Raw genomic sequence first — 56527 nt, forward strand, 5'->3', positions numbered from 1 at the left:
AGAAATATCCTTTTGAACAATTGGGGTTACTTGCCGTCCGCGGCGATGCGCACCTTGATCATGCGATCGGGGTCGGTCACCGTGCCGTTCTGCGCCTCGTCGCCTTTCTTGATGTGGTCCACCAACTCCATGCCGCTGACGACATTGCCAACGATGGTGTACTGGCCATCGAGCGGCGGTGCCGGCGCGAACATGATGAAGAATTGCGAATTGGCGGAATTCGGATCGTCGGAGCGGGCCATGCCGACCACGCCGCGCTGGTAGTGCTCGGTGCTGGAGAATTCGGCCGGCAGGTCAGGAAGATCGGAGCCGCCGGTGCCGACAGCGTCGGCATTGAAGCCGCTCTTCATGTTGCCGAACTTGACGTCGCCGGTCTGCGCCATGAACCCGTCAATGACGCGGTGAAAGGCGACGTTGTCGTAGGCGCCCTGGCGCACCAGCTTTTTGATCTGCGCGACGTGCTTCGGCGCAAGGTCGGGCCTCAGCGCGATGGTCACGTCGCCGTCCTTCAGCGTTACGATCATGGTGTTTTCCGGATCGGCGGCAAAGGCCGACACGGATGCGGTCACAAGACCGGCAAGCACGGCAAGCAAGAAGGCAAGCTTTTTCAGCTGCATGGGATCTTTCTCCGAATATCTTCGTTCATGCATGTCGTTACCCGGAGCCGGGTTCCACTTTTGGGTGACATGCATTTATTTCGCGAATTTGGCGGTGAGCGCGCCGGCCACGGCCGCCGGCACGAAGGGGCGGATGTCGCCTCCCATCGAAGCTATCTGGCGCACAAGTGTGGCGGTAATGGTGCGCACTGAAGGGCTGGCGGGCAGGAACACCGTCTGCAGCTCCGGCGCCATAGTCTCGTTCATGCCGGCCATCTGCATCTCATAGTCAAGGTCGGTGCCGTCGCGCAGGCCGCGGATCATGATCGAGGCGCCATGCTTCCTGGCCGCGTCGATTACCAACCCGTCGAAGGCGACTACTTTGATACGCGCACCGTCGCTGCCGAATTCCGCCTTCGCGGCCGTTTCGATCAGGCCAACCCGTTCCTCGAAGGAAAATAACGACTTCTTGCCGGGATGGATGCCGATCGCCGCATAGATTGTATCCGCCACGGCCAGCGACGCCTTCAGCACGTCGAGATGGCCGTTGGTCAGCGGGTCGAAAGAGCCGGCATAAAGGGCGATGCGTTCGGTCATGGCAGGTGCTTCTAGCGAGCCTCTCTCCTAAAGGCAAATCCGATCGCCAGCCCGCGCCGTGAACCTTTTGGCCGACGTGAACGACAGATGAATGTGCCGCTCACAACAGCTTCACGCAGTGTTCACTAAGTTGCAGCTGCAGGAGATGAAACCAAACACCCATCTAATCGTTGTTAGGCGCAGGAGAACACGCACATGCTGATCTACATGCTCGCCACCGCAATGACCGTCGCCATGCTGATCGCCACCCTATTCGGGTTGCATCAGGAAGCACAGCGCGTCCGCGCCAAGGCCAATACCAAGCGGTTCGAGGGCTTCGGCAACCGCAGGCCTTATCGCCGCTTCTAGATTGCGGGTGTCTTCACACGCCGGCCCACAGGGCTGGCGTCGTCGTGCCAAACTCACTCGACGGAAGTATCGGGCTCCCTACCATCGGCATCGGCAACAGCGCCGCTTTCAGCATTCTCTTCGATCTCTTCATCCGCTTGCGGTTCTGAAATTCGCTCGACCGAAACGACCTTCTCGCCCTCAGCGGTATTGAAGATGGTAACGCCCTTGGTGGCGCGGCTGGCGAAACGAATGCCGTTCACTGGAACACGGATAACGGTGCCGCCATCCGAAACCAGCATGATCTGATCGTCATTGCCGACCGGGAAGGTCGCCACTAGGCGGCCGATTTCGGCCGTTTTCGAGACGTCGGTGGCGCGAATACCCTTGCCGCCACGGCCAGTCAGGCGGAAATCGTAGGACGATGAACGCTTGCCGTAGCCATATTCCGTCACCGTCAACACGAACTGCTCGTGCGCCTTGAGGAATTCATAGCGGTCGTCGGAAAGCTCTGCCTCTTCGCCGACCTCTTCATTGGTGAGCTGGATTTCTTCCTCCTCGCCGGCCGCGATGTCAGCAGCGAGCCGGCGTTCGGCCACCACCCGCTTGAGGTAGGCGGCACGCTCCGCCGGCGGCGCATCGACATGCTCGATCACCGCCATCGAGATCACCCGGTCGCCATCTGCCATCGCAATGCCGCGCACGCCGACCGAATTGCGGCTCTGGAAGACGCGTACGTCGCTGACCGGAAAGCGGATGCACTGGCCGGAACTTGCCGTCAAAAGCACGTCGTCATTGTCGGTGCAGGTCTCGACGCCGAGGATCTCGTCGCCTTCCTCGTCCAGCTTCATGGCGATCTTGCCGTTGCGGTTGACCTGGACGAAGTCCGACAGCTTGTTGCGACGCACGGTACCGCGCGTGGTGGCAAACATGACGTCGAGCTCGCCCCAACTCGTCTCATCCTCCGGCAGCGGCATGATCGTGGTGATGCGCTCGCCCTGTTCGAGCGGCAGCATATTGATCAGCGCCTTGCCGCGCGATTGCGGGTTGCCGATCGGCAGGCGCCAGACCTTTTCCTTGTAGACGATGCCGCGCGAGGAGAAGAACAGCACCGGCGTGTGCGTGTTGGCGACGAACAGCCGGGTGACGAAATCCTCTTCCTTGGTCGACATGCCGGAGCGGCCCTTGCCGCCGCGGCGCTGCGCCCGGTAGAGCGACAGCGGCACGCGCTTGATGTAGCCGGAATGGCTGACCGTGACGACCATGTCCTCGCGCTGGATCAGGTCCTCGTCTTCCATGTCCGCCCCGCCCTCGGCGAGCTCGGTGCGGCGCGGCGTGCCGAACTCGTCGCGCACGGCGATGAGCTCGTCCTTGACGATCTGCTGGACGCGGGCGCGGGACGAGAGGATGTCCAGGTAGTCCTTGATCTCGTCGCCGATCGTGTTCAGCTCGTCGGCGATCTCGTCGCGGCCGAGCGCGGTCAGGCGCTGCAGGCGCAGTTCGAGGATGGCGCGCGCCTGCTCCTCGGAGAGATTGTAGGTACCATCCTCGTTGATGCGATGGCGCGGATCGTCGATCAGAAGAATCAGCGATTCCACGTCGCCCGAAGGCCAGCGCCGCTCCATCAACTGCTCGCGCGCCGTCTGCGGATCCGGAGCGCTGCGGATCAGCTTGATGACTTCATCGATGTTGGCAACAGCGATGGCAAGGCCGACCAGCACATGGGCGCGGTCGCGCGCCTTGCGCAGCAGGAATTTCGTGCGCCGGCTGATCACCTCCTCACGGAAGGCGACGAACGCCTTCAGCATGTCGGTCAGCGTCAGCAATTCCGGCTTGCCGCCGTTCAGTGCCACCATGTTGGCGCCGAAGGACGTCTGCAGCGGGGTGAAGCGGTAAAGCTGGTTGAGGATGACATCGGCGACGGCGTCGCGCTTCAGTTCGATGACGACGCGGTAGCCCTGGCGGTCGCTCTCGTCGCGAATGTCGGAAATGCCTTCGATGCGCTTGTCGCGCACCAGCTCGGCCATCTTCTCGATCATCGACGCCTTGTTCACCTGATAGGGAACCTCGGTGATGACTATCGATTCACGATCGTTGCCGCGCGCCTCGACGTTGACGCGGCCGCGCATGACGATGGAGCCGCGGCCGGTCGAATAGGCGCTGTAGATGCCGGAACGGCCAAGCACGATGCCGCCGGTCGGGAAATCCGGTCCCGGAATGATCTCCATCAGCGCCGGAAGGTCGATCGCCGGATTATCGATGAGGGCAATGGCGCCGTTGCAGACCTCGCCCAGATTGTGCGGCGGGATGTTGGTGGCCATGCCGACGGCGATACCGCCGGAGCCGTTGACCAACAGGTTCGGGAAGCGCGCCGGCAGGACTTTCGGTTCGCTGCCCGACGCATCGTAAGTGTCCTGGAAATCGACGGTGTCCTTGTCGATGTCTTCCAGCAACTCATGCGCGACCTTGGTCAGCCGCGATTCCGTGTAGCGCATCGCCGCCGGCGGATCGCCGTCGATCGAGCCGAAATTGCCCTGCCCGTCGATCAGCGGCACGCGCAGCGACCAATCCTGCGCCATGCGCACCAAAGCGTCGTAGATCGAGGCGTCGCCATGCGGATGATATTTACCCATCACGTCGGCGACCGGGCGTGCCGATTTCACATATTTGCGGTTCCAGTGATAGCCGCTCTCATAGGCGGCGTAGAGGATGCGGCGATGCACCGGCTTGAGGCCATCGCGCACGTCCGGCAGCGCGCGGCTGACGATCACGCTCATGGCGTAATCGAGATAGGAGCGCTGCATCTCCTCGATGATGGATATCGGCTCGATGCCGGTGGGGCCGCCGTCGGCGCCGCGCGGTGTCTTTTGGTCGGTCAAATCGGATCACAATCTAATCAGGAATCACTTGGTGCTTATATAGGAAGCCAGCCTGAAACTCCAACAATCGCGGCAGTTTTCCAGTGTGGTTTTTAGCGGCAAATTCAAAAGGATAAACCAATTGCGACGATATGGCCGTGTACCCTTTCACGGGCGTCGCCGGCGGGCGCGATAAGTACCCGGCGCCTCGCCCATCAGCCGCCGGAAACGGCGATTGAAGGTTGATAGATCGTTGAATCCCGCCGAAAAGGCAATCGCCGAAATCGTCTGATCCGACGTCCGCAGCCGCACGGCTGCCCTGTGCAGCCGCGCTCTCAGCAGGAATTGGTAGGGCGTTATACCGGCAACGTGCCGGAAGGTGCGCAGGAAATGGTAAGGGCTGGTGGCGGTCTCGTCGGCGAGTTCGGCAAGCGAGATCGGCCGGTCGGCATCGACTTCGATGCGCCGCACCGCTTCGGCGACACGCTTCTGGTCACGGCGGCTCGGCGTCCGTCCCCGATCCGTAGCGCTGCAAGCCGCAGTTACCGCGGCACCGGCAATGCGCAGGGCGAGTTCCTCGAACACGCCGGTGTCGGCCATCTCGCGCGCCGCCTCCGCTTCGGCAAGCAGCGGCACCAGCGCCGGCAAGGGCGGCAGGCGCGGCGTTCCGAAATCGAGCGTCTTGGCGCCCGGCACGTCGGCGACGATCCGCTCCATATAGGCCGGTCCGAAATGGAAGGAGAGGCAACGGTCGCCGGCGCCATGCTCGTGCCCGCATTCGTAGCATGTGCCGGGATTGCCGAGCAGGAGCGCGCCCGGCGCCAGCATCGCCGTGCCCTCGCGCGCACGATAGCGGAAGGTGCCGTTGGTTACGGCGGCAACGCAGAAATCCCGATGCTCCTCCTCGAATGGCCTGTCGGCGGCGCTGGCGGTGCAGATGACATCCGACACCTGCCAGCCTCGGCCCGACGCCAGCCTGTGCGCGCTCGTCGTCATCGCCGAAACATAGCAACTTTTCCCAAGCGCAGAACCCCTGTCGGCGTCTATGCTTGCCGGTCTCCTGACAAGATGAGAGCGAAGCCATGTCCAATTCCTTTGCCAAGGTCCTGCACAGCGATGGGCCCGTACCGGCCCTTGCCGAGAAACTGAATCTTTATGGCCGCTTCGTCGGCGCCTGGACGTTCGACGCCACGCGCCATCTCGAGGACGGTCAGGTGCTGACCGGGCGCGGCGAAGTGCATTTCGGCTGGGTGCTCGAAGGCCGCGCGATCCAGGACGTATGGATCCTGCCTGCCCGTGACGCCGGCCCCTCGCCCTCGCTCGGCAAATGGACCTTCTATGGCACGACGTTGCGCGTCTACGATCCCGGCGTTGACGCCTGGCACATCTTCTGGAGCGATCCGCGCAATCAGTACTACAGCCGCCAGCTCGGCCGTGCCGAGGGCGACACCATCATCCAGCAAGGCGCAGACGGCACCGGATCTGCTGTGCGCTGGAGCTTTTCGCGCATCACCGAAAATTCGTTCCGCTGGCTGGGCGAACGCTCACAGGACGACGGCGCTACCTGGCGTCTTGAAGTCGAGTTTCTGGCGCGCCGGGCCGTCAGCCCCTGATCCGCACGGTTTCCACTGGCTCCGCTTTGCTCTACCAATCCCGTTATCCGGCTTTGCCGGCGGGGAGGGTCAGCATGCCGAGCTTCGACAGCCTGTTCAACGCCTTCGTCACCATACTGGTGACGATCGATCCGCCCGGCCTGGCGCCGCTCTTCCTCGCCGTGACCCGCGGCATGAACCGCGAGGAGCGCAACCAGGTCTCCGTGCGCGCCTCGGTCATCGCCTTCCTGGTAATGGCGTTGTTCGCAATCGCCGGCGCGTCGATCCTGTCAGTCTTCGGCATCACTCTGCCGGCCTTCCGCGTCGCCGGCGGCTTTCTGCTGTTCTTCATCGCCTTCGAAATGGTGTTCGAGCGCCGGCAGGACCGCAAGGAGAAGATCGGCGACGTCGCCATCACCAGGGACATGATCCACAACATCGCCGCCTTTCCGCTGGCGATCCCGCTCATTGCCGGTCCCGGCGCGATTTCGGCGACCGTCCTGCTCTCAAGCTCGTTTCAGGGTTTGGGCGCGCAGACAGCCCTTGTCGGCATCATCGCCATCTGCCTCGTCATCACCTACCTGGTGTTCGTGCTGTCAGAGCGCATCGACCGTATCCTCGGCCAAACCGGCCGTTCGATCCTGACAAGGCTGCTCGGCGTCATCCTGGCGGCGCTCGCCGTACAGTTCGTCGCCGACGGCATCAAGGCGCTGATGGCGACGTAGGAACAGCCCTACTTCGCTGTCGTTTCAATGACTTCGAAGTCGTGGGTAATCTCGGCAGTCTTGGCCATCATTGCCGAGGCCGAGCAGTATTTCTCGATCGAAAGCCCGATCGCCCGCTTCACCTTGTCGTGTGATAGCGACCGGCCCTTGACGACAAAATGCATGTGAATGCGGGTGAACACCCTGGGATCGGCTTCTGCTCGGTCGGCATCGAGTTCGACCACGCAATCTTCGACCGCCTCGCGCCCCTTTTCGAGGATATGGACCACGTCATAGGCCGAGCAGCCGCCAGTGCCGATCAGCACCAGTTCCATTGGGCTCGGCCCCGGCGTCTTGCCCTCCGGCCCGAACGCAGTGCCTAGCACCAGCTTGTGCCCATTGGCGGACTCGCCAACGAAAGTGCGCTCCTCGACCCATTTGACCCTTGCCTTCACCTGATACGTCCTTTCACCGCTCAAACGCACAACGTCCCGAAAATCCAAGACAGATTTTCGGGACGCCATTTCGTGGCCAAGGTGCCGGCGCTTTTCGCCGCAAGGGCAGTCCGCCCGAGAAATCAGAACGGGATTTCGTCGTCCAGCTCGCGCGACGAACCACCGCCGCCGCCCTTGTTGGCGCCACCGCGATTGAAACTTTCGCCCGGGCCGGATTGGCCGAAATCGGAACCGCGGCTCGCACCACCACCGGCATAGTTGCCGACCTGGCCGCCGCCCTCGCCCCGCGCATCGAGCATCTGCAGCTCGCCGCGGAATTTCTGCAACACGATTTCGGTCGTATAGCGGTCATTGCCGGTCTGGTCCTGCCATTTGCGCGTCTGCAGCTGGCCCTCGACATAGACCTTCATGCCCTTCTTCAGATACTGCTCGGCCACCTTGGCGATCTGGTCGTTGAAGATCACGACATTGTGCCACTCGGTCTTTTCCTTGCGCTCTCCGGACGTCTTGTCGCGCCAGCTTTCCGACGTCGCGATGCGGATGTTGACGACCGGGTCACCCGAATTCAGGCGGCGGATTTCAGGGTCCGCCCCGAGGTTGCCCACCAGAATGACCTTGTTGACGCTACCCGCCATGATACTTCTCCGCGCTCATCCGAAACCGAATTTTTGTCGCCGCACCTTACAGGCTATGGACAATCCCTGCCTGCCGTCGCTGCCTTTTCCCACAAGGTTTTTGTTCTCTTTTCGTTCTATAGGACAGGCCCTGCACTGTCAATAGTTGTCAGTAAGAAGTAGTGTCTTGGCGTCGAATTTCCACAGACCATGGGATCGAGGCGAACGCATGAAGATGGTTGCGCATAACGATCAGCCGCAAGAAGAGTGGCGGACGGGAGTAAAGACCCGCATGCATGTCTCTGCCCGCAACGGCGCAACTCAACTTTGCATGTTTGAACAATGGGTCGAACCCACCGTTGGCGCCCCGACACATTGGCACCCGGTCGAGGAAGTACTTACCGTCATCGCTGGCAGGGCCGAGATGTGGATCGACGAAGAGCATCTCGTCTTGACTGCCGGACAGTCGCTTGTTGTCGCCGCGTACAGGCAACATGGCTTCCGAAACGTCGGCTCCGAATTGCTTCATATTCATGCTGTGCTCGCGTCACCAGTTTTCGAGGCGACGTTCAACGGATCCCCCGACATGGTGAGACGCTGGCTTCCAGCGAGTTTGTAAAACCTCGCCTGTCTTAAAAAATACCGCCTGTCTTAAAAAACACGGCTTGCCAAACCGATAAGTATTTACTTATGCTTTCGGCATGATCGAAGCAGACATTTTTCGGGCACTAGCGGATCCAACGCGTCGCGCCGTCTATGAGCGGCTCGCCGACGGCGAGATGACGGTGTCGGAACTGCGCACTGGCATACCGGTATCGCAGCCGGCGGTATCGCAACATCTCGCAGTGCTGCGCGGCGCCGGCCTCGTGGTCGAGCGCCGGGCCGGTCGCAACGCCTATTACCGCGTCGATCCGAAGGGGCTTGCGCCACTGCTCGGCTGGATCGAACGCTACCGTGCGTTCTGGCCAGAGCGCATCGAAAGGCTCAAGACGGTTTTGAAGGACATGGACCAATGACCAACCGAGGCAAAGAACGCGCCGAAATGGCCGCAGACAAGATCGAGTTCGAGTGCGAGCTGCCCGAACCGCCGGAACAGGTGTGGCGGGCGCTGACGGTGCCGGACCTGCTCGCGGCCTGGATGATGCCGAACGACATCAAGCCCGAAATCGGCAACCGCTTTGCCTTTAAAGCGCCGAATGCGCCGATCGAGTGCGAAATCCTCGACGCGGATCCCGGACGGCTGCTGCGCTATTCCTGGCGGGAGCGGCCGGCGCCCGGCGATACGCAGGTGCCGCCCGGCAATCCCCTGGACAGCGCAATGAACGACAGCCCAGTGGACAGCATCGTCACCTTTACGCTCGACCGCACCGTTTCCGGCGGCACGCATCTGCGCATCGTCCATGATGGTTTTGCTCGGGCAGCAGTGCCGGAGATCGCGATGGCAGGCGCCGGTTGCCGGCTTTCCTTTGACGCGCACACTCCCAGGCACAAGCAGATCGCCGCAAACACCCCGCGCCTCTTCCTGCGCGCGGCCTGAACGACAACAGTCAACGGAGACAACCGATGAGCGGCCTTGCCAATCTGGTGCCGATGGTGATCGAGCAGTCGAGCCGCGGCGAACGTGCCTTCGACATATTTTCGCGGCTGCTGCGCGAGCGCATCGTCTTCATCAACGGCCCGATCGATGACGGCACCTCAGCGCTGGTCTGCGCCCAGCTTCTGTCGTTGGAATCCGACAATCCCGACAAGGAGGTCTCGCTCTACATCAACTCGCCGGGCGGCGTGGTGACCAGCGGTTTCGCGATCTACGATACGATGCAGTATATCAGTTGCCCGGTCTCCACGGTTTGTATGGGCTTCGCCGCCTCGATGGCCTCGTTCCTTTTGATGGCCGGCACACCGGGGCGGCGCATCGCGCTACCCAACACCAGCATCGTGCTGCATCAGCCTCTCGGCGGTTTCCAGGGCCAGGCCTCCGATATCCAGCGCCATGCCGAGGGCATCCTTCGCACCAAGCGGCGCATGACCGATCTTTACGCCCGCCATTGCGGCCGCACCTACGAAGAAGTGGAACGCACGCTCGACCGCGACTTTTTCATGACCGCGCAGGAGGCCAAGGATTGGGGCCTCGTCGACCATGTTTTCGACACTCGCAAGCAGGCCGCATGAACGAGCCGGGCCGGCGGACGGAACTGAGGCGATTGAGCGCCCGCAATTTCAGCGCCATCGGTCTGGTCTTGCCGCTATCGCGGCACTATAGTCCGGCGATGACCGCCAGCCGCTCATCCAGCCTGTTATGCCTTGCCATCGCTACCGTTGCCGGCACGAACATGCTGGTGGGTATGGCACTTGCCCAAGATAATTCGACGTCTTCGCAAAAGCGCGCTCTGCCCGGTGTGACCAGCGATTATCGCATCGCCGAGCCAGCGCCGCGGCCTGAGCCTGACGATATGGCTCTAGGCAGCGGCAACGGCACCTTCAAGATTGGCGATACCGACGTTCGGATTTCCGGTAGCATCACCATTGATGTCGCTACCGGCGGGATCAGGCCCTCCAGCCGCTAAGTTCGCCTGGTGTGAACCACAAATATTGCGCTTCAAACGAACAGCCCCGCCACTGCTTTGCAACTGACGGGGCTTTCTTGGATCTGAAATCCAAATTGCCGGGAGTGTACTGCCGGCTTTTTATTTCGGATGCTTCGCGGCGTTCAGCCGACGATCCGACTAGCAGTCTCTGATTGTTGTGGGGATCGGCAGGCCAACGTGGGCAGGTAGCGCTAAACGCCTGACCTGGCTACTTATACCTGCCGCGGCTCCAGCGACACGTGGAGCCTCAAGGAACAATCCGGTGGAGTCATGCCTCTGCTCTCCTTCTGTTCGTTGCGACTGTCGTCGAAGCGCTCATCGCATAACCCGCGGCGTCTCGCAGGCTAGCCCCAGGCCGCGAGGCCATCGAAAGACGGCCGGCTTCGTTGACAATTGGATTCTGCCCCCATGACGCGGGGACGTCAACCTTGAATAGCCGGGTTGCCGAAAAATGTGATCGCGAGACGCTTTGTGAAGCCGGCCTCACGGGCAGCTTTTGTCAGGAGCGTGTTCGGCCTTTGTTCTTTCCGCTTGCCCGTTCGCGCGAAAGGCGGTTAAACGCTTTGGTCGAGAGTTGTGGCGTCTCTCGAAAAGGCGGCGAAATTACCTACATAGGGGGTGGTCGGGAAAACCCGCCCATCCCACGAATTCCAGATTCTGAGGCGGCGACCGGCGATGGCCGACCATAAATATCTCTCCATTCGCGGGGCACGCGAACACAATCTGAAGAATGTCGATCTCGACCTGCCGCGTGACAGCCTGATCGTCATGACCGGCCTGTCGGGGTCGGGCAAGTCGTCGCTTGCCTTCGACACCATCTACGCCGAGGGCCAGCGCCGCTATGTCGAGAGCCTTTCGGCCTATGCACGGCAATTCCTCGAAATGATGCAGAAGCCGGACGTCGACCAGATCGACGGCCTGTCGCCGGCCATTTCCATCGAGCAGAAGACCACCTCGAAGAACCCACGTTCGACGGTCGGCACCGTCACCGAGATCTACGATTATATGCGGCTTTTGTTCGCCCGCGTCGGTGTACCCTATTCACCGGCCACCGGCCTGCCGATCGAGAGCCAGACGGTTTCGCAGATGGTCGACCGGGTGCTTGCTGTCGAGGAAGGCACCCGGCTGTTCATTCTGGCGCCGATGGTGCGCGGCCGCAAAGGCGAGTACCGCAAGGAACTGCTGGAGCTGCAGAAGAAGGGTTTTCAGCGCGTCAAGGTCGATGGCGTCTTCTATGAGATCGCCGACGTGCCGGCGCTGGACAAGAAGTACAAGCACGACATCGACGTCGTCGTCGACCGCATCGTCGTGCGCGGCGATCTGGCGACGCGGCTCGCCGATTCCATCGAGACCGCGCTGAAGCTGGCCGACGGGCTGGCGGTGGCGGAATTTGCCGACAAGCCGCTCGACGCCAGCCAGACCGGCGAGGATTCGGTCAACAAATCGAAGAACGAGACGCATGAACGCATGCTGTTCTCGGAAAAGTTCGCCTGCCCGGTGTCCGGCTTCACCATTCCCGAGATCGAGCCCAGGCTGTTCTCCTTCAACAATCCGTTCGGCGCCTGCCCGACCTGCGACGGGCTCGGCAGCCAACGCGCCATTGATGCCAGCCTGGTCGTGCCCGACGAGAATGTCTCGCTGCGCGCCGGCGCCGTCAGCCCTTGGGCGAAGTCGAGCTCGCCCTACTATGCGCAGACGCTGGAAGCGCTGGGCGTCGCCTATGGCTTCAAGCTCGGCGACAAGTTCAAGGATTTGAGCGAGGAGGCAAAGCAAGCCGTCCTGCACGGCACCGGCGAGCGCGAAATCACCTTCCATTACGATGACGGCCTGCGCTCCTACAAGACGACGAAAACCTTCGAGGGCGTCATCCCCAACCTTGAGCGCCGCTGGAAGGAAACGGAATCCGCCTGGATGCGCGAGGAGATCGAGCGCTTCATGTCGGCCACGCCCTGCCCGGCCTGCCGCGGCTATCGGCTGAAGCCCGAGGCGCTCGCGGTCAAGATCGCCGGCAAGCACATTGGCGAGGTCACCGAGCTGTCCATCCGCAAGGCCGACCAGTGGTTCACCGATCTGCCCGCTTCGCTCAACGACAAGCAGAACGAGATTGCGGTGCGCGTGCTCAAGGAAATCCGGGAGCGGCTGCGCTTCCTCAACGATGTCGGTCTCGACTATTTGACGCTGTCGCGCAACTCCGGCACGTTGTCGGGCGGTGAGAGCCAGCGCATCCGTCTGGCGTCGCAGATCGGCTCCGGCCTGACCGGCGTACTTTACGTGCTGGACGAGCCGTCGATCGGTCTGCACCAGCGCGACAACGCCCGCCTGCTCGACACGCTGAAGCATCTGCGCGACATCGGCAACACGGTCATCGTCGTCGAGCATGACGAGGACGCCATCCTGCATGCCGACTACGTCGTCGATATCGGCCCGGCGGCCGGCATCCATGGCGGCCACATCATCGCCCAGGGCACGCCGCAGCAGATCATGGCGACGCCCGCTTCGATCACCGGCAAATACCTGTCGGGCGAGCTCGAAGTGGCGACGCCGGCACGGCGCCGCGAGGCCAAGAAGAACCGCCGGCTGAAGGTCGTCGGCGCGCGCGGCAACAACCTGAAGAACGTCACCGCCGAAATCCCGCTCGGCACGTTTACCGCCGTCACCGGCGTATCCGGCGGCGGCAAGTCGACCTTCCTGATCGAGACCCTGTTCAAGGCGGCGTCGCGCCGCATCATGGGCTCGCGCGAGCATCCGGCCGAGCACGACCGCATCGAGGGGTTGGAATTCCTCGACAAGGTCATCGACATCGACCAGTCGCCGATCGGGCGCACCCCGCGCTCCAACCCCGCCACCTATACCGGCGCCTTCACGCCGATCCGCGACTGGTTCGCCGGCCTGCCGGAGGCCAAGGCGCGCGGCTACCAGCCGGGCCGCTTCTCGTTCAACGTCAAGGGCGGCCGCTGCGAAGCCTGCCAGGGCGATGGCGTCATCAAGATCGAGATGCACTTCCTGCCCGATGTCTACGTCACCTGCGACGTTTGCCACGGCAAGCGTTACAATCGCGAGACGCTCGACGTCCTGTTCAAGGGCAAATCGATCGCCGACGTTCTCGACATGACGGTCGAAGAAGGCGTCGATTTCTTCGCCGCCGTGCCCGGCGTGCGCGACAAGCTGGAGACGCTGAAACGGGTCGGCCTCGGCTACATCCATGTTGGCCAGCAGGCAACGACTTTGTCGGGCGGCGAGGCGCAGCGCATCAAGCTCGCCAAGGAACTATCACGCAAGGCGACCGGCAAGACGCTCTACATCCTCGACGAGCCAACCACCGGCCTGCATTTCCACGACGTCGCCAAGCTGCTTGAAGTGCTGCACGAGCTGGTCGACCAGGGCAACACGGTCGTCGTCATCGAGCACAATCTAGAGGTGATCAAGACCGCTGACTGGGTGCTCGATCTTGGCCCCGAAGGTGGCGACGGCGGCGGCGAGCTGGTAGCGTCCGGCACGCCGGAGGACATCGTCCGCGAAAAACGCAGCTATACCGGCCAGTTCCTGAGGGAATTGCTGGAGCGGCGCCCCGGAGGCAAGCGCGAAGCGGCGGAGTGATGGCAAAGAACGGTCTCATCACGGTCCAAAGCCGCTTCGGCGTGGCCGAGACGATCGATCGCCTGGTCGGGACTGTGGAAGGTGCAGGATTGCTGGTCTTCGCCCGCATTGACCACGCCGCCGGTGCGCGCAGTGTCGAAGCTTCCCTGCGTCCGACCCAGCTTCTGATTTTTGGCAACCCGAAAGGCGGGACGCCGCTGATGCAGGACCGGCAGCTTGCCGGCATCGATCTGCCGGTCAAGGCACTGGCTTGGGAGGATAAGCAAGGCAAGGTCTGGCTCTCCTACAATGACGCGCACTGGCTCGCTGAGCGCCACGGCTTGGGCGACGCCAGTCGCAATGCCGTCGCCGCGATAGCGGCCGGCATGGACAAGGTGATTGCGGCCGCTGCCGGCGCGGGCCAGTTTTGATCATGAGAGCCGCTCGGGCCGATGATCTCCCCACGGTGATCTCGCTCACCACCGACGCCTACGCGCCCTACACTGCCCTGCTCGGCGCACCGCCGATCCCTGTCACCGAGGACTACGCGCCGCGCATAGAACGCGGCGAGGTCTGGCTTTCGGAGCAGGACGGACAGCCGGCCGGCTTGATCGTTCTCGAACGACATGCGGACCATACAATGATCTTCAGCGTCGCCGTTGCGCCCGCCTTTCAGGGCAAGGGTTTCGGCATCGGGCTGCTCGACTGGGCCGAGCAACAGACGCGCCTGTGGAGCTTGCCGGAAATCCGACTCTACACCAATGCCAGAATGGAACGGAACGTTTCGTTGTATAAGGCCTACGGCTTTCGCGAAACGGGTCGCCGGCCCAATCCATATCGGCCAGGATGGACGGTCGTCGACATGGCGAAAGCCGTCGAGACGACCGCCATCGCGTGATCCTTTTCTGCAAACCGGGAGGACGACCATGACTCAATCAGGAACAATCCGCGCCGGCATGGGCGGCTGGACCTTCGAGCCGTGGGACACGTCCTTCTACCCGGACAAATTGTCGAAGGCCAAGCAACTGCATTATGCCAGCCGGCAGGTGCTCACTATCGAGGTCAACGGCACCTATTATTCGAGCTTCAAGGAGCCGACCTTCGTCAAATGGGCCAACGAGGCGCCGGATGGTTTCGTCTATTCGCTGAAGGGCAACCGCTTCGTCACCAACCGCCGCGTGCTCGGCGAGGCCGGGGAATCGATCATGCGCTTCCTCGGGTCGGGCGTCGCGGCACTTGGCGACAAGCTCGGGCCGATCCTGTGGCAGTTCGCGCCGACCAAGAAATTCGACCCGGACGATTTCGAGGCCTTCCTCAAGCTGTTGCCGGAAAAGCAGGACGGCGTTGCGCTGCGCCACGCGGTCGAGGTGCGCAACGACAGCTTCATCGTGCCGGAGTTCGCCGCCTTGGCGCGAAAGCACAAGGCCGCCATCGTCTATGCCGACCACGCCAGATATCCGGGGATTGCCGACGTTACCGGCGATTTCATCTATGCGCGGCTGCAGACCGGCAGCGACGACAATCCCGATTGCTATACGCCAAAGGCGCTCGACGAATGGGCGGCGCGCGCAAAAACCTGGGCGGAAGGCAAGGTGCCGGCCGACCTGTCGCGCGCCGATCCTTCAACCGACGCGCCGGTCAAGCCACGCGATGTGTTCGTCTACTTCATCACCGAGGGCAAGGTCCGCGCTCCATTCGGCGCCATCGCGCTGATGAAGCGGGTCGCAGGCTGACGCCCCGCTGTCGGTGGTCCGCCTGGCTTGGTCCTAAACTACCGGCTATGCGGCGCGTTCGTCCGGACGCCGATCAACCCTGACGATCTCGTTAAAGGCATCGAGATCGACATAGAAGACCTTGGTGATCTCCGCGATGAGTTCGTCGTGGTCATACCCCTGCGATTTCAGAATGTTGATGGCTGTCAGGATGTCGACGCGCTCCGTGAGCCGTCGTTTCTGGTAGTCCTCGACATAGCGCTCCATTGACTGGCCCTGGCTCCCAAGCACCCGAAATGTTGGACGACAACAGATCGCTGGAAGGGCTTGCGCGCAAGCGTGCGGACGCAGCCGCGCCTTCCCCTGATCTGCCAAGTTGAAACTGGTACGGAAAGCGGCCGACTCACCAAGGCCAAGCAAAATCTAGCACGCAATCTGCAGCGCGCCAGAGTTGCAAAGTAATGGAATCAATAAGAATTCAGACAGTCAGGAATTTGCGGACGTCCGCCCGGTCGAGATCCTCGGCGGGGCCGGTATGGACGATCTGACCGCGGTCCATGATGTTGACCTCGTCGGCCAATTCCCGGCAGAAGTCGAGATATTGTTCGACCAGAAGCACGGCGATACCGGCCTGGTCGCGCAGATACCGGATGGCGCGGCCGATGTCCTTGATGATCGACGGCTGGATGCCTTCGGTCGGCTCGTCGAGCACCAGCAGCTTCGGCCGCATCACCAGCGCCCTGCCGATGGCAAGCTGCTGCTGCTGGCCGCCGGAAAGATCGCCGCCGCGGCGCGCGAGCATCTGCTTCAGCACCGGAAACAATTCGAAGACGTGACCGGGAATGTTGCGATCGGCGCGCTTCAACGGCGCAAAACCCGATTCGAGGTTTTCCCGCACCGTAAGCAGCGGAAATATCTCCCTGCCCTGCGGCACGAATGCGATGCCCGACCGGGCGCGATCATACGCCGCGCTCCGGTCGAGCGCCTTCCCCTCGAAGGCAACGCTTCCGCTCGTCAGCCGGTGATGGCCGACGATCGATCTCATCAAACTGGTCTTGCCGACGCCGTTGCGGCCGAGCACGCAGGTGATCTTGCCGGCGCCGGCCTTCAGCGAGACGCCGCGCAGCGCCTGGGCAGCGCCGTAGTGCAGCGCGGCATTGGAGACTTCGAGCATGGTCAGCGCTTTCTCCAACGCGTGAAGAACGAAAGATCGAAATGATAGAACGGAACGCGCCAGACCATGTTCATCTCCCCAGATAGACTTCGACGACGCGCTCGTCGGCCGAAACGAAGTCGAGACTGCCCTCGGAAAGCACCGAGCCTTCGTGCAGGCAGGTGACCTTGACGCCGAGCTCGCGCACGAAATGCATGTCGTGCTCGACGACGATGACAGAATGGTCGCGCGCGATGTCCCTGAGCAGCCGCGCGGTTTCCTCGGTCTCGGCGTCGGTCATGCCGGCAACCGGTTCGTCGACCAGCAGCAGCTTCGGATCCTGCGCCAGAAGCATGCCGATCTCGAGCCATTGCTTTTGGCCGTGGCTCAGATTGGCGGCGAGTTCGTCACGCTTGTCGCCAAGCCGAATGATGCCGAGGATGTCGTCGATCTGCCGCACGTCCGCGGCCGAGCGACGGTGGAACAGTGCCGGGAAGATCGAGCGCGGGCCTTTCAGCGCCAGCATCAGATTGTCCTCGATCGTGTGGCTTTCGAAGACCGTTGGCTTCTGGAATTTACGGCCGATGCCCATCATGGCGATTTCGGCCTCGTCGTGTTTGGTTAGGTCGACCTCACCGTTGAAGAAAACTTCACCCGCGTCGGGCCGCGTCTTGCCGGTGACGATGTCCATCATCGTCGTCTTTCCGGCGCCGTTGGGGCCGATGATCGCCCGCATCTCGCCCTTGTCGAGCACCAGCGAAAGGTTGTTGATAGCGCGAAACCCGTCGAAGGAAACCGACACGCCGTCGAGATAGAGGATGGTGTTGCTCTTCGACATCAGGCCATCACTCCGCCGGCTGCGGTTCGGCGCCGGAGGCCGACCAGTCGCCCGGCCTTCTCGCCGCCGAGCGGTCGGTTTTCGGCGGCACCGGCGCATCGGGATCGATGCCGACTTCCTCGGCAACCGAGGCCGCCCGCAGCGCCTTGGCGTTGCCGCGCCAGGAATCCCACATGCCGATGATGCCCTTGGGCAGGAACAGCGTGACGGCGACAAACAGTCCGCCCAGCGCAAACAGCCAGAATTCCGGCAGCACGCCGGTGAACCAGGATTTACCGGCATTGACCAGAAGCGCGCCGATGATCGGCCCGACGATGGTGCCGCGCCCGCCGACGGCCGCCCACACCACCACCTCGATCGAATTGGACGGCTCGAATTCGCCAGGGTTGATGATGCCGACCTGCGGCACGTAAAGCGCACCGGCGATGCCGGCCATCACCGCCGACACGGTGAAGGCGAACAGTTTGACGTTCTCCGCCCGCCAGCCGAGAAAGCGCGTGCGGCTCTCGGCATCGCGCACCGCCATTAAAAGCTTGCCGTACTTGGAACCGACGATTGCCCAGGTGACGAAGACGGCAAACGCCAGCATGACGGCGCTGGCCGCGAACAGCGCCGACCGCGTCATGTCGGCCTGCACGTTGAACCCTAGAATGTCCTTGAAATCAGTCAGGCCGTTGTTGCCGCCGAAACCCATGTCGTTGCGGAAAAACGCAAGCAGCAGCGCATAGGTCATCGCCTGGGTGATGATCGACAGGTAGACGCCGGTGACGCGGCTGCGGAAGGCAAACCAGCCGAAGACGAAGGCGAGCAGGCCGGGCACCGCAAGCACCATGATCGCGGCAAACCAGAAATGGTCGAAACCATACCAGAACCATGGCAATTCCTTGTAGTTAAGGAACACCATGAAATCCGGCAGCAGCGGATTGCCGTAGACGCCGCGCGAGCCGATCTGGCGCATCAGATACATGCCCATCGCATAGCCGCCGAGTGCGAAGAAGGCGCCGTGGCCGAGCGAGAGGATGCCGCAATAGCCCCAGACGAGATCGAGCGCCAAGGCGAGCAGTGCGTAGCAGAGGTATTTGCCGGTGAGCGCGACGATATAGGACGGCACGTAAAACGCACTTGTCGGCGAGACCGCAAGATTGAGCAGCGGCACGACGATTGCAACCGCCAGCAGGATGAAGATGGTGATGGCGACGCGGCGGTCGGCGCCGGCGGCAAAGAAGCGTCCCGTGATCATGCTTCCACCGACCGGCCCTTTAGCGCGAACAGACCGCGCGGCCGTTTCTGGATGAACAGGATGATCAGCACCAGGACGACGATCTTGCCGAGCACTGCTCCGGCATAAGGTTCGAGGAACTTGTTGACGATGCCGAGCGAGAAAGCGCCGACCAGCGTGCCCCAAAGATTGCCGACACCGCCGAAAACGACGACCATGAAGCTGTCGATGATGTAGCCGCGGCCGAGATTGGGCGAGACGTTGTCGATCTGGCTGAGCGCGACACCGGCGATGCCGGCAATGCCGGAGCCGAGTGCAAACGTCAGGGCGTCCACCCACGGCGTCCTGATGCCCATCGAGGCAGCCATGCGGCGATTGGCGGTGACGGCACGCATCTGCAGCCCCCAGGGCGTGCGTTTCATCACGTAGAGCAGCACCGCGAACACGCCGAGCGCGAATACCAGGATCCAGAGTCGGTTCCAGGTCACGGCAAGCTGGCCGATATTGAACGAGCCGGACATCCAGGACGGGTTGCCTACCTCCTGGTTGGTCGGTCCGAACATGGTGCGTACGGCCTGCTGCAGGATCAGCGACACACCCCATGTCGCCAGCAGGGTTTCCAGCGGCCGACCGTAGAGGTAGCGGATCAGCCCGCGCTCGATGACAAGGCCGACGAGCGCCGCCACCAGGAAGGCCAGCGGCAGGGCGATGACCAGCGACCAGTCGAACAGGCCGGGAAAGGAATTGCGGATAACCTCCTGCACGACGAAGGTCGTGTAGGCGCCGAGCATGACCATCTCGCCATGCGCCATGTTGATGACGCCCATGACGCCGAAAGTGATGGCAAGGCCAATCGCCGCCAGCAGCAGCACCGATCCAAGCGATATGCCATACCAGATATTCTGGCCGGCATCCCACAGCGCCAGCGTCGAATTGATGTTGGCGATCGCAGCCGTCGCCGCGTCCTTCACCGCACCTTCGGAACTGGCCTCTACCGACGTGAGCAGCGACACCGCATCGCGGTCGCCGCGCGCACCGATGAGCGCGATCGCGCCCAGTTTGTCGGTCTCCGGCCTGTCGGAAACGAGAATCGACGCGGCGCGGGCCTGTTCTAGCAGCGCCTTGACGCTTGCCACGCTCTCATTTGCGATCGCGGTGTCGAGCGGCTCGATGTTTGCCGCGTCCGGCGTCTTGAACATTGTGTCGGCGGCGGCAATGCGCACGGCCGGATCCTTGGAGCCAAGCGTCAGTGTGCCCAGCGCATCGCGGATAACGCGGCGCAGCGTGTTGTTGACCTTGATCTTGGTGATGTCGGCCTTGGCAGCTTCGCCCGATCTTTCGCCGGTAAGCGCATCGAGCAGCTCGATGCCGTCGCCGCTCTCCTTGCCGACAAAGACCAGTGAATCGGCCTTGCGCACGTAAAGGCTGCCCTCCGCAAGCGCGGCAAGCGGCCGTTCTACGGCCGGATCGCCGGAAGCCGCAAGCTCCCGCACCACGGCTTCTATCGCCGGAAAATTGGCGGCGGTAGCGAATTTGGCGATGACCACGCGCAGATCTGCTTCGCTGGCGTTCGACGGCAGCAGCATCCCCAGGAGAAGGAGCAGCATCAGGCCAATCGCGCGGATCAGGATCATTGGTTTCTGGTGGCTCTTGAAGATTGAATGTCGCCTCCGGGCAGGCTGGAGGAGGAGCCTGCCCGGAGGCTTGCGGGTCTGGGAGGACAGACCGGGAGGATCAGTTGGTTCCCTTGCCGCCGCATTTGCCGGTGGCAACGTTGAAGTTGCCGCAGGACAGAGGCGCGCGCCAATCGGAGATCAGGTCCTTGGAGTCAGGCAGATAGTCGGACCACTCGTCGCCCATCACCAGGCCGGGCGTCTGCGAGACGGTTTCGAACTGGCCGTCGGCCTGGATTTCGCCGATCAGCACCGGCTTGGTGATGTGATGGTTCGGCATCATCGTCGAATAACCGCCGGTCAGGTTCGGCACCGAGACGCCGACCATGGCGTCGATGACCTTGTCCGGATCGGTGGTGCCGGCCTTCTCGACCGCCTTCACCCACATGTTGAAGCCGATATAATGGGCTTCCATCGGGTCGTTGGTGGTGCGCTTGTCGTTCTTGATGAATTTGTGCCAGTCGGCGATGAACTTCGCGTTCTCGGGCGTGTCGACGCTCTCGAAATAGTTCCAGGCGGCGAGATGGCCGACCAGCGGCGCAGTGTCCAGACCGGCAAGCTCTTCCTCGCCGACCGAGAAGGCCATGACCGGGATGTCCTCGGCCTTGATGCCCTGGTTGCCGAGCTCCTTGTAGAACGGCACGTTGGCGTCGCCATTGACGGTCGAGACCACGGCGGTCTTCTTGCCGGCCGAGCCGAACTTCTTGATCGCCGAAACTTCGGTCTGCCAGTCGGAGAAGCCGAACGGCGTGTAGTTGACCATGATGTCTTCCGCAGCGACGCCCTTGGCCTTCAGATAGGCCTCGAGGATTTTGTTGGTGGTGCGCGGGTAGACGTAGTCGGTGCCTTCGAGAACCCAGCGCTTCACCGAACCGCCGTCCTCGCTCATCAAATAGTCGACCGCGGGAATGGCCTGCTGGTTCGGCGCCGCACCGGTGTAGAACACGTTGCGCTCGCTTTCCTCGCCTTCGTACTGGACGGGGTAGAACAGGATGTTGTCGAGCTCGCTGAACACGGGCAGCACCGATTTGCGCGACACCGAGGTCCAGCAGCCGAACACCGCCGCGACCCTGTCCTTCGAGATCAGCTCGCGCGCCTTTTCGGCGAATAGCGGCCAGTTGGAAGCCGGATCGACGACCACCGCCTCGAGCTTCTTGCCGAGCAGGCCGCCCTTGGCATTCTGCTCTTCGATGAGCATCAGCATGGCGTCCTTCAGCGTTGTCTCCGAGATCGCCATGGTTCCCGACAGCGAATGGAGGATGCCGACCTTGATGGTGTCGTCGGCCGCCTTGGCGGGAACGCTCATCAGCAGGCCGGCGGTGATCACGCCGGCCGAAAACATTTTTGTTATTGTCGAGAAACTGCCCCTCATACTTTTAAACTCCCAAGCTGGTTAACTGCATCGGAACAGACCATGCAACGGCTGTGCCAATCACCGGCGAAAGATCGGAGGGTTTGAGATTTCCCAGCCCTGTCAGTCGGTTAATGTATTAGCCGCAGGAGATGAACCTCGCTTGCCAAGTTTGAAATGAGAAAAGATCACTCGTATCAGCCTAAGTTTTACTCATATACAGGCCAATGCCCGAATTTTGAGCAGCATCATATGAGCGCTGGCGAGGATTGCAGCGCCGCAGCGAAATGGGGCAAGTTCGAACCCTTAAACGAGCGACGCCATGGCCTTCCGAACGTCTTGCATTTTCATCACCATGCTTCTGCTGGCGACGACGACCGTAGCGCGCGCCGGCTTCAGCGACGGCAAGCTGCCGGACGGCTCCTATCATTGCGAAGTCTATCTGCTAGGCATGTTCCTCAGCCTCGGCGACATCGCCATCAAGGGAAACGTCTATAGCGGTCCGGTTAGCTTCGGCACCGCGCCGCAGAGTTATAACTACCAGATGGATGCAGACGGGGTGATTACCTGGCTGGGTCCGCTGGGCGGCTACACCAGCGGTGGCAACTCGATCTCGCTTACGCAGGCGACGCTGGAAAGCGGAACCACCCCGTCCTTCGACATCATCATGAAGCAGCCAGACGGCGCCTTTACCGCCTCGACCTGCACGAAGCGTTGAAAAGTACGGAACCTGGCGAGCTTCCGTACTCCGAAGTAGAAGCCGCCTAGCTCTCCGCCGCCATGTCGAGCGCCAGCCGGGTCATATCGGTGAAAAGGCCCTGGCGTTCGGAATAGTCGGTCTGCTCGCCGGTTGCCACATTGTCGACGACGGTCAGGATCGACAGCGCCCGGGCGCCGAAATCGGCCGCAATGCGGTAGAGTGCGCTGGTTTCCATATCCACGGCGAGCGCCCCCTGTGCCTGTGCTTCGGCAAAGCGTTCGCGCCCCAGCGGATGATAAAAAATATCGCTGCAGATGGTCAGCCCGGCCCGATGGTCGATGCCGAGTTCCGCAGCCCGGGCCAACGCCTGGGCCAACAATGCAGGATCGGGGCCGGCATCGGCACGATAGAGCCCAAAAACCTGGCCGCTCTCCGCATTTTCGCCGCGCACCGATTGCGCGATCACCAGGCTGCGCAGCACCACCTCAGCGGTCAGGCCGCCGCAGGTGCCGGTGCGGATCAACGTTTTCGCACCGTAGAAGTCCAGCAGCTCGTGCACGTAGACCAGGAACGACGGGACGCCGATGCCGGTGGACTGGACGCTGACAGGCTTGCCGCGAAACAACCCGGTAAAGCCGAGCGCGCCGCGGCGGCGGTTGACGCAGCGCGGCGCTTCCAGAAAGGTCTCCGCCATCCATTCAGCGCGCTGCGGGTCGCCCGGCAGCAGCACCGTGCTTGCGTAGTCGCCTTTGCTAGCCTCGTTGTGTGGCGTCACGGCATGCTTTCCAAAACCCGCCGCCCGTTTCGCCTGTAATCATGGCAGTCTCACGACATTGCGCAAGCGGAGCGTTGGAAGGGTCAGGATTCCAGCATGTCCTTTACGATCGTGGCCAATTGCTTGAGCGAAAACGGCTTCGGCAAGAAGCCGAAATGCGCGTCGGCCGGCAAGTTCTTGGCGAACGCGTCTTCGGCATAGCCGGACACGAAGATAAACTTGATGTCGGGCTGCCGTTTGCGCAATTCGCCAAGCAGCGTCGGACCATCCATTTCCGGCATCACCACGTCCGACACCACGACGTCGACCTTGCCGCCGAGCGCTTCGTAGACTTCAAGCGCCTCGACGCCCGACGACGCCTCGTGGACGGTGTAGCCGCGCGATTTCAGCGCCCGCATGCCGCCCATGCGCACGGCGTCCTCGTCCTCGACCAGCAGTACCGTGGCCGAGCCCGACAGATCCTTGGCTGAGTCGGCGATCTTGGCAGGAGCGGCCGGCACTTCTCCAGCCTCGCCCGCCTTCCTTGCCTCCGCAATGTGCCGCGGCAGGAAGATGCGGAACACGGATCCCTTGCCAACTTCGGAATCGCAGAAGATGAAGCCGCCTGTCTGCTTGATGATGCCATAGACCATGGACAGGCCGAGGCCAGTTCCCTTGCCAACCTCCTTTGTCGTGAAGAAGGGCTCGAAGATCTTTTTCAGCACATCAGGCGCGATACCACTGCCGCTGTCCTCGACCTCGACCAGCACATAGTCGGCCGGAGTAAGTTCGCGGTAGGAAAAGGTCTTGCATTCCCCGGCGCTGACGTTGCGGGTGCGCACCGTGAGGTCGCCGCCGGCCGGCATTGCATCGCGCGCATTGACCACCAGATTGACCACCACTTGCTCGAACTGCCCGATATCGACCCTGACCGGCCACAGGTCGCGGCCATGGTCGATCTTGAGCTTGATATCGTTGCCGACCAGCCGGGCAAGCAGCATTCTGAGATCGGCGAGCACGTCGGTCAGGTTGAGCACCTCCGGCCGCAGCGTCTGCTTGCGCGAGAAGGCCAGCAACTGCCGCACCAGCGAGGCCGCCCGGTTGGCATTCTGCTTGATGTTCATGATGTCCGGGAATGACGGATCGGACGGCCGGTGGTTGGTCAACAGCAGGTCCGAGGCCATGATGATGGCGGTCAGCACATTGTTGAAATCATGCGCGATGCCGCCGGCGAGTTGGCCGACCGCCTGCATCTTCTGGCTCTGCGCCATCTGGCCCTCGAGGGCCTTTTGCTCAGTAGTCTCCACGGCATAGACGATGGCCGATTCCTCGGCGCCCTCGCCACCGGTACCGTCTGCGACCGCGTTGACGTAGAAGCGTATGTGGCGCTCCTCATTGCCGGGCAGCACCGTATCGATCGGCTCGATGTCAGCCTGTTGCTGGCGTGCCTTTTCAAAGGCCGCGGCGAAAGCCGGCCGGTCGCGCTCGTGGATCACCGTATCCAGCCGCACACGCCGATCGACCGCGTCGCGGTCGACGACCGAGGAAAACAGCGACAGGAATGGCGCATTGGTGCGCAGGATGCGGCCGGCATGGTCGACGCCGGCTATCGCCATCGGCGTCGAGTTGAAGAACCGCGTGAAGCGTATTTCCGATGCGCGGAGGTCGGCCGAAGCGTCCTCGCCTTGCGTCCGGTTGAGCACGATGGTGCGAGTCGGGCCGTTGAGACCCTCTCGGCTGGCCGAGACACGATGCATGAAGCGCACCGGCAGCGCCTCGCCGGTCATCGTCGTCAGATCGAGGTCGATAACGGCATTGCGCGTGGTACCAGCGTCGGCCTTGACCGAACGGACCAGCGCCATGCCGTCCCCGGCGACGATCTCCGGCAGCGTGATGGCGCCGGGAGTGAAGCTGGCCAGGTCGATGCCCAGCCACTCCGCAAGAGTCGCGTTGATATAGGTGACGCGGCCTTCCTGGTCGGCCGAAAAGAAACCGGCCGGCGCATGGTCGAGGTGATCGATCGCCTTTTGCAGGTCGAGAAAGAACCGCTCCTGCTCGGCCCGTTCCCGCGAGATATCGGCAAGCTGCCAGGCAAGCATGGGCAGCCGCTGGCCGGGAACGCTGAAGGCGCGGGCCCGAACGCGGTACCAGCGCGCGCCCGGTTCGGCGCCTGGCCGAATGGACTGCGCGAGCCGAAACTCGCCGTCGCCCGGCTGGCCGTCCCGCAGGCCTGACGCCAGCCGGTATATGGTCACCGAGGCCTCGGGAACGTCTGAAAGCAAACCTTCGACGGTCTTGAGGTCGGCGGCCGACTCGGCACCCGTCATATCGGCATAGGTCCGGTTGGCGTAGATGATACGGCCTTTGGTGTCGGTGACCAGGAGACCTTGCGACATCGAATCGACGAAAGCTTTCGACAGTTCGTCGCTTGTCGAGCGCGGCGTGATGTGCACGAAGCCGATCGCAGTGGCGAATAGAAAGCCGACGCCGATCATCGCCAGCACGCCAAGCATGCCAAGCAGGAATGGATCGCCAAGGCGCTCGCGGAAAAGGCCGAAGACGATCGCTGCCCCAGTCAGGACGACGATGAAGACGATGAGCCGGGTGACCGCTCCCGGTCGCGTGTTCTGGTCGACGATAGGTACCGGATAGAAATCGCCGCGCGCTTCCTTGGCCATGTGCCCCCTGCTCGTGAATTCCGGTGTCGGTTGAATCATATTCTCAGGGTTGGGAAAAGGCCCGGCTGCAGATGTCCGCTAAAAATGACGCCGTTCGGCTCCCGGCGTTTCAAGCTGTTCACGAAGCGTGAAAGGCAACTTGCGGTGGCCTGCCGCAACAGTCTAGTGTCGCTTCTCTTCGAAAGCTGATTTTGGGGGAACCAATGCTGCAATGGCTGGATGGCGTGGCGGGTCCTGGTTATGCCGCAGCAATCCTATGGACGTTTGCAGTACTTGTCCTTCTGCTCATCATTCTTGTTATCATCAGGCTGGTCCGCAGCCTGACGTTCGGGACATTCGTCGCCGGCGGCAGGAACCGCAAGACGCGGCTGGCTGTCATGGATGCCACAGCGGTCGACAGTCACCGGCGGCTGGTGCTGGTGCGCCGTGACGATATCGAGCACCTGCTATTGATCGGTGGTCCGACCGATGTCGTCGTCGAGCGCGACATCAGGCTCTCGGCGTTGCGGCGCCCGGCATTGACCGGAGACAACGGCCACCAGCCGGCAGCAAGGTCTGCTTCGACTACAGCCGCGCCGGTGAGGCAAGCGCCACCGCAGCCGGCAAGCGTAACCGCGACCCCTGTCCGAGCCCGCCAGACGGCGACGATGCCGGCAACAATGCCGGCGCCGGCGCCGAAACCGGCATCGAACGTCACGCCGTTGCCAAGTTATGGATCCGTCAACGCCAGTGCCTCGCGGCATGCGCAGCCGCCGGCAAGACAGGACTCCCCGGCAAGATACGAGCCGCCGGCACAGCACGAGTCGATTGACGATGCGCTGATGAAGGAGCTGGAGGTTTCCCTCGACGAGCCACGCTTCAGCCAAACGCCGAGCAAGCCGGTGGCGAAGGCATCACCCTCTCTCGACGACGAGATGACGAAGCTCCTCGGCGAGTTGTCCAATCAGAAAAGATAGGCCGATAGCGAACGGCCAATGAAAATGGCCGGAAAACCGGCCATTGTGAACGCTTTACCGATGCCGCTGTTTTTCCCGGCGACTCAGTCGTCGCGGTAGACCTTCTCGCGCCGCTCATGGCGCTCCTGTGCCTCGATCGACAAGGTGGCGATCGGGCGCGCGTCGAGCCGCTTCAGCGCGATCGGCTCGCCCGTCTCCTCGCAATAACCGTAAGTGCCTTCGTCAAGGCGCTGGAGGGCCGAATCGATCTTGGAGATGAGTTTTCGCTGGCGATCGCGGGCGCGAAGTTCGATGGCGCGGTCGGTTTCGGAGGAGGCGCGATCGGCGAGGTCGGGGTGGTTGGCGTTTTCCTGCTGCAGGATTTCAAGAGTTTCGCGCGCTTCGCGCAAGATGTCGTTCTTCCAGGTGACGAGCTTCATGCGAAAGTAGGATTTCTGCCGCTCGTTCATGAACGGCTCGTCTTCGGAGGGTACGTAATCGGCGGTAACGATGTCGTTCATTCGACTCACCCAACAAACCCCAAATTTGGCGCCTATATATTCGCGGACCGAAAGCTGCACAAGGTCAATCGACGACAGTTTCACGCAATTGTTAGTCTCGGACAAAACGGCGTCGGCGATGCCCTTTTTGCGAAGAATACGACCGAATCCGTACATGATTCGCTATGCTTGAGGGGCGCTTGCCATTGCGCACGGAGCTCTTCTGATGGCAAATCCTGCGGCGTGCTGACGGGTTCGGTGCCCGGCACAACGGGGATCCGGTGACCAGACTTTACCTGCTGAGGCATGCGAAGGCCGGCTGGGCGCTGCCTGGCGTGGCTGACTTCGACCGCCCGCTCGATCCATCCGGCTTCGCCGATGCCGAAGCGATGGGCGTCCTGATGCGTTCCCGCAAATACGCACCGGCCCTCACCCTTTGCTCAAGCGCCAAGCGCGCCCGCCAGACGCTGGAAAGCCTGGCTGGCCACACGGACACGGGCCGGGTGCTGTTCTGTGACACCCTCTACAGCGACGATGCCGCCGCGTACCTCACTGCCATCCGGCAGAATGGCGGGCTGGATGCCTTGCTCGTCATCGGCCACAATCCGATGATTGAGGATCTCGCCATGGCGCTCTCAGGCGACGGCGACGAGACCGCGCGGGCCATGCTGAACCACGGCTTCCCGACCTCCGCACTTGCGGTGGTCCGGTTCAACGGCAGACTTGCCGAGGCTGCGCCAGGCACCGGCTATCTCGAAGCCTTCCTGACGCCTGCCGATATCTGAGGCCATTTCAAAGCCGCGCATCAAAGCCTATATCGGATCCTGACCGGCCCGCGAGAACAGATTTGCCATCAGCGCTGACGACTTTTACCGACGAGGCGAAGATTGCCTTGGATACGTTGTCAGGCCGCGCTGCCGGGCTTTTCGCTCCGTCACTGCGTCTTGGCGTGACCGGGCTGTCCCGCGCCGGCAAGACGGTGTTCATCTCGGCCCTTGTGCACAATCTCGTCCATGGCGGACGCTTGCCGCTGTTTGAGGCACAAAAATCGGGGCGCATCGCCAGGGCTTTTCTCGAAGAGCAGCCGGACGACGCGGTCCCACGCTTCCAGTACGAGGATCACATCGCAGCTCTTGTCGACGATCGCGTCTGGCCGGATTCGACGCGTGCGATTTCCGAACTGAGGCTCACCATCGAATACGAATCGGCCTCTGGCTGGAGCCGCATGTTTTCCGCCGGCAAATTGTCGGTCGACATCGTCGATTATCCCGGCGAATGGCTGCTCGACCTGCCGCTGCTCGGCAAGTCCTACGCCGATTTTTCGCGTGAGGCCTTCGAGATGGCCGTGTTGGCGGTGCGTGTCGACCTTTCGCGGGAATGGCGGGCGCTCTCCGATCCGGTCGACCCCAACGCCGAGGCCGACGAGATGACGGCGCGCCGTCTCGCTGAGAGCTTCGCGGCCTATCTCAAGGCCTGTAAACTCGACGAGCGGGCGCTTTCGACCTTGCCGCCCGGCCGCTTCCTGATGCCCGGCGATCTTGAAGGCTCGCCCGCTCTCACCTTCGCGCCGCTGCCGAATCTGGGCGGCCGGCGCGCCCGCTCGGGATCGCTGCAGGCTATGATGGAGCGGCGCTACGAGGCTTACAAGACGCATGTCGTCAAACCGTTTTTTCGCGAACACATCACGCGTCTCGACCGCCAGATCGTGCTGATCGACGCATTGCAGGCATTGAATGCCGGCCCCGGTGCGATGGCCGATCTAGAGCGCGCGGTCACCGAAATCCTGTCCTGTTTCCGGCCCGGCCGGGGCAATTTCCTGACCGACCTGTTTTCGAGGCGTATCGACCGTATATTGGTGGCCGCGACCAAGGCCGACCATCTGCACCACGAAAGCCACGACCGGCTGCAGGCGATCGTGCGGCGGCTAGCCGACCGAGCCGTGGCGCGGGCGAATTTCACCGGCGCCGACGTCAACGTCGTCGCTATGGCTGCCATGCGCGCGACCCGGGAAGGCACGGTCAAGCAGGGCCGCGAAACTTTGCCGGTCATTATCGGCATGCCGTTGCGCGGCGAAAAAATCGATGGCGAAACCTTTGACGGAAAGACAGAAACAGCCATATTTCCCGGTGACTTGCCGGAGAAAGTTGATGCGGTGTTCGATGTTTCCGAATCGACCCGCCGGCAGAACGATGACGACCCCGCGATCCGCTTCGTGCGCTTTCGCCCGCCGAAACTCGAGCGCACCGCCGAGGGCGTCACGCTGTCGCTGCCGCATATCAGGCTCGACCGCGCGCTGCAGTTCCTGATCGGAGATCATCTCGCATGAGTGCGCCCCGCAGACCGGCGGCCTTTCGCATCGAGCCGGAGCCCCAGCAGAAGGAAGATTCGACGGCTCACCATACTGCGTCCGGGGCCGCGCCGGCGCGAAAGCCGCGTACCGTGACGGCGGATCTTGCCGTGGTCACACCGGCGGAGATCGACGTCTTCGACGAGCCTGATATCGTCGCCGCCGAACCGCCGCCGGCGATTGCGCCGCGAAAACGTTCGCTGCTTGGCAGCCTGTTCTTCGGCGCGCTGGGCGTTCTGGTTTCGCTCGCCGTCGGCCTCTGGACCGACCAGCTGATTCGCGACCTGTTCGAGCGCGCCGAGTGGCTGGGCTGGCTGGCTGCCGCTATGGCCGCGATCGCCATCCTGGCGCTTCTGATCATCCTCGTGCGCGAATTCATGGCGATTGCCCGCCTTGCCGAGGTCGAAAAGTTGCAGAAGCGGGCGCTCGATGCGATTGCCCGTGACGATCCGAAGGCCGCCCGCGCCGTCGTCGACGAGTTGTCGGTCTTTGTCTCGGCCAAGCCTGAAACCGCGGCCGGCAGGCGCTCGCTGGCCGAATTGCGCGGCGAGATCATTGATGGCGGCAATCTGGTGCGGCTGGCCGAGACCGAGATACTCGGCCCGCTCGATGCCCGCGCCAGGGTGATGATCCTCGAAGCGGCGAAGCGCGTCTCCCTGGTGACCGCGGTCAGCCCCCGCGCGCTGGTCGACGTCGCTTATGTCGTGTTCGAAGCCGGCCGGTTGATTCGCCGGCTGTCGGAGCTTTATGGCGGCCGCCCCGGCACGCTTGGCTTTTTTCGCCTGGCGCGCAGCGTTCTGGCCCATCTCGCGGTCACCGGGTCGATCGCCGTCGGCGACAGTTTCGTCCAGCAGATCGTCGGCCACGGCCTTGCCGCCCGGCTCTCGGCCAAGCTCGGCGAAGGCGTCGTCAACGGCATGATGACTGCGCGCATCGGCATTGCAGCGATGGAAACCGCAAGGCCCCTGCCCTTTTACGCGGTCAGGCGGCCCGGATTGGGCGATTTCCTCTCCGCGCTGACCTCCTTTGCAGCAAAGAAAGAAAAAGAAACATCCGCTTCCGGAACGTGACTATTGCCTTGGGGTGACAAAGCATTAACCAATCTTGTCCATGGTCGGAAGCGTCCAAACCAGTCTCTTTGTTGCCGGGTGTCGTCGATGAAAAGCGTTATTCTGTCCAGCGGGCTGCCCGTGGCACTCGCGCTTGTCGCAACCGTCGGCATTGCCGGAAAGACCTCGGCGGCGGAACCGGACAAGCAGTTCTTTCGGTCGGTCGAAGGCAAATGGGTCGGCCCCGGGGAAATCGTTGCCGGCAAATACAAGGGCACGAAATTCACCTGCAGCTTCATCGGCTCGACGCCTGACGGCAAGGTCGGCATGTCGCTCGACGGCGGCTGTCGGGTAGGCATGTTCACCCAGCAGATGTCGGCAACGATCGAACACAAGGGCCGGCAGGGCTACAAGGGCAGCTTTATGGGCGGGGCCGCCGGCTCCGGCCTCGACATTATCGGCGGCAATGTCGTCGATGCGCACAAGGTGGTTTTCACCATCAATCGCAATCAGTTGCGCGGCGTGATGCAGGCGCTTGTCCCCGACGACAATTCAATGACGGTGACCGTTGCCGTGCGCGTCGACCAGCAGCTGGTCCCGGTCATCGGCATGAAGCTGAAGCGGATCGATGCAGTCGAGGTCGGCTCTGTAACTCCGAACTGAGCTTTCGGCGTGAAAAAGGCGGCGGCCAAACGGCGCCGCCATCTTTTGATTTGCAAATAAGTGCTCAGCCCTTGATCGCGGCAATCACCTCGTCATAGGCCTTGCAGGCCTCGGCTGCTGTCGTGCCGCCCTGATACTTGGTTGTCACCGCCTGAAAGGGCCGCGACTTGATCGACGCTCGCCCTTCACTGGCCGAAGCCGGGCGTCCTTAGCGCCCGATTGCTGGAACAAGCAACGCGCGGGAGCCCATTATCCTGTTCGGTGCGCCTGCAATATCGCCTTCACAACGCGCCGGATTCGCACTGTTCGATCCGCCCCGAAGCCCCTATCTTGGCCGCTTGTTGCAAGAGAGCGGAACGGCAGGCATGGCGGCAGAGGCATCGAACGGCGATCTGATCCAGGTGGTGGCGCTGCTCGCCGCCGGCGTCGTTGCGGTGCCGATCTTCAGGCGCATCGGACTTGGCTCCATCCTCGGCTATTTGACGGCCGGCGTCGTGATCGGCCCGTTCGGGCTGCGCATTTTTTCCGAATCGGAAGCCATTCTTCATGTCGCCGAACTCGGCGTCGTCATGTTCCTGTTCATTATCGGGCTGGAAATGCAGCCGTCACGGCTATGGGGCATGCGCCGCGAGATCTTCGGGCTTGGCGCGCTGCAGGTCGGCGTCTGCGCGGTCCTGCTGACCGGCGTCGGCCTGGCGGGAGGTTTCCCGATCGCGCAATCCTTCGTCGCCGGCGCCGGTTTCGTACTCACCTCGACGGCAATCGTCATGCAATTGCTGGAAGAACGCGGCGACCTGGCCACGCCCAAGGGCCAGCGCATCGTCTCGGTCCTGCTCTTGGAAGACCTGGCCATCGTGCCATTGCTGGCGCTGATCGCCTTCCTCGCGCCGGGCGGCGCCGATATGAGCCTGTCGGATCGGTTGACGGAGGTCGGCATCGGCCTTGCCGCGATCGTCGGGCTGGTGCTTGCAGGACGCTATCTGCTCAATCCGTTCTTCCGTATCCTGGCGGATGCGCGCGCCCGCGAGGTGATGACCGCTGCCGCCCTTCTGGTCGTGCTCGGGTCAGCGCTTGCCATGCAGCTTTCCGGCCTGTCGATGGCCATGGGCGCCTTCCTGGCCGGCGTGCTTTTGTCGGAATCGACCTTCCGCCATCAGCTGGAGGCCGACATCGAACCGTTCCGCGGCATTCTGCTCGGGCTGTTCTTCCTCGCCGTCGGCATGTCGCTCGACCTGCATGTGGTCGTCGTCAACTGGCAGCTCATTGCCATCTATGTCGTCGCCTACATGATGATGAAGGCGATCGGCATCTACATCGTCGCCCGCATTCTCAAAACCGGCCACCGGGAAGCGCTCGAGCGCGCGGTCTTCATGGCGCAAGGCGGCGAATTCGCCTTCGTCCTCTATTCCGCAGCGGCGGCTGTCGGTATCATCGATAGCCAGGCCAATGCGATGCTGACCGCCATCGTCATCATTTCCATGGTGCTGACGCCCTTAGCGATCATAGCATTGCGGTATCTGACGCCGCGCGACGAGCAGTCGCTTGAAGGCGTCGATGTCGCCGAAGGCCTGACCGGCAGCGTGCTGATCATCGGCTTTGGCCGGTTCGGCCAGATCGCCAGCCAGCCGCTTTTGTTGCGCGGCATCGACGTCTCGATCATCGACAATGAGGTCGAGATGATCCAGGCGGCGGCCGATTTCGGCTTCAAGGTCTATTACGGCGACGGCACGCGGCTGGACATCCTGCGTGCCGCGGGAGCCGGGCGCGCACGCGCCGTGCTGATCTGCGTTGACAAGCCCGATGCCGCCGTGCGCATCGCCGAGCTCATCAAGGCGGAGTTTCCGTTGCTGACGGTGCTGGCGCGGGCTTTCGACCGCGGCACGGCGTTGCAGCTCATTCGTGCCGGCGTCGACTATCAGCTCCGCGAGACGTTCGAATCGGCGCTTGTCTTCGGCGGCTCGACACTGGAAGCTCTCGGCGTCGATCCGGAGGAGGTCGCCGAGGTAGTCGAGGACGTCCGCCGCCGCGATGCTGCCCGTTTCGAACTTCAACAGGCAGAAGGCATCCGCGCCGGGCGGCGCTTCCTCAAAGGCAATATCGGCACCCCCATCCCGACGCCGCTCAGCACGCCACGGCGCGTGGGCCAGGCGCTCAACGAGGAGACCGCCGGCGTGCTGCAGAAATCCGAACCGGCCGATTAAACGTTGGAAAGACGCGAATGATGAACGAACTGGACGACCGCGCTGTCTCCATCACCAGATTCTGGAGCGACGCCGGGGAGGACGCGTGGTTCGAGAAGAACGACGCCTTTGATGCCGACTTCCGCACCCGGTTTCTCGAGCTGCACTTTGCCGCCGCCCGCCGCGAATGCGACGGCTGGTCCGAACACGCCGAAGGGTCGCTGGCACTGATGATCCTGCTCGACCAGTTTCCGCGAAACTGCTTTCGCGCCACCGGCCACATGTACGCCACGGACCCGCTGGCGCGGCATTTCGCCGGGAAAGCGATCGCTGCCGGCCATGACCTGGCACTCGACGAAGAGCTCCGCGTTTTTCTCTATCTGCCCTATGAGCATTCGGAGGACCTCACCGATCAGCTCAAATCGGTAGAGCTTACCGCCGCCAAAGCCCCGATCTATCTGAAATATGCGATCGAGCATCGCGACATCATCCAGCGCTTCGGCCGCTTTCCGCATCGAAACAGGATGCTTGGCCGCGAGACGACACCGGACGAACAAATGTTCCTCGACGGAGGTGGGTTCTCCGGCTGATTTCAGGCACCGATGGCGACAGCATCAGGTTTTCCACCAATCCCGGCCTGACGCCAGCCGCTCAATGCCCGATGTGTCGACGGCGGCCAGCCGCTCCGATACGCTCTTGCCGTCGACCACAAGCTCGGGCGCAATTTCTGCCAGCGGCGCCAGCACGAAGGCGCGCTCCAGCATGCGCGGATGCGGCACCTCCAGTCCGGTCTCGTGGATGATGCGGTCGCCGAACACCAGAATGTCGATATCGATCAGGCGTGGACCCCAGCGCTCCTCGCGCACCCGCTTCAGTTTTCGCTCGGCGTCGAGGCAAAGGTCGAGCAAAGCCCGTGGCGCGAGCGCGGTCGAGATTTCGGCCGCCGCGTTGAGGAAATCCGGCTGATCGAGCTTGCCCCAGGGCGGCGTGCGGTAGAGCGACGAAACGGCAACGACGCGCGTTCTCTCGTTGGCATCCAGAATGCCCAGTGCCGCAGCCATCGACTTCGCCGGATCACCGAGATTGCCGCCAAGGCTGAGATAGACGGTGTTGTTGTTATTACTATTCTGGCCAGACAACGGTCACCTCGACATGATCGAGCACACCCGGCACCGGGGCGTTCGGTTTGCGCACGGTGATTTCGGCCTTCTTGATCTGCGGAAACCGCGCCGTCAGCGCCCTCGCCACTTCGAGCGCCAGCGCTTCGATCAGAAAACGCCGTTCGCCGGTAATGATCTTCTCGATGACCGCAAAGGCGATGCCGTAATTGACGGTGTCCTCGATGGAATCCTCGACCAGCGCCCGCCCGGGATCCACCGAGAGTGCCGCATCGACATAAAAGCGCTGGCCGAGCGTCTCTTCTTCGTCCAGCACACCGTGCCGGGCAAAGAAGGCGCAGTTCTTCATGCGGATGACATACATGGCTCAGCTTTCCCCGATCTCACGTGCCAGCATAGCATCGGCGATGGCCAGCGCATCCACGTTGATTGCGACATCGTGGACGCGAAAGAGATGCGCGCCTTTGAGCCTCAGGATGACGCTGGTGGCCGCGGTCCCGGCGCCTCTTGCGGCTGCGTCGCGGCCGGTGACGGTGCCGATAAAGCGCTTTCGCGATGTGCCGGCCATCAGTGGAAAACCCAGCGCATGAAGCTCGGAAAACCGTGCCATCAGGTCAAGATTTTCCGCTGCCGTCTCCTTGGCAAAGCCGAAGCCCGGATCGAGCACGATATGATCGTCGGCAACACCGCTCCGCCGCGCGATTTCCAGCGACTTCCTGAGGAAGAAGAGCTGATCGGCAATCACGTCGGGCAGTTTCTGCCGGTCCCGTCCCGTGTGCATGACGACAAGGCCAGCGCCGGTTTCGGCCGCGACGCGGGCAATGCCCGGCTCGCGCTGCAGGCCCCAGACGTCATTGACGATATGCGCGCCGGCTTGGACGGCAAGCCGGGCCGTATCCTCGCGATAGGTATCGACCGAGATCAGCGTTCCGCCGGCCTTCACCAGCGCCTCGATGACGGGCAGTATGCGGGTTTGTTCCTCCTTTGCGGAGACCGCAGACGCCCCGGGACGTGTCGATTCTCCGCCGATGTCGATGACAGAGGCCCCCTCCTCGACCATGCGGCGCGCCTGGGCCACTGCTTTTTCCGGCGCATCGAACAGGCCGCCGTCGGAAAAACTGTCCGGCGTGATGTTGAGGATGCCGACGACCACGGCCTTGCCGCCAAGGTCGAGATGGCGTCCGTGCGCCAACTGCCATCGCCCTGTCATCATTGCCCATCAACCATGTTCGATCCCGCGGCGTGGCGGGGGATCAATTCCGTTGCGCCGAGGACGGCGGTAAAGCAAGGTGGGCAAAGAGGCAACACGATGAAACGATCCCTCCTTTGCGCCCTGGTGCTCGCCCTGACCGCATTCCCGGCCGGCGCTGCAACGCTCGTCAAGACATATAGTTATTTCCCGATCGGCGGCAGGACGCTCGACGACATCGAGACCCAGCTGTCGAAACTCGGGCCTCAGGTGAAAAGCACCGGGTCGCGGCATCCGGGAGCTACCCAGATGGCGTTCACCACCCGCGTCAGCTATGCGCAAAAGCCGGGCTCGTGCTGGATTGCCGACGCTGTCGTCACCGTCAAGGTCAAGGTCATCCTTCCTGAGTGGCGCCGCCCGCGCAAAGCCGATGCCGGCGTCAGGCTGTTCTGGGATACGTTGTCCGCCGACATCAAGCGCCATGAGGAACGCCACGTCGAGATTGCCAAGAACCACGGCCGCGAACTAGAAGACGCCTTGAAGGCGAGCTACCCGGAAAAGACCTGCGAACTGGCAAAGGCCGAGGCCGCAAAAATCACTGCGGCCATGCTTGCCAAACACGACCATGACCAGATGCGCTTCGATCGTGTCGAAAGCGCCAATTTCCAAAGCCGCATCCTGCGGCTTTTGCACTATCGCATCGAGCGCATTGAGAACGGCCGGCTCGCTCCCGGCTGAACTCCGCGTCGTCGGACAAAGCCAATTTTGCCGAAACATAGTGCCAGATTCGGAAAACTTTCGAGCCGCTGTCGAAATCGGCCTATAGCGAACGACATATGCCAGGTTCGCAGGGATCAGCCTCCGGCAACGCCAATCGGCGTACTAGATGCTTCCCAGCCCGTCGCGGACGTGCACGCAGGCATAATGGATGAACGGATATGGACCAGGCTGTCGACAAGCAAACGATGGTGGAAACCAGCGCGCCGCTGACCGAAACCGAGAAAAACGCCATCATCGGCGGCGTGCTTTTGTCGATGTTGCTGGCGGCGCTCGACCAGACCATCGTCGCGCCGGCGATGCCGACGATGGCACGTCTGCTCGGGCATGCCGAATATCTGCCATGGATCGTGACCGGCTATCTTCTGACCGCGACCGCCGTGGCGCCGCTCTACGGCAAGATCTCCGATATTTATGGTCGCCGGCCGACCGTCTATGCTGCAATCCTGATCTTTCTCGCCGGCTCGCTGGTCAGCGCCACGGCCCCCAACATGCTGGTCCTGGTTGTCGGCCGGGCGATCCAGGGCGCTGGTGGCGGTGGCCTGTTCGCCCTGACGCAGACCGTGATCGGCGACCTCGTGCCGCCGCGCGAGCGGGCCCGATACGCCGCCTGGATCTCGGGCACATGGGCCGTCGCCAGCATCGCCGGGCCGCTGCTCGGCGGCACCTTCGCCGAACATTTGCATTGGTCGCTGATCTTCTGGATCAACATTCCGCTCGGCCTGCTGGCCATGGCGATCATCAACAACCCGCTCAAGAAGCTGCCGATCGCCGCAAAACATCACCGCATCGACGGCCTCGCCGCGCTGCTTCTGGTCGCGGCCACCTCGCTGCTGCTGCTTGCCTTGAACTGGGGCGGCAGCGAGTATCCGTGGCTGTCGCCTGAAATCCTTGGACTGCTCGCCTGCTCGGCGGTGTTCTGGAGCGCGTTCGCGCTACGGCTCATGCGCGCGGCCGAACCGCTGATCTCGCTCGAAGTGCTCGGCAATCCGATCGTTCTCGCTGGCACATTGTCGATGTTCCTGCTGCAGGCCGCCAATGTCGGCTTGTCGGTCTATCTGCCGGTCTACCTGCAATCGGTCGTCGGCCTGTCGGTCAGTCAATCGGGCACCGCATTGCTTGGGCTGATGCTCGGCACGGTGGCCGGTGCGACCTTCAGCGCGCGAATGATCCCGCGCTTTTTCCACTATAAGCGCATTGCCATGATCGGAACTGTTTTCTCGATCCTGTGCCTCGGCGTGCTCAGCCTGGTCGCCGGGCATGCCTCACTGTTGCTCGTCGAGGTGTTGACGACCTGCGTAGGCCTGGGCACAGGCACGACCTTTCCGGTTGCCACCGTCTCGGTCCAGAACGCCGTCGATCGCATGCACCTTGGCGTGGCGACCGGCGTTCTCACCTTCCTGCGCTCGCTGGGCAGTGCGCTCGGCGTCGCCATGCTTGGTGCCGTCGCCCTTGGTTACGGCCTGCCGCTGGCCAGCGAAGGCACGCAGCCGGCCGGCCATATCGCCTCGGCCATGCCGTTCGTGATGATCTTTCTTGCCGCGGCCGCGATCTTGCTGTTGTCGCTCATCACGCTCTGGCTGATGCCGGAGAAAACGCTTCGCGGCCATGCCGAGGCTGTGGCTCCAGCCTTGGCGGAGTAGACCGGCCCGACGAAAATATGGCGAGGTTCAGTCGACCACGCCGAGCTTCTTCTGCAGACTGGTTGACGAGGTCGTATACTGAAAAACGATGCGCTCGCCGGGGCTGACGATGCGCTTGGCCGCTTGCGCCATCAAGGCGACCTCGTGGAAGCCCGACAGGATCAGCTTCAGCTTGCCGGGGTACCAGTTGATGTCGCCGACGGCGAAGATGCCGGGCACCGACGTCTGGAATTTTTCGGTGTCGACCGGGATCAGGTTCTCGTGAAGGTTGAGGCCCCATTCGGCGATTGGGCCGAGCTTCATCGTCAGGCCGAAGAACGGCAGCATCCGCGTACACGGCACTTCGATATCGCCCTCCGGCCCCTTGATGGTGGCGGAGGCGAGCCGGCCGTCGGCGCCGGTCAGGCCAGTCACCTGTCCGACCTGGAATTCCAGCTGCTTCATCTCCTGCATGGCATACATCTTGTTGACGCTGTCGGGCGCTGCACGGAATTCGGGCCGCCGGTGCACCAGTGTGACGCTCTTCGCCACCGGCTGCAGATTCAGCGTCCAGTCGAGCGCCGAATCGCCGCCGCCGACGATGACGAGGTCATGGCCGCGAAAGTCCTCCATCCGGCGCACCGAGTAGAACACGCTCTTGCCTTCATAAGGTTCGATGCCTGGGATCGGCGGCCGCTTCGGCTGGAAAGAGCCGCCGCCGGCGGCGATCACCACAATTTTGGCTTCGAACACCTCGTTTTCGTCGGTGGTGACGCGGAAGCTGCCGTCGTCCAGCCTTTCCAGGCCCGAAACCATGCGGTTATAGGTGAATTCGGGCTTGAACGGCGCGATCTGCTCAAGCAGCTTGTCGACCAGACCTTGTGCCGAGATCGAGGGCCAGCCCGGAATGTCGTAGATCGGCTTTTCCGGGTAGAGTTCGGCACACTGCCCGCCGGGCCGGTCGAGTATGTCGATCAGATGGCACTTCATGTCGAAGAGGCCGAGCTCGAATACGGCAAACAGGCCGACAGGCCCTGCCCCGACAATGAGTACGTCCGTCTTGGTGATAGCGGTCATGAAGCATGCGCCTTTATGGGAAAACGGCGCGACACTGCATGACCATTGGTCCGCTGCCAAGCGGCAGCCGCAAAAATCGGCTTCACCCCTGGCGGGCCGGCACGCGCACGACCAGCCCCTCGAGGGCGTCGCGCACCTTGATCTGGCATGACAGCCGCGAGTTCGGCTGGACCTCGTAGGCGAAATCCAGCATGTCCTCTTCCATGGCTTCCGGCTCGCCGACCTCCGCCGTCCAGGCTTCGTCGACATAAACATGGCAGGTCGCGCAGGCGCAGGCGCCGCCGCATTCCGCTTCTATTCCCGGCACCGCATTGCGGATCGCATTTTCCATAACGGTCGAGCCGTTTTCGGCATCCACGTCAAAATGCGTGCCGTCATGGGCGATGAAGGTCAGTTTGGTCATTTGTCACCTGAAGGGAGTCTGAGCCGACATAATCACTCTGCCGGACAAGTCAACTACGGCGCCAAAGCGCCGCTGTGTGGCGTTTTGGGAATAAGCGCTATCGGCTGATGGCGGCGACGAAGTCGCGCACTTCTTCGATCAGCGAGCCAAGCCGCTTCAGCGTGCTGGCGTCTTCGGGCCGGCATTCGATCGCGCTGGCGCAATCGGCAATGGCGAAGGCGCCGACCCCGCGCGCCGAGCCTTTGAGCCCGTGTGCCAATAGCAGCCGCTGCCTGACATCCGCATCGACGATCTTGTCGCGCACCGACAGCGCCTGCTGCACGAACAGAGCCAGCACCTCCTGCTCGAGGCTCCGATCGCCCATCGTCTGGCGTGCAAGATGCGCCAGGTCGATCGGCCGTGCGCCGGCTGTCCCCGACACGTCGCCGCCGGGCATCGAGAAGGCAATGCCGTTTTCGCCACGTATCACTTTGAGACTCCGTTCTTCGACCGCCGCAAAAACTAGGCGTATCCGGTGGACAACGGGTTAATGATTGGCCCGGAAAAATGTCGCGATAACGGCGCCGGAATCACGGCTGTGTTAACCTTATATTTAAAGTTTTACGTATCGGGCGGAATGCATGTTTTCTTTACCCGGCTGTGTCATTACGATACGACAGGTCCATTTTCAGCCTCCTGCGCGGGACACGCTAGGCAGAATCAATAAGCACAACCATAAGTCCCGCGGCAGCTTGTACAGGGTAGCGAAGGCATGGCGAAGAAACCAACGACGACAAGAACGCTCGACAGCGACGTAGCCAGGGAACTTGAAAAGGCACTTGATATCGATCTGAGCGGCGATGCCGGCGGCGACTTCGACATGGCTGCATCCATGGAAGATCTCGAAGCACAAATATCGCAAGCCGCCGACGAACTGGCGCGCGAAGGTCGCAGCCAGAACGAAGCGCCTGCCCCGGACCAGACCCAGAACGCGGCACCTGCCGCCAATCAAAGCCAGATCGCAAATCCCGCGCCAAAGGCCAAGCCGGCTGAGTTGCGTCCTGTCGCAACGCGCAATGGCTCCCAGCCGGCAGCTTTCTCGCCGGCCAACGACGATCGTCAAAAAGACTATAAGACGCTCCTGCACACCCTCAATCGCCGCGCCTCGAACACGATCTACTGGGTCGTGGCTTTCGTTTCGCTGGCCTGGATCGCCGGCGCTGGCGGCCTTGCGAACCTGTTGTTCGGACCTGGCATCTGGAACATCCGCACCTTCGATCAGTTTTTCGCCCGTCCGGAGCTGATCGGCCTGGCGGTCGCGGCAATAGTGCCCGTCATCCTGTTCTGGGCATTCGCAGTGATGATTCGCCGCGCTCAGGAGATGCGCCTTGCCGCGCAGTCGATGACCGAGGTGGCCTTCCGTCTGGCCGAGCCGGAAAATCTTGCCCAGGATCGCGTCATGATGATCGGCCAAGCGGTTCGCCGCGAGGTGGCAGCCATGGGCGAAGGCATCGAACGCACGCTTGCGCGTGCCGTCGAGCTCGAAACGCTGGTCCACAGCGAGGTGAACCAGATCGAGCGCTCCTATTCAGAGAACGAGTCCCGCATCCGCTCGCTGGTCGACGGGCTGGGCAGCGAGCGCGAAGCGGTCGTCACCCATGCCGAGCGCGTGCGCGCCTCGATCACCGGCGCCCACGAGACACTGAAAGACGAGATCAACGCCGCCAGCGATATCATTCGCGACAGCATTCTCAACGCCTCGACCAAGCTGTCGATGACGATCAACGAATCCGGCGACACGCTGATCGACAGGATCAACGGAAGCTCGATGTCGATCTTCGATTCGGTGGAAGGCCGGCTCGAATCGATCACCGATCGGCTGTCGACGTCGGGCGAGGCCTTCGCCAGCCTGCTCGACACCCGGATCGCCAAGCTGACGGACACCACCGACGGCCTGACGCGGTCACTGACCGACCTGCTCGACGACCGCACGAGCGGCATGGTGTCGCTGCTCGGCGGTGCCGCTCGCACACTCAATTCGGAATTCGAAGCCAGTCTCAACGGCATCGAACGGACGCTTGCTGAACGTGGCCAGGCGCTGATCAGCGAGTTCCAGACCCGCGCCGAGGCGCTCGACACCGGCACGCAGAAGCTCAACGCCGCGCTGGAGGCTCGCGCACGCCAGATCAACGAGACGCTGGTCGAGCGCGCGCGCGAAATCGCCCACACCTTCCAGGATAGCAAGGAGACGCTGTCGGCGATGATCGATCAGGGCAAGACCCAGATCGGCGCCGACATGGCCGATATCATTTCATCGACCTCGACCATGCTTGAAGCCCGCGCCGGCGATTTCGCCGGGCGCATGGAAGCGGCGCGCCATGTCGTATCGCGTTCGTTCGATACGGACATCGAGCGGCTTGCCGATGCTCGCGCCGGCATCGAGGAAGCCGTCGAGAACCACAGCCGCAAGCTTTCCGAAAGCCGCGACCGGATGGCGGCGGCAATGCAGGCCGATCTGGCGAAGTTCGCCGAAGGTCGCGCCGAAATCGACGCAGCGGTGGCTAACCAGGTGCAGAAGCTAGCCGAAGGCCGCGGCCTGATCTCGCGCGCCCTTGAAGAGGATCTGCGCAAGGTCAATGAATCGCGCGCAGCGATCGACGCTTCGCTGGGCAGCCATCTCGAAAGCCTTGAAGAGGGTCGCAACAGGCTTGCCCAGGCCTTGAACGAAGACTCTGGAAAACTCGTGCAAGCCCGCACGATAATTGATGAAATGGTTGCCGGGCATGTCGGCAAGCTCGCCGAGGGCCGCAGCATCCTTTCGCGCGCGCTCGAGGCCGACCTCGGCAAACTGGCAGAGAGTCGCGCCAGCATCGACGGCCTCGTCGCCGGTCAGGTCGAAAAGATCGCCGAGGGCCGCGCCATACTCGCCAGTGCGCTGGAAGCCGACATTGCCGGCATCAATGGCCTCATCGAGGCCCATTCGGCGAAATTGGCGCAAGACCGCAGCGGGCTTTCCCAGTCACTCGATAACGACCTGTCCGACATCAGGAGCCTGATCGCCGATCATTCGGGCAGGCTCGCCGATGATCGCAGCCTGCTTTCGAAGACGCTTGAAGACGATCTTGCCAAGCTGGCCGAAAGTCGGTCGAGCATCGACGGGCTGGTTGCCGGCCAGGTCGAGAAGCTGGCCGAAGGCCGCGACATCCTCAAGCGCGCGCTGGAATCGGACCTGAACGCTATCAAGGGCGTCATCGCCGGCCAGTCCGAAAAGCTGGCGGAAGACCGTGGCCAGTTGTCGCGGGCACTGGAGAGCGACCTGCAGGCCGTGCGGGGCGTTGTCTCCGATCACATGAACAAGCTCGCCGAAGACCGTTCGACCCTTTCGAAGGCGCTCGAAGACGATCTCGCCAAGTTGGCCGAAAGCCGCTCGAGCATCGATGTGATGGTTGCCGGCCAGGTCGAAAAGCTGGCAGAGGGCCGCGACATCCTCAAGCGTGCGCTCGAAGCCGATCTGAGCACCGTCAAGGGCGTCATCGCCAGCCAGTCCGAAAAGCTGGCGGAAGACCGTGGTCAGCTGTCGCGGGCACTGGAGACCGATCTCGAGACCGTGCGGGGCGTCGTCTCCGAACATATGAACAAGCTTGCCGAAGACCGTTCGGCCCTGTCGAAAGCGCTCGAGGACGATCTTGCCAGGCTGGCAGAGAGCCGTTCGAGCATCGACGGGCTGGTCGCCGGCCAGGTCGAGAAGCTGGCTGAGGGTCGCGACATCCTCAAGCGCGCCTTGGAAGACGATCTTGCCAAGCTGGCCGAAAGCCGCTCGAGCATCGACGGACTGGTTTCCGGCCAGGTCGAGAAACTGGCCGAAGGCCGCGATATCCTCAAGCGCGCCTTGGAGGCCGATCTCAACACGATCAGGGGCGCCATCGCCGATCAGTCGCAGCTATTGACCGATAATCGCGCGCAGTTTTCGCGTGCGCTGGAAGCCGATCTCGGCAACGTCAACAGCCTTGTCGCAACCCACGCAGAGAAGCTCGTCCAGGACCGCTCGACCCTGTCGAAGGCGCTCGAGGACGATCTCGCCAAGCTGGCCGAAAGCCGCTCGAGCATCGATGGGCTGGTCGCCGGCCAGGTCGAGAAACTGGCGGAAGGCCGCGACATCCTCAGGCGCGCGTTGGAAGCCGACCTGGAGAGGCTTGCAATGAGCCGCAGCGAGGTCGACGAGATTGTCGCCGGTCATGTCGGCAAGCTGAGCGAGGGCCGCGACATGCTGACCCGCGCATTGCAGGACGATCTCTCCAGGCTCGCCGAGACGCGCAAGGATGTCGACCGTTCGCTGTCCGGCCATATCGATCAGATCGCCGCCAGGAGCACCGACATCTCTGATGCGATCGCTGCGGACGTAGAAAAGATCGAGCAGGCGTTCAGCCGGCAGACAGGCATCATTGAAGAGCGCGCCAGCACAATGGAGCGGGCGCTGTCGACGGGTGTCGACAATGTGCGCAGTGTGCTCGAAAGAAGCGCGGTCTTCGTCGCCGGCGCGCTGCGCGAGAAGGTCATGGAAGTTACCAGCGCGCTGCATGAGCAGGCGGGCGCGGCGTTCAGCGATGCCGACCGCAAGATCGCCGAGCGCGCCGAGCAGACCTCGGCCGCCCTGCTCGCCAGGGCGGAGGACATCGCCCGCACCTTTGAAGAGGCGGATCGTCGCCTCGCCGCCCGCGCCGAGGATACGTCGAGCGCACTGATTGCCCGCGTCGACGACACGTCGAACAGCTTGCTCGCGCGTGCCCAGGAAACGGCCGATCAGCTGGCAGCCAGAGCAAGTGAGATTGCCGGCACCTTCGACGCGGCGGACCACAGGCTGGTCTCTCGCGCCATCGAAACGGCCCAGTCGCTGGCGGCGCGTGCCGGCGACATCCTGCGCAATTTCGAAACAGCCGACGAGCGGCTGGGCGTGCGCATCGGCGAATCCGCCGAAGCGCTCGCGGCACGTGCGTCGGATCTCGGCCGCATTTTCGATGCCGCCGACCAGCAACTTATTTCGCGCATTGCCGAGGGCTCCGAAGCACTTTCGGCCCGTGCGTCCGAGATCGGCCGCATCTTCGAGGAGGCCGATCATCGCCTGGTGTCCCGTATCGCTGACAGCAGCACCGCAATCGGCGAACATGCCGACACCATTGTCGGTGCCTTCACCAGCACCGAGCAGCGGGTTGCCGAACGCGCCAGGCAGACTGGCCAGGAACTCGCAGTCCACGCCCGTGAAATCGAGCAACTGCTTGCCGGTGCCGACGAACGCCTGGCATCGAGTGCTGCCGCCACTGCGGCCCGCGTCGAGGAGCAGGTCGCCAGCGTCGAGAACCGCCTCGCTTACTCCGCCGAGACAATGGGCCAAAAGCTCAACGAACAAGTCTCGGGTGCCGAAGCGCAACTGGTCTCGCGTGCCAACACCATCGCCGAAACCTTCACCGCGGTCGGCCAGCATATCGGTCAGAGCACCAATGACGCTGCAAAGACCATCGGTGCCAATACTCGCGAGCTCAGCACGATGCTTGCGGCCCGTTCGGCAGAAATATCGAAAATCCTGGACGAGACGGCGCGGCCTCTGGTCGAGCGCTTCGCCCAGGGCGGCTCCGAGCTGCAAAAGAGCATGGAAGAGGTCACCGAACGTGCGACCGAGAAGCTGCGCAATCAAAACGCCGCCCTCGTCGACGCCATCGCCAGCCGCACGGCCGAAACCCTGTCGGCCGTCGAAGGCGCGCGCTCGACGCTTGCCGACAGCGTTGCCGACCTCATCGGCCGCATGACCACCTCCAGCTCGCAGCTCGGTCAATTGATCGAGCAGGCGGCGACCAATCTCGGCCAGGTCGACGAACGCCTGACCGGGAGCACGCAAAGCTTCGCGGCGACCACGGAAAAGACCGCGCAGACCTTCGCCAGTTCGGCGCGTCTGGTCGATTCGAACACGACGCGGCTCACCGAGCTGTCGTCGTCGACCTTACGCGAGGTTGCTTCAATCGCCACCAAGTTCGACGAGCACAGCCGGTTGCTTTCCAGTGCCTCGGACCTGTTGAGCTCGGCCCAGAGCAATCTTGAGCACACGCTCGAAAGGCAATCGTCGCTGGAGGACCTCGCCGTCGGCCTTGTCAAGAAGTCGGAAGATCTCGAAAGGGTCATGCGCTCGTTCGAGAATTTGGTCGGCCAGACGCTGCAGAACGCCGAGGGCAAGACGCTGGAATCCGCCGACAAGATCCGTACCGCGATTTCCGAAGTGGTCGATTCGGCAACCAAGCGCTTTGCCGATGCGACCGAGGAGATGCGGCGTACCGCCGGCTCGATCAAGAGCGAGCTCGACCTCACCCGGGCCGAGCTTAAGAAAGGCGTCATCGAGATGCCGGAAGAGGCAAAGGAATCAACCACGGCTATCCGCCGTGCCGTTTCAGAGCAGATCAACGCGCTGAAGGAACTTTCTGAAATCGTTGCGAAATCTGGCCGCAGCGCCGACAGTTCGGAACAGCGCAACCTGCGTCCGGCGCCGCAAGCGCCTGCCGCACGCCCCGCCGAACCGCCACGTCGCCCGGCTCCGGCTCCCGAACAGCGCCGTGCACCGCAGGCGCCTTCGGGCGAGACGGCGCTGCGCGGCACGCTCGACCTCGAACGTCCGGCAGACCAAGCGCCGCGCCAGCGCGACCCCAACGGCCGCACGCCGCAGGGCGGTTGGGTGCGCGACCTCCTGACCGGTGCATCGCGCGAAGACGACGCCAAGCCGGCAGCGCCTGCCGAAGCGCCGCGCCCGGCTCCCGCTGCGCGTTCGCCGCTTCATGTCGTGGAATCGCTGAACTCGCTCTCGGTCGATATCGCACGCGCCATCGATCACGACGCCTCGATCGAGTTGTGGAACCGCTACCGGCGCGGCGAGCGCGACGTCTTCACGCGCCGACTTTACACGCTGAAGGGCCAGCAGACGTTCGACGAGATCCGCCGCAAATATCAGTCAGAGGCGGAGTTCCGCGCTGCTGTCGATCGTTACTGCGACGATTTCGAAAAGCTGCTCAAGGACGTGTCGCGCAACGACCGCGACAACATCATGGCGCAGACCTACCTGACGTCGGACACCGGCAAGGTCTACACCATGCTTGCCCATGCCAGCGGCCGTCTGCACTAAGCGGCGGGACAGGAAAACAGAAAGTGCACTCTGCCCTTTCTGCTTAGACCCGATACTGAAAAAGATAGTCCGCAAATCTCCTGATTTGGTCGGATGTTTGCGCCCAGAGCAGAGGCCGGTATCTCGTGGCAATGCAGACAATTCGCGGTGATCTGCTTCAGCTTGCGCTCGACGGAACGTTCGATGTCATTGTGCATGGATGCAACTGCCAGTGCCAGATGGGCAAAGGAATTGCTCTTTCCATAAAGCAGCGTTTTCCCGAAGCATATGCTGCGGATTGCGCGACATTGAAGGGTGACCCAGCCAAGCTGGGAAGCATATCCGTTGCCGAAATCAAGCGAGGCAGCCGCATTTTCCATGTTGTCAACGGCTACACTCAGTTCCATTGGCAGGGCAAAGGCGTGAAAGCCGACTACCAGGCAATTCGAAAAGTCATGCAGGCCGTCAAAGGTAAATTCGCGGGCAAAAGAATCGGCTACCCGAAAATTGGCGCAGGGCTGGCTGGAGGTGATTGGGAAACCATAGCCTCAATCATCAACGATGAACTCGCGGGCGAAGATCATACGCTTGTCGAATACGCTCCGTGAGCTGCTTCGGTCTCCAGCCGCCTCACAGCAGCTAGCCCGGTTCAGATCACGGTGTCCGTCCAGCGGACGATTTGCCCGGCCGCATCGCCGAACGCGGCATCGAGCGCGCCGACATAGGCCTGGTTGCCATTGCCCGAAACGGGCGCGATGGCGCTAAACGTCTTCGAAGCGCGCACTTCACCGTTGCGGTCATTCAATAGGCGCACGAACAGCTCGACCTCGGCATGTTCGCCGCCATCGACACGCACCTCAAACGAGCGGATCTCAACGATCACCTGATAGTCGATCGCCAGCCCCTCGCCTGGCTTGCCGACGCCGGTGAAGCTGCCCGAGCGCTGGAACGTCTCTGCCAGCCGCGCCTGTACGATCATCGGCAGCCGGTCGGCCCATTGCGCGCCCTTGAGATACTGGATCGATCGCGGCGATGGCTTGATGACGATGTTCTGGCTGTCCAGCGCCTTGAGCGCCGATGGCTGGGCGATGAGGATCTGGCGGCGGCTGTGGGCACGCGCTTCCAGCGACGGCGCCGAAAGCTCGAACGTATCCAGCGGCGCCGGCTTGCCGCCCAGCGCCGCGCAGCCGGCGAGCGAAAGCGCCAGCAGTGCCGCTCCGGCCTTGAACCCACTCGATCTGACGCTGCCTGAACTGATCGACTTCAAACGCGATCCCCCCCGGATCGTGGAAACAACGCGCATCCGCAAGCTATGTTCTTGCGGTGGGCGCAGGCCGAAGTCAACGGCGCACCCTGCCGTCGAACTGCCGGACCTCACCCTCGCCGCCGGACAGGATCCGCTGTGGATTGCGGCTGAGGTCGGTCACCGCCTCTTCGATGCGGTTGATCGAACGACGGCTGTCCTGGACCAGCGATTCGACGTTTTGCAGCCCCTGTCCCGAGAACCGCGCCAGATTGTCGGTGATGGTGCCGAGGCGGGCGTTCAGCGTGTCGGCGACCTGCTTGAACGATTTGAGCGTCGCCCTGGCATCGGCCATGACGCCGTCGGCCTGACCGGAGCCGAGCAGTTTGTCGACCTTGGCAAGGATACCGTCGACTCGCACCGAGGCATCGTTGAGGCGTCCTGCGAGCTGGTGCGCGTCTTTGATGGTTTCATCGATGTCGTCGGCTCGGCTGGCGAACTTGTTGGTCACCTTGGCGATGTCGGCGGCAGCCTCGTTGGCGTTTTCGCTGGCCTTTTGGATATTGGCAAGCGCGGTGCGAACCTCAGCCGGATCGATGCCGTCGAGAACGCCGTCGACCTTGGCCAGCGTGCCTTGCGTCTTCTGGGCGAAGTCGTTGATCGAGCCGACCGCGGTGTCCACGTTCTTGATGACCGTGTCGAACTGCTTGCTGGTTTCCTTGAGGTTGGAAGTGACTGTGTCGACATTGGCGACGATGCTCTTGATCTGGTCCTTGTCGACGGCGTTGAGTAGCCCTTCCGCCGCCTTCAGGGTGCCGTCGAGCTTGCCCGAAACACCCTTCAGTTCGTCCGCCAGCGAGCTGACGCTGGCCAGGAACTTGTCGACGCCGTCCGCATTCCTGGCCAGTGCATCGGAGAAGGTCTGGACATTGTTGACGGTTTGCGTCAGCGGCCCGCGAACATCCTTGGTGAAGCCTTCGAGCTCCGAAAGGACCTTGTCGGCGCGGGTGAAGATGTTCTGCGCCGTCTGCAGCAGGTTGGTGACCGCCGACGGATTGGCGACGATCTCGGCGACACGGCCTTCCTTTTCAGCCTCGTCGAGAAGTTTTGGCTCCTTGGGGTCGGCGCCCTTGAGCTCGATGTTGGCCTGGCCGGTGAGGCCGGCAAGCCCGATATCGGCCTGCGTCGACTTGGTGATAGGTGTATTCCGGTCTATTTCGGTGTCGGCGATAGCAGCGGTCGGATTGTCGACGTCGATATAGACACGGCGCACGTCGCCGACTTTGACGCCATTGAACAGCACGAAACTGCCACGGCCGAGCCCCGAAGCGGAGCCTGGAATGCGCACGCGCAGCACCGTCGTCTCACCCTTTTCGCCGATTGCCGCCGTCCAATAGACGAAAGCGAAAGCCGCGAGGATCGCGGCCAGCGTGAAAATGCCGACAATGACGTAGTTGGCCCTGGTTTCCATTGCTCACTTATGGCTATGCGCGCGCCGCAAGATCAAGTTGCCGGGCGCGTTTTCCGCGGAAATAGGATTTTACCCAGGGTTCCTCGCTCCTGAGCATGTCGTCGATCGTGCCCTCGACCAGCACTTTCTTTTTGCCAAGCACCGCCACGCGGTCGCACGCCGTAAACAGCGTGTCGAGATCGTGCGTGACCATATACACGGTCAAATCCATCGTATCGCGCAGCTTGACGACCAATTCGTCGAACTCAGCCGCGCTGATCGGATCGAGCCCGGACGTCGGTTCGTCGAGAAAAACGATGTCCGGGTCGAGTGCCAGGGCGCGCGCCAGCGCAGCACGCTTGATCATGCCGCCCGAGAGCTCGGAGGGGAATTTCTGCGCCGCATCCGGCGGCAATCCGACCAGCTCGACCTTGAGCATGGCAAGTTCGTCCATCAGCTTCTTCGGCAAATCGAGATATTCGCGCATCGGCACCTGAACGTTTTCGAGGACCGTCAGCGCCGAAAAAAGGGCGCCATGCTGGAACAGCACGCCAAGCCGCATGTCGATGCGAAGGCGCTCCCTTTCGGTTGCCTTCTCGACGTCGACGCCGAACAGTTTGATTGTTCCCGATTGCTTGCGCGTCAAGCCAAGGATGGTGCGCAAGAGAACAGATTTGCCGGCACCGGAGGCACCGACGAAGCCGAGAATCTCCCCGCGCCAGATATCGAGCGACAGTTTGTCCAGAACGACCTGATCGGCGAACGACACCGTGACGTCGTGCGCCGACAGCACGATCTCGTCTTCTTTGGCTTTCGCCGCCACCTTGGTCGTGTTTGTGCCCGGCAGCGCCATCTCAGAACTCGATCGCTGCATAGAACATGGCGAAAAGCCCGTCGAGGATAATGACCACGAAGATCGACTTCACCACGGAGGCGGTCACATGCTGGCCAAGCGATTCGGCGCTGCCGCCAACCTTCATGCCCTCGACCGAGGCAATTATGCCGATGATCATGGCCATGAACGGCGCCTTGATCAGGCCGGCAAAGATGGTGCTGAGGTCGATTGCGACACGCAGCCGGTCGATGAACGCTGCCGGTGCAATATCGGAGTAGAGCCATGCAGCCAAAATGCCGCCGCCCAGTGCGGCAAAGTTGGCGATGATCGTCAGGCAAGGCAACGCGACGACCAGCGCGACGAGCCGCGGAAACACCAGCACGCCGATTGGATTAAGGCCGATCACCTTCAGCGCATCGACCTCCTCGCGCATCTTCATCGAGCCGATCTCGGCGGTGATCGCGCTACCGGAGCGGCCGGCGATCATGATCGCCGTCATCAAAACGCCGAGCTCGCGCAGGATCAGCACGCCGACCAGGTCGACGACGAAGATGTCGGCGCCGAAATAACTGAGCTGATAGGCGCCTTGCTGGGCGACGATCGCACCGACGATGGCCGACATCAGCACGACTACCGGTATAGCGCCGACACCCATGCGATCGATCTGGTTGAAGATCGCCGCCATGTTGACGGCATGGCCGCGGCCAAGCTTCATCTGAGAGCCGCGTATCGTGGCGCCGAGGATATTCATTGCGGCCAGGAAATCGTCGCGCATCTCATAAACGCGCCGACCTACCGCCTCGAGCCCGCGAATGATGAAGTTGGGCGGCTTTGCCGGACCTGATTCGGGCTCGCGACGAACGGCGTCCCCGACGGCGCCAAGCAGGATCGAGGCGATCTCGCTCTGCCCCTGCATCGTGATCTCGACGCCCTTTTTTTCGAAGCTGCTGACCAGGCGGTCGATCAGCCACGCCCCGGCAGTGTCCATCTTCTCGATTTGTGAAAGGTCGAGCGCCAGCGTCTTGAAGCCGCCGCGCTTCTCGATCTTGCGCATCTCGGCATCGACCAGCGCCACGGTACGTGTCGTCCAGGTTCCCGAGAAAGCGCAGCCGAGAACGTCGCCCTCCTCGCCGATCGCGATGCGCGGCTGGTGGTCGGGCTCCTTGGCAGGGCCGCTTGCGTCGCGTTTGCGGATGGTCAACATGGCGTCCTGTTTAGCCTGACGGGGCCGACCTGTCGATTTGCCGATATCCCCCTTGTTGCACAGCCGGAGCAGAAAAATATGGCGCGTGTCATTTCGGTCGAGGCCGAGCGCTTTCCGATAGCCGGGACCTTTACCATTTCGCGCGGCTCGAAGGCCGAAGCGGAGGTGATTTCCTGCGCCATCACCGAAAACGGCCGTACAGGACGCGGCGAATGCGTCCCTTACAAGCGCTATGGCGAGACCATGGAGGGTGTGCGCGACGCGATCGAGGCGATGCGCAGCGAGATCGCGCGCGGTATCAGCCGCATCGCCCTGCTCGATGCCATGCCTGCCGGCGCGGCACGCAACGCCATCGATTGCGCGCTCTGGGACCTGGAAGCGAAGATCAGCGGAACACCGGTGGCGCATACGATACGAACCGTTCCGTTACGACCGCTTGAGACGGCGTATACATTGTCGCTCGCCGAGCCGGAGGCGATGGCGGCGCAGGCCCGCGCCAACGCCCAGCGCCCGCTACTCAAGGTCAAGATCGGCCGCGACAACGACATCGCGCGCATCCGCGCAGTGACGGCGGCAGCACCCGACAGCCGAATCATTCTCGACGCCAATGAGGGCTGGAATGACGACAATATCGTCGCAAACCTCGCCTTTGCCGCCGAGCACGGTATCGCCTTGATCGAACAGCCGCTGCCGGCGGGACATGACAGTATTCTTCGCCACATCGCGCATCCGGTACCGATCTGTGCCGACGAAAGCGTGCACGAGGCGAAGGACCTTGAAGCGCTTGTCGGCCTTTACGACGCCGTCAACATCAAGCTCGACAAATCGGGTGGCCTGACCGCTGCACTCGTGCTTCGCGACCGCGCCCGGGAACTGGGTCTTGGTGTCATGGTCGGTTGTATGGTCGGCACATCGCTTGCGATGGCGCCGGCCGTGCTGTTGGCGCAGGATGCCGATTTCGTCGATCTCGACGGTCCGCTGCTGCTGGCCCGCGACCGCGTTCCCGGTCTCGTCTACCAAGGTTCGCTGGTGTCACCGCCCGAGCGGGCGCTGTGGGGCTGAACGCGCGGCAAGCCCGATCAGAGCCAGGCCCGTCAGGGCGATCGGGATCATCGCAAAGAAGCCATTCGCGCCGAAGCGGTCGTAAAGAGGACCGGAAATCAGCGTCGCCGCCGCCATGAAGAAGCCATTGGAGAAGTAGGCGATGCCTTGCGCCGCCCCGGTGCGTTCTTCCGCGACCGTCTCACCGATCATCTTTTGCAGGCCGATCAGCACCAGCGCCACCGAAACCGCGTGCAGCGTCTGGATCGCGAAAAACCCGCCAACGCCAAGCCCAAGCGGCCAGATCAGCGGAAAGGCGAACCAGCGCACGATCGCGCCAATGCCGGCAATCAGCATGATCGAGACGACCGAGAAGGAGGCGAAAGCGCGGGTGAAAACGACGAACATGCATATCTCGGCGACGACGCCCCACCCCCACAGAAGCCCGACAACCGAATCGCTGATGCCGATCGACTTCCAGTAGATCGACACGAAACCGTAGAGAAATGCGTGGCTGGCGGTGATGACGCCGACGCCTGTCGAAAAATAGAGGAAGTACCGGTTGAGGAGTTTCGGTGCCGATTGCTGGATATCGGCGGCCGAAAGCGGCGAGGCGCGGCGTGGACGGCCGAGGCGCGGCGCAATCAGTCCGGCGGCTAGCGCGGCACACAGCGCCGCGAAGATGATCACCGGGACAGCCTGGGCACCGCTCGCCGACAGGATGAAACCGCCGGCGAGATTGGCGCAGAGATAGGAGATCGAGCCCCATTTGCGCATGCTTGCGTAATTCGAGCCGAAGCGGCGAACACCTGAAAGGGCGAGCGAATCGGCAATCGGCGAATGCGGCGTCCAGACGACCGTCAGGGCCAGCGACACGGCAAGTACCGTTGCGTAGGTCGGCGGCAGGAGGTAGCCGGCGGACAGGATCAGCGATGCGGCGACCAGCGCAACATAGACATTGGCGCGGTCGCTCGCTTTGTCTGCCAGCGCAGTAAGAAAAGGCGTCGTCGCCACGCGCAGGAACATCGGCGCGGCGAGGATCACGGCTATCTGTTCGGCATGGAACCCCTTCGCCTGCAGCCACAGCGGGAAATACGGCACATGCGTCCCGAGCGGAACAAAGAGCGTAAAGAAGATCAAGCTCATGCGCAGTTCGAAATGGCGTGGCTTGACGAGCTGTTCGGGCGAAAGCGGCGGCAGCGAGGACATTGACAGGCGATCCGTCGGCACGGCATTCAGCCGGGTCGGCCCGCCACACCTGCCGCTGCTTAACACGGCGAAAAAGTCGATGAAACCGCTGGACTAACCGATTGAAGCGAGATGCGGCCGGATTTGGTCAAGCCGCCTGGACTGCCCTGCCCTTGATGTCGATCGGCACGAGCACCTCGCTGCCGACCGGAGTCTCCGGCAGGACATGCGCCCAGTGCAGGATCTCCATCCTGCCGTCAAAATGCTCGACCACCGCCGTGCAGCTCTCCACCCAGTCGCCCGTGTTGATGTATTGCACGTCCTCATAGCTTTCGATCGCGGCATGGTGGATGTGCCCGCAGATCACGCCGTCGACATGCGAGCGGCGCGCCTCCTCGGTCAGCACGGTCTGGAACGAGCCGATGAAATTCACCGCCTTCTTGACCTTGACCTTGGCCCAGGACGAGAACGACCAGTAAGGTAGGCCGAGCACCTGGCGCAGACGTGTGATGACGCGGTTGAGCAGCATCGCCGCGTCGTAGGCATAGTCGCCGAGATAGGCCAGCCAGCGCGCATTATGGACGACGGTGTCGAACTGGTCGCCATGGATGACAAGAAGGCGTTTGCCGTCGGCGGTCTCGTGGATGGCGCGGTCGGCGACGACAATGCCGCCGAAATGAACGCCCTGGAACTGTCGCGCGAACTCGTCATGGTTGCCGGCGATGTAGGTGATGCTGGCGCCCTTGCGCGCCTTGCGCAGCAATTTCTGGATCACGTCGTTATGGCTTTGCGGCCAATGCCAGCTTCGTCTCAGGCGCCAGCCGTCGACGATGTCGCCGACGAGATAGATGATATCGGCATCGTGATGGCGCAGGAAATCGATCAGGAATTCGGCCTTCGCCGCCTTCGATCCGAGATGGACGTCGGAGATGAACATGCTGCGGAAAGTGCGAGGCTCTGCGCCGGACATCATTTGTCACCGTTGCTTTCGCCTGAGCCTATGCCCCGATTCATGCAACAACCGTATGACGGTTGCGATTGGTCCAGCCATCCGGATAGGTTGCCGCGGCAATCAGAGGAGAAAATCACCATGGATCTCGGCATTCGCGGCAAGAAGGCCATCGTCTGCGCTTCGAGCAAAGGCTTGGGACGCGGCTGCGCCATGGCACTGGCAGAGGCAGGTTGCGATCTGGTGATCAATGGCCGCAACGCCGACGTGCTGGCCAAAACCGCCGCTGAACTGCGCGAGAAATTCGGCGTCAAGGTGACCGAAATCGTCGGCGACGTATCCAAGCCCGATGTCCAGAAGGCGCTGCTTGCCGCCTGCCCCGATCCCGACATCCTCGTCAACAACAATGGCGGTCCGCCGTTTCGCGATTTCCGCGCGCTCGACCGCGAAAAGATCCTCGAGGGCGTCACCCAGAACATGGTGACCCCTGTCGAACTGGTTCAGGCCGTGATCGACGGCATGGCGGCGCGCGGCTTCGGCCGCATCGTCAACATCACCTCGCTGTCGGTCTATGTGCCTATCCCCGGCCTCGACCTGTCGTCCGGCGCCCGCGCCGGCCTCACCTCGTTCCTCGCCGGCGTCGCGCGCACGGTGGCCGACCGCAACGTGACGATCAACAACATGCTGCCAGGCAAGCTCGACACCGACCGGCTGCGTGATCCGAAGGAGGCCGGCACGCCCGAAGATCCGGCAGCGGCCGCCGCGCGCAAAGCGCAAGCAGCAGCCAACGTTCCGGCCAAACGGCTCGGTACACCGGAGGAATTCGGCCAGATCTGCGCCTTCCTGTGCTCGGTCCATGCCGGTTACCTGACCGGTCAGAACATACCGGTCGACGGCGGCCTCTATGTCAGTGCGTTCTAGCGAGAATCCAATGCTCAATGCCCACTGAATAGTGGGAGACGACCTCAAAAAGGGCGCCCAGTTCACAAGAACTAGGGTTAGTCCGCATGCTATGTCCTGCCTCGCAAATGAAAATGAGACCGGCGAATGGCGTCTATTTATCGCTTTGTTGCGCAAAAACTGCTGTCGCACGGGGTTCGAGACACGGCCGACGGCAACCTTGCAATTACCGACCGGAGATTGTTCCTTGACTTCGTTCGTCTAGAACGAGCGGTTAGGCTAGAGGATTTCGCCACAGTCCAGTCTGCGGTGGTGGCGATTGAAAATCGTTGCTTATCAATGGGTAAACGTCATATCGCGGTGTTTGCATACATGTATCTCAGGTTTTCGGATGCGGCCCCAAAGTTTACTCACCTGGACATCGAGCTTGAGGAAGAAGGAGGTATCCGCCGAACAGTCGACTACCGGCGTAGGGTGTCGTCGACAGAGCGACTTGTCGGCGAGTGGGCTGCCGCTTGGTACGATCGCTATTCCAAGAGTTTCTTTCGTGCACTTTATAGGAGCAACAGCCCCACAGCGAACTAGCGAAAGAATACCTAATCGTCCGCAAACCACACCTGAAGCAGACATTCGGCTCGCAGCTCGCTCCAGCAACGCGCCTATCGCCCCAACATTTCAATGGCAGACCGTACAGGCCGGCGGGCGGTGCAAGCCGTAAGCTCGCGCTTGCGACATATCACCTCTCGAAAAGCCTCGGC

54 protein-coding genes are annotated in these 56527 nt (G+C 62.5%); 27 read left to right on the top strand and 27 right to left on the bottom strand.

Features of this window, described 5'->3' with window-relative positions; genetic code table 11:
- Window positions 1–26: 26 nt before the first annotated feature.
- On the bottom strand, window positions 27–617 hold the full coding sequence (locus tag NKH99_RS19565; RefSeq protein WP_352471695.1) for a peptidylprolyl isomerase: 591 nt from the start codon (window positions 615–617) through the stop codon (window positions 27–29).
- A 75-nt stretch (window positions 618–692) separates the two neighbouring features.
- A complete protein-coding gene (coaD, locus tag NKH99_RS19570) occupies window positions 693–1193 on the bottom strand; it encodes a pantetheine-phosphate adenylyltransferase (RefSeq protein WP_353015060.1) in 501 nt (166 codons plus the stop codon).
- 195 nt (window positions 1194–1388) lie between these two features.
- On the opposite strand from coaD, the gene NKH99_RS19575 reads away from it, so the two are divergent.
- On the top strand, window positions 1389–1541 hold the full coding sequence (locus tag NKH99_RS19575) for a hypothetical protein (RefSeq protein ID WP_352502504.1): 153 nt from the start codon (window positions 1389–1391) through the stop codon (window positions 1539–1541).
- A gap of 53 nt (window positions 1542–1594) precedes the next feature.
- On the opposite strand, the gene gyrA is transcribed toward NKH99_RS19575, so the two are convergent.
- Window positions 1595–4399, bottom strand: coding sequence for a DNA gyrase subunit A (gyrA, locus tag NKH99_RS19580; protein WP_352471697.1), 2805 nt, complete (start codon window positions 4397–4399; stop codon window positions 1595–1597).
- Window positions 4400–4546: 147 nt separating this feature from the next.
- Window positions 4547–5374 (bottom strand): helix-turn-helix transcriptional regulator, encoded by an 828-nt coding sequence (locus NKH99_RS19585; protein ID WP_353015062.1) that lies wholly within the window; start codon window positions 5372–5374, stop codon window positions 4547–4549.
- Window positions 5375–5460: 86 nt separating this feature from the next.
- Here NKH99_RS19585 and NKH99_RS19590 point away from each other — a divergent pair, with 86 nt between their 5' ends.
- Together NKH99_RS19590 and NKH99_RS19595 are read left to right on the top strand one after the other, a co-directional pair.
- Window positions 5461–5991: a hypothetical protein gene (locus tag NKH99_RS19590; protein WP_352471699.1), complete on the top strand. Its 531-nt coding sequence runs from the start codon at window positions 5461–5463 to the stop codon at window positions 5989–5991.
- 74 nt (window positions 5992–6065) lie between these two features.
- Window positions 6066–6695 carry a MarC family protein gene (locus NKH99_RS19595; RefSeq protein WP_023674869.1) on the top strand — a complete coding sequence of 210 codons (630 nt, stop codon included), beginning with the start codon at window positions 6066–6068 and terminating at the stop codon, window positions 6693–6695.
- Window positions 6696–6703: 8 nt separating this feature from the next.
- Here NKH99_RS19595 and NKH99_RS19600 read toward each other — a convergent pair whose 3' ends face one another.
- Together NKH99_RS19600 and NKH99_RS19605 are read right to left on the bottom strand one after the other, a co-directional pair.
- Window positions 6704–7129, bottom strand: coding sequence for an OsmC family protein (locus NKH99_RS19600; protein WP_352682870.1), 426 nt, complete (start codon window positions 7127–7129; stop codon window positions 6704–6706).
- A gap of 122 nt (window positions 7130–7251) precedes the next feature.
- Complete coding sequence (locus NKH99_RS19605; protein WP_352448761.1) at window positions 7252–7764, bottom strand: single-stranded DNA-binding protein; 513 nt, start codon at window positions 7762–7764, stop codon at window positions 7252–7254.
- 208 nt (window positions 7765–7972) lie between these two features.
- On the opposite strand from NKH99_RS19605, the gene NKH99_RS19610 reads away from it, so the two are divergent.
- From NKH99_RS19610 to NKH99_RS19650, 9 genes are all read left to right on the top strand, one after another.
- Window positions 7973–8362 (top strand): cupin domain-containing protein, encoded by a 390-nt coding sequence (locus NKH99_RS19610; RefSeq protein WP_352471700.1) that lies wholly within the window; start codon window positions 7973–7975, stop codon window positions 8360–8362.
- An 82-nt stretch (window positions 8363–8444) separates the two neighbouring features.
- Entirely contained in the window at window positions 8445–8759 is a 315-nt protein-coding gene (locus tag NKH99_RS19615; RefSeq protein ID WP_352448759.1) for an ArsR/SmtB family transcription factor, read from the top strand.
- On the top strand, window positions 8756–9280 hold the full coding sequence (locus NKH99_RS19620) for an SRPBCC family protein (protein ID WP_352682875.1): 525 nt from the start codon (window positions 8756–8758) through the stop codon (window positions 9278–9280). Before NKH99_RS19615 ends, NKH99_RS19620 begins: the two co-directional genes overlap by 4 nt.
- A gap of 26 nt (window positions 9281–9306) precedes the next feature.
- A complete protein-coding gene (locus NKH99_RS19625; RefSeq protein WP_352455702.1) occupies window positions 9307–9912 on the top strand; it encodes an ATP-dependent Clp protease proteolytic subunit in 606 nt (201 codons plus the stop codon).
- A gap of 32 nt (window positions 9913–9944) precedes the next feature.
- Complete coding sequence (locus NKH99_RS19630) at window positions 9945–10307, top strand: hypothetical protein (RefSeq protein ID WP_353015064.1); 363 nt, start codon at window positions 9945–9947, stop codon at window positions 10305–10307.
- 696 nt (window positions 10308–11003) lie between these two features.
- Entirely contained in the window at window positions 11004–13925 is a 2922-nt protein-coding gene (uvrA, locus tag NKH99_RS19635) for an excinuclease ABC subunit UvrA (protein ID WP_352766661.1), read from the top strand.
- Window positions 13925–14335: a DUF302 domain-containing protein gene (locus NKH99_RS19640; RefSeq protein WP_352448755.1), complete on the top strand. Its 411-nt coding sequence runs from the start codon at window positions 13925–13927 to the stop codon at window positions 14333–14335. The genes uvrA and NKH99_RS19640 overlap by 1 nt, the downstream gene beginning before the upstream one ends.
- A complete protein-coding gene (locus NKH99_RS19645) occupies window positions 14332–14802 on the top strand; it encodes a GNAT family N-acetyltransferase (RefSeq protein WP_352833104.1) in 471 nt (156 codons plus the stop codon). Before NKH99_RS19640 ends, NKH99_RS19645 begins: the two co-directional genes overlap by 4 nt.
- 28 nt (window positions 14803–14830) lie before the next feature.
- Complete coding sequence (locus NKH99_RS19650; protein WP_353015067.1) at window positions 14831–15637, top strand: DUF72 domain-containing protein; 807 nt, start codon at window positions 14831–14833, stop codon at window positions 15635–15637.
- 45 nt (window positions 15638–15682) lie between these two features.
- On the opposite strand, the gene NKH99_RS19655 is transcribed toward NKH99_RS19650, so the two are convergent.
- From NKH99_RS19655 to urtA, 6 genes are all read right to left on the bottom strand, one after another.
- A complete protein-coding gene (locus NKH99_RS19655; protein WP_023674857.1) occupies window positions 15683–15883 on the bottom strand; it encodes a hypothetical protein in 201 nt (66 codons plus the stop codon).
- Window positions 15884–16094: 211 nt separating this feature from the next.
- Window positions 16095–16790 carry an urea ABC transporter ATP-binding subunit UrtE gene (gene urtE, locus NKH99_RS19660; protein ID WP_352682903.1) on the bottom strand — a complete coding sequence of 232 codons (696 nt, stop codon included), beginning with the start codon at window positions 16788–16790 and terminating at the stop codon, window positions 16095–16097.
- 70 nt (window positions 16791–16860) lie between these two features.
- On the bottom strand, window positions 16861–17607 hold the full coding sequence (gene urtD, locus NKH99_RS19665; RefSeq protein ID WP_023674855.1) for an urea ABC transporter ATP-binding protein UrtD: 747 nt from the start codon (window positions 17605–17607) through the stop codon (window positions 16861–16863).
- 7 nt (window positions 17608–17614) lie between these two features.
- Window positions 17615–18847 carry an urea ABC transporter permease subunit UrtC gene (urtC, locus tag NKH99_RS19670; protein ID WP_352455696.1) on the bottom strand — a complete coding sequence of 411 codons (1233 nt, stop codon included), beginning with the start codon at window positions 18845–18847 and terminating at the stop codon, window positions 17615–17617.
- Complete coding sequence (gene urtB, locus NKH99_RS19675; RefSeq protein ID WP_352816657.1) at window positions 18844–20460, bottom strand: urea ABC transporter permease subunit UrtB; 1617 nt, start codon at window positions 20458–20460, stop codon at window positions 18844–18846. The genes urtC and urtB overlap by 4 nt, the downstream gene beginning before the upstream one ends.
- 100 nt (window positions 20461–20560) lie before the next feature.
- A complete protein-coding gene (urtA, locus tag NKH99_RS19680; protein ID WP_353015070.1) occupies window positions 20561–21871 on the bottom strand; it encodes an urea ABC transporter substrate-binding protein in 1311 nt (436 codons plus the stop codon).
- A 301-nt stretch (window positions 21872–22172) separates the two neighbouring features.
- On the opposite strand from urtA, the gene NKH99_RS19685 reads away from it, so the two are divergent.
- Window positions 22173–22568, top strand: a complete 396-nt coding sequence (locus NKH99_RS19685; RefSeq protein WP_352448747.1) for a hypothetical protein — start codon at window positions 22173–22175, stop codon at window positions 22566–22568.
- A gap of 46 nt (window positions 22569–22614) precedes the next feature.
- Here NKH99_RS19685 and NKH99_RS19690 read toward each other — a convergent pair whose 3' ends face one another.
- Window positions 22615–23325: a purine-nucleoside phosphorylase gene (locus tag NKH99_RS19690; RefSeq protein WP_352448746.1), complete on the bottom strand. Its 711-nt coding sequence runs from the start codon at window positions 23323–23325 to the stop codon at window positions 22615–22617.
- 83 nt (window positions 23326–23408) lie between these two features.
- The gene (cckA, locus tag NKH99_RS19695; protein ID WP_352742617.1) at window positions 23409–25982 is read right to left on the bottom strand and encodes a cell cycle histidine kinase CckA; all 2574 of its coding nucleotides are present in this window, start codon (window positions 25980–25982) and stop codon (window positions 23409–23411) included.
- 203 nt (window positions 25983–26185) lie between these two features.
- Here cckA and NKH99_RS19700 point away from each other — a divergent pair, with 203 nt between their 5' ends.
- The gene (locus NKH99_RS19700; RefSeq protein WP_352816456.1) at window positions 26186–26938 is read left to right on the top strand and encodes a hypothetical protein; all 753 of its coding nucleotides are present in this window, start codon (window positions 26186–26188) and stop codon (window positions 26936–26938) included.
- Between the two features lie 83 nt (window positions 26939–27021).
- On the opposite strand, the gene dksA is transcribed toward NKH99_RS19700, so the two are convergent.
- Complete coding sequence (gene dksA, locus NKH99_RS19705; RefSeq protein ID WP_023674847.1) at window positions 27022–27438, bottom strand: RNA polymerase-binding protein DksA; 417 nt, start codon at window positions 27436–27438, stop codon at window positions 27022–27024.
- A gap of 260 nt (window positions 27439–27698) precedes the next feature.
- On the opposite strand from dksA, the gene NKH99_RS19710 reads away from it, so the two are divergent.
- The 6 genes from NKH99_RS19710 (at window position 27699) to NKH99_RS19735 (ending at window position 34246) form a co-directional block, all read left to right on the top strand.
- Complete coding sequence (locus tag NKH99_RS19710) at window positions 27699–28202, top strand: SixA phosphatase family protein (protein ID WP_352471715.1); 504 nt, start codon at window positions 27699–27701, stop codon at window positions 28200–28202.
- Window positions 28203–28264: 62 nt separating this feature from the next.
- Complete coding sequence (locus NKH99_RS19715; protein WP_352502493.1) at window positions 28265–29743, top strand: YcjX family GTP-binding protein; 1479 nt, start codon at window positions 28265–28267, stop codon at window positions 29741–29743.
- On the top strand, window positions 29740–30834 hold the full coding sequence (locus NKH99_RS19720; protein WP_352471717.1) for a YcjF family protein: 1095 nt from the start codon (window positions 29740–29742) through the stop codon (window positions 30832–30834). The genes NKH99_RS19715 and NKH99_RS19720 overlap by 4 nt, the downstream gene beginning before the upstream one ends.
- 87 nt (window positions 30835–30921) lie before the next feature.
- Complete coding sequence (locus tag NKH99_RS19725) at window positions 30922–31476, top strand: hypothetical protein (protein WP_352720119.1); 555 nt, start codon at window positions 30922–30924, stop codon at window positions 31474–31476.
- Window positions 31477–31841: 365 nt separating this feature from the next.
- On the top strand, window positions 31842–33677 hold the full coding sequence (locus NKH99_RS19730; RefSeq protein WP_352682898.1) for a monovalent cation:proton antiporter-2 (CPA2) family protein: 1836 nt from the start codon (window positions 31842–31844) through the stop codon (window positions 33675–33677).
- A gap of 20 nt (window positions 33678–33697) precedes the next feature.
- The gene (locus NKH99_RS19735) at window positions 33698–34246 is read left to right on the top strand and encodes a DUF924 family protein (RefSeq protein ID WP_353015132.1); all 549 of its coding nucleotides are present in this window, start codon (window positions 33698–33700) and stop codon (window positions 34244–34246) included.
- Between the two features lie 24 nt (window positions 34247–34270).
- Here the strand turns inward: NKH99_RS19735 and folK are convergent, their stop codons facing one another.
- The 3 genes from folK to folP are packed head-to-tail and all read right to left on the bottom strand — an operon-like array spanning window position 34271 to window position 35987.
- Window positions 34271–34795: a 2-amino-4-hydroxy-6-hydroxymethyldihydropteridine diphosphokinase gene (gene folK / locus NKH99_RS19740; RefSeq protein ID WP_352471720.1), complete on the bottom strand. Its 525-nt coding sequence runs from the start codon at window positions 34793–34795 to the stop codon at window positions 34271–34273.
- Window positions 34779–35138, bottom strand: a complete 360-nt coding sequence (gene folB, locus NKH99_RS19745) for a dihydroneopterin aldolase (RefSeq protein WP_353015073.1) — start codon at window positions 35136–35138, stop codon at window positions 34779–34781. Before folB ends, folK begins: the two co-directional genes overlap by 17 nt.
- 3 nt (window positions 35139–35141) lie before the next feature.
- Window positions 35142–35987 (bottom strand): dihydropteroate synthase, encoded by an 846-nt coding sequence (gene folP, locus NKH99_RS19750; RefSeq protein WP_352540612.1) that lies wholly within the window; start codon window positions 35985–35987, stop codon window positions 35142–35144.
- A 96-nt stretch (window positions 35988–36083) separates the two neighbouring features.
- Here folP and NKH99_RS19755 point away from each other — a divergent pair, with 96 nt between their 5' ends.
- The gene (locus NKH99_RS19755; protein ID WP_352996696.1) at window positions 36084–36701 is read left to right on the top strand and encodes a DUF922 domain-containing Zn-dependent protease; all 618 of its coding nucleotides are present in this window, start codon (window positions 36084–36086) and stop codon (window positions 36699–36701) included.
- Window positions 36702–36901: 200 nt separating this feature from the next.
- Window positions 36902–38383, top strand: a complete 1482-nt coding sequence (locus tag NKH99_RS19760; RefSeq protein WP_353015076.1) for an MDR family MFS transporter — start codon at window positions 36902–36904, stop codon at window positions 38381–38383.
- A gap of 27 nt (window positions 38384–38410) precedes the next feature.
- Here NKH99_RS19760 and NKH99_RS19765 read toward each other — a convergent pair whose 3' ends face one another.
- From NKH99_RS19765 to NKH99_RS19775, 3 genes are all read right to left on the bottom strand, one after another.
- Window positions 38411–39439, bottom strand: coding sequence for an NAD(P)/FAD-dependent oxidoreductase (locus NKH99_RS19765; protein ID WP_353015078.1), 1029 nt, complete (start codon window positions 39437–39439; stop codon window positions 38411–38413).
- Between the two features lie 82 nt (window positions 39440–39521).
- Complete coding sequence (locus NKH99_RS19770) at window positions 39522–39842, bottom strand: 2Fe-2S iron-sulfur cluster-binding protein (protein ID WP_353015080.1); 321 nt, start codon at window positions 39840–39842, stop codon at window positions 39522–39524.
- A gap of 97 nt (window positions 39843–39939) precedes the next feature.
- The gene (locus NKH99_RS19775) at window positions 39940–40308 is read right to left on the bottom strand and encodes an Hpt domain-containing protein (RefSeq protein ID WP_292660938.1); all 369 of its coding nucleotides are present in this window, start codon (window positions 40306–40308) and stop codon (window positions 39940–39942) included.
- Between the two features lie 285 nt (window positions 40309–40593).
- Here NKH99_RS19775 and NKH99_RS19780 point away from each other — a divergent pair, with 285 nt between their 5' ends.
- Together NKH99_RS19780 and NKH99_RS19785 are read left to right on the top strand one after the other, a co-directional pair.
- A complete protein-coding gene (locus NKH99_RS19780) occupies window positions 40594–46980 on the top strand; it encodes an apolipoprotein A-IV repeat region-like domain-containing protein (RefSeq protein ID WP_353015082.1) in 6387 nt (2128 codons plus the stop codon).
- Between the two features lie 131 nt (window positions 46981–47111).
- On the top strand, window positions 47112–47567 hold the full coding sequence (locus NKH99_RS19785) for a macro domain-containing protein (protein WP_352448960.1): 456 nt from the start codon (window positions 47112–47114) through the stop codon (window positions 47565–47567).
- A 41-nt stretch (window positions 47568–47608) separates the two neighbouring features.
- Here the strand turns inward: NKH99_RS19785 and NKH99_RS19790 are convergent, their stop codons facing one another.
- From NKH99_RS19790 to NKH99_RS19805, 4 genes are read right to left on the bottom strand one after another with little or no spacing between them, the layout of a single operon-like run.
- Window positions 47609–48262 (bottom strand): ABC-type transport auxiliary lipoprotein family protein, encoded by a 654-nt coding sequence (locus NKH99_RS19790; RefSeq protein ID WP_051406244.1) that lies wholly within the window; start codon window positions 48260–48262, stop codon window positions 47609–47611.
- A gap of 37 nt (window positions 48263–48299) precedes the next feature.
- Window positions 48300–49673, bottom strand: coding sequence for an MlaD family protein (locus tag NKH99_RS19795; RefSeq protein ID WP_353015085.1), 1374 nt, complete (start codon window positions 49671–49673; stop codon window positions 48300–48302).
- Window positions 49674–49686: 13 nt separating this feature from the next.
- The gene (locus tag NKH99_RS19800; RefSeq protein WP_352613792.1) at window positions 49687–50505 is read right to left on the bottom strand and encodes an ABC transporter ATP-binding protein; all 819 of its coding nucleotides are present in this window, start codon (window positions 50503–50505) and stop codon (window positions 49687–49689) included.
- A 1-nt stretch (window position 50506) separates the two neighbouring features.
- A complete protein-coding gene (locus NKH99_RS19805) occupies window positions 50507–51691 on the bottom strand; it encodes an ABC transporter permease (RefSeq protein ID WP_352540617.1) in 1185 nt (394 codons plus the stop codon).
- Window positions 51692–51769: 78 nt separating this feature from the next.
- Between NKH99_RS19805 and dgcA the strand changes: the two genes are divergently transcribed.
- Window positions 51770–52753 (top strand): N-acetyl-D-Glu racemase DgcA, encoded by a 984-nt coding sequence (gene dgcA / locus NKH99_RS19810; RefSeq protein WP_352770334.1) that lies wholly within the window; start codon window positions 51770–51772, stop codon window positions 52751–52753.
- Here the strand turns inward: dgcA and NKH99_RS19815 are convergent.
- Both NKH99_RS19815 and NKH99_RS19820 read right to left on the bottom strand, forming a co-directional pair.
- On the bottom strand, window positions 52724–53941 hold the full coding sequence (locus NKH99_RS19815; RefSeq protein WP_352540619.1) for an MFS transporter: 1218 nt from the start codon (window positions 53939–53941) through the stop codon (window positions 52724–52726). The genes dgcA and NKH99_RS19815 overlap by 30 nt on opposite strands.
- 127 nt (window positions 53942–54068) lie before the next feature.
- On the bottom strand, window positions 54069–54857 hold the full coding sequence (locus tag NKH99_RS19820; RefSeq protein WP_353015087.1) for a UDP-2,3-diacylglucosamine diphosphatase: 789 nt from the start codon (window positions 54855–54857) through the stop codon (window positions 54069–54071).
- A 153-nt stretch (window positions 54858–55010) separates the two neighbouring features.
- Here NKH99_RS19820 and NKH99_RS19825 point away from each other — a divergent pair, with 153 nt between their 5' ends.
- The gene (locus tag NKH99_RS19825) at window positions 55011–55790 is read left to right on the top strand and encodes an SDR family oxidoreductase (protein WP_352682914.1); all 780 of its coding nucleotides are present in this window, start codon (window positions 55011–55013) and stop codon (window positions 55788–55790) included.
- A gap of 126 nt (window positions 55791–55916) precedes the next feature.
- Window positions 55917–56354 (top strand): hypothetical protein, encoded by a 438-nt coding sequence (locus NKH99_RS19830; protein WP_352471736.1) that lies wholly within the window; start codon window positions 55917–55919, stop codon window positions 56352–56354.
- The last annotated feature ends 173 nt before the right edge of the window (window positions 56355–56527 follow it).

The organism is Mesorhizobium sp. M0854 (assembly GCF_040319815.1).
Taxonomy (GTDB): domain Bacteria; phylum Pseudomonadota; class Alphaproteobacteria; order Rhizobiales; family Rhizobiaceae; genus Mesorhizobium.

Coding starts and splice junctions, on each gene's coding strand:
- urtE (WP_352682903.1), bottom strand. CDS start 16,790: ATGCTCGAAGTCTCCAATGCCGCGCTGCACTACGGCGCTGCCCAGGCG.
- NKH99_RS19610 (WP_352471700.1), top strand. CDS start 7,973: ATGAAGATGGTTGCGCATAACGATCAGCCGCAAGAAGAGTGGCGGACG.
- folP (WP_352540612.1), bottom strand. CDS start 35,987: ATGATGACAGGGCGATGGCAGTTGGCGCACGGACGCCATCTCGACCTT.
- NKH99_RS19735 (WP_353015132.1), top strand. CDS start 33,698: ATGAACGAACTGGACGACCGCGCTGTCTCCATCACCAGATTCTGGAGC.
- NKH99_RS19830 (WP_352471736.1), top strand. CDS start 55,917: ATGGCGTCTATTTATCGCTTTGTTGCGCAAAAACTGCTGTCGCACGGG.
- NKH99_RS19730 (WP_352682898.1), top strand. CDS start 31,842: ATGGCGGCAGAGGCATCGAACGGCGATCTGATCCAGGTGGTGGCGCTG.
- uvrA (WP_352766661.1), top strand. CDS start 11,004: ATGGCCGACCATAAATATCTCTCCATTCGCGGGGCACGCGAACACAAT.
- cckA (WP_352742617.1), bottom strand. CDS start 25,982: ATGGCCAAGGAAGCGCGCGGCGATTTCTATCCGGTACCTATCGTCGAC.
- urtD (WP_023674855.1), bottom strand. CDS start 17,607: ATGTCGAAGAGCAACACCATCCTCTATCTCGACGGCGTGTCGGTTTCC.
- NKH99_RS19605 (WP_352448761.1), bottom strand. CDS start 7,764: ATGGCGGGTAGCGTCAACAAGGTCATTCTGGTGGGCAACCTCGGGGCG.
- NKH99_RS19770 (WP_353015080.1), bottom strand. CDS start 39,842: ATGACCAAACTGACCTTCATCGCCCATGACGGCACGCATTTTGACGTG.
- NKH99_RS19585 (WP_353015062.1), bottom strand. CDS start 5,374: ATGACGACGAGCGCGCACAGGCTGGCGTCGGGCCGAGGCTGGCAGGTG.
- folB (WP_353015073.1), bottom strand. CDS start 35,138: ATGTATGTCATCCGCATGAAGAACTGCGCCTTCTTTGCCCGGCACGGT.
- dksA (WP_023674847.1), bottom strand. CDS start 27,438: ATGAACGACATCGTTACCGCCGATTACGTACCCTCCGAAGACGAGCCG.
- NKH99_RS19615 (WP_352448759.1), top strand. CDS start 8,445: ATGATCGAAGCAGACATTTTTCGGGCACTAGCGGATCCAACGCGTCGC.
- NKH99_RS19790 (WP_051406244.1), bottom strand. CDS start 48,262: ATGCGCGTTGTTTCCACGATCCGGGGGGGATCGCGTTTGAAGTCGATC.
- NKH99_RS19565 (WP_352471695.1), bottom strand. CDS start 617: ATGCAGCTGAAAAAGCTTGCCTTCTTGCTTGCCGTGCTTGCCGGTCTT.
- NKH99_RS19780 (WP_353015082.1), top strand. CDS start 40,594: ATGGCGAAGAAACCAACGACGACAAGAACGCTCGACAGCGACGTAGCC.
- NKH99_RS19590 (WP_352471699.1), top strand. CDS start 5,461: ATGTCCAATTCCTTTGCCAAGGTCCTGCACAGCGATGGGCCCGTACCG.
- NKH99_RS19650 (WP_353015067.1), top strand. CDS start 14,831: ATGACTCAATCAGGAACAATCCGCGCCGGCATGGGCGGCTGGACCTTC.
- NKH99_RS19620 (WP_352682875.1), top strand. CDS start 8,756: ATGACCAACCGAGGCAAAGAACGCGCCGAAATGGCCGCAGACAAGATC.
- NKH99_RS19795 (WP_353015085.1), bottom strand. CDS start 49,673: ATGGAAACCAGGGCCAACTACGTCATTGTCGGCATTTTCACGCTGGCC.
- NKH99_RS19755 (WP_352996696.1), top strand. CDS start 36,084: ATGAAACGATCCCTCCTTTGCGCCCTGGTGCTCGCCCTGACCGCATTC.
- urtA (WP_353015070.1), bottom strand. CDS start 21,871: ATGAGGGGCAGTTTCTCGACAATAACAAAAATGTTTTCGGCCGGCGTG.
- NKH99_RS19625 (WP_352455702.1), top strand. CDS start 9,307: ATGAGCGGCCTTGCCAATCTGGTGCCGATGGTGATCGAGCAGTCGAGC.
- NKH99_RS19815 (WP_352540619.1), bottom strand. CDS start 53,941: ATGTCCTCGCTGCCGCCGCTTTCGCCCGAACAGCTCGTCAAGCCACGC.
- coaD (WP_353015060.1), bottom strand. CDS start 1,193: ATGACCGAACGCATCGCCCTTTATGCCGGCTCTTTCGACCCGCTGACC.
- NKH99_RS19720 (WP_352471717.1), top strand. CDS start 29,740: ATGAGTGCGCCCCGCAGACCGGCGGCCTTTCGCATCGAGCCGGAGCCC.
- NKH99_RS19655 (WP_023674857.1), bottom strand. CDS start 15,883: ATGGAGCGCTATGTCGAGGACTACCAGAAACGACGGCTCACGGAGCGC.
- NKH99_RS19685 (WP_352448747.1), top strand. CDS start 22,173: ATGGCCTTCCGAACGTCTTGCATTTTCATCACCATGCTTCTGCTGGCG.
- NKH99_RS19595 (WP_023674869.1), top strand. CDS start 6,066: ATGCCGAGCTTCGACAGCCTGTTCAACGCCTTCGTCACCATACTGGTG.
- NKH99_RS19760 (WP_353015076.1), top strand. CDS start 36,902: ATGGACCAGGCTGTCGACAAGCAAACGATGGTGGAAACCAGCGCGCCG.
- NKH99_RS19785 (WP_352448960.1), top strand. CDS start 47,112: ATGCAGACAATTCGCGGTGATCTGCTTCAGCTTGCGCTCGACGGAACG.
- urtB (WP_352816657.1), bottom strand. CDS start 20,460: ATGATCCTGATCCGCGCGATTGGCCTGATGCTGCTCCTTCTCCTGGGG.
- NKH99_RS19725 (WP_352720119.1), top strand. CDS start 30,922: ATGAAAAGCGTTATTCTGTCCAGCGGGCTGCCCGTGGCACTCGCGCTT.
- urtC (WP_352455696.1), bottom strand. CDS start 18,847: ATGATCACGGGACGCTTCTTTGCCGCCGGCGCCGACCGCCGCGTCGCC.
- NKH99_RS19800 (WP_352613792.1), bottom strand. CDS start 50,505: ATGGCGCTGCCGGGCACAAACACGACCAAGGTGGCGGCGAAAGCCAAA.
- NKH99_RS19805 (WP_352540617.1), bottom strand. CDS start 51,691: ATGTTGACCATCCGCAAACGCGACGCAAGCGGCCCTGCCAAGGAGCCC.
- NKH99_RS19820 (WP_353015087.1), bottom strand. CDS start 54,857: ATGTTCATCTCCGACGTCCATCTCGGATCGAAGGCGGCGAAGGCCGAA.
- NKH99_RS19640 (WP_352448755.1), top strand. CDS start 13,925: ATGGCAAAGAACGGTCTCATCACGGTCCAAAGCCGCTTCGGCGTGGCC.
- dgcA (WP_352770334.1), top strand. CDS start 51,770: ATGGCGCGTGTCATTTCGGTCGAGGCCGAGCGCTTTCCGATAGCCGGG.
- NKH99_RS19825 (WP_352682914.1), top strand. CDS start 55,011: ATGGATCTCGGCATTCGCGGCAAGAAGGCCATCGTCTGCGCTTCGAGC.
- NKH99_RS19575 (WP_352502504.1), top strand. CDS start 1,389: ATGCTGATCTACATGCTCGCCACCGCAATGACCGTCGCCATGCTGATC.
- NKH99_RS19700 (WP_352816456.1), top strand. CDS start 26,186: ATGCTGCAATGGCTGGATGGCGTGGCGGGTCCTGGTTATGCCGCAGCA.
- NKH99_RS19765 (WP_353015078.1), bottom strand. CDS start 39,439: ATGACCGCTATCACCAAGACGGACGTACTCATTGTCGGGGCAGGGCCT.